The 55,896-nt window shown below is 60.6% G+C and carries 53 protein-coding genes and 1 pseudogene (3 of these 54 cut by a window edge); 23 read left to right on the top strand and 31 right to left on the bottom strand.

Annotation, left to right across the window (positions count from 1 at the left end; all coding sequences use genetic code 11):
• The 6 genes and pseudogenes from AC3WOG_RS25935 to AC3WOG_RS25910 form a co-directional block, all read right to left on the bottom strand.
• A protein-coding gene (locus AC3WOG_RS25935; protein WP_492580735.1) for an acyl-CoA synthetase crosses the window boundary here: on the bottom strand, positions 1-1,602 show its 5' portion. 39 nt of this gene lie to the left of the window's left edge; only the first 1,602 of its 1,641 coding nucleotides appear in the window; its start codon is at positions 1,600-1,602; the stop codon falls past the left edge of the window.
• Between the two features lie 31 nt (positions 1,603-1,633).
• Positions 1,634-2,539, bottom strand: a complete 906-nt coding sequence (locus AC3WOG_RS25930) for an SDR family oxidoreductase (protein ID WP_492580734.1) — start codon at positions 2,537-2,539, stop codon at positions 1,634-1,636.
• Between the two features lie 161 nt (positions 2,540-2,700).
• Positions 2,701-2,876 (bottom strand): annotated as a pseudogene (locus tag AC3WOG_RS25925) (ABC transporter substrate-binding protein); the annotation flags it as partial.
• Positions 2,851-5,097: a xanthine dehydrogenase family protein molybdopterin-binding subunit gene (locus tag AC3WOG_RS25920; RefSeq protein WP_492580733.1), complete on the bottom strand. Its 2,247-nt coding sequence runs from the start codon at positions 5,095-5,097 to the stop codon at positions 2,851-2,853. The gene AC3WOG_RS25920 and the pseudogene AC3WOG_RS25925, both read right to left, overlap by 26 nt.
• 10 nt (positions 5,098-5,107) lie before the next feature.
• Positions 5,108-5,581, bottom strand: coding sequence for a (2Fe-2S)-binding protein (locus AC3WOG_RS25915; RefSeq protein WP_492580732.1), 474 nt, complete (start codon positions 5,579-5,581; stop codon positions 5,108-5,110).
• A 57-nt stretch (positions 5,582-5,638) separates the two neighbouring features.
• Entirely contained in the window at positions 5,639-6,478 is an 840-nt protein-coding gene (locus AC3WOG_RS25910) for an SDR family oxidoreductase (RefSeq protein ID WP_492580731.1), read from the bottom strand.
• Between the two features lie 105 nt (positions 6,479-6,583).
• Between AC3WOG_RS25910 and AC3WOG_RS25905 the strand changes: the two genes are divergently transcribed.
• Together AC3WOG_RS25905 and AC3WOG_RS25900 are read left to right on the top strand one after the other, a co-directional pair.
• Positions 6,584-7,525 (top strand): LysR family transcriptional regulator, encoded by a 942-nt coding sequence (locus AC3WOG_RS25905; RefSeq protein WP_492580730.1) that lies wholly within the window; start codon positions 6,584-6,586, stop codon positions 7,523-7,525.
• 236 nt (positions 7,526-7,761) lie between these two features.
• Positions 7,762-9,177: an IS1182 family transposase gene (locus AC3WOG_RS25900; protein ID WP_492576091.1), complete on the top strand. Its 1,416-nt coding sequence runs from the start codon at positions 7,762-7,764 to the stop codon at positions 9,175-9,177.
• Between the two features lie 259 nt (positions 9,178-9,436).
• Here AC3WOG_RS25900 and AC3WOG_RS25895 read toward each other — a convergent pair whose 3' ends face one another.
• The 9 genes from AC3WOG_RS25895 to AC3WOG_RS25855 are packed head-to-tail and all read right to left on the bottom strand — an operon-like array spanning position 9,437 to position 17,739.
• Positions 9,437-9,790 carry a RidA family protein gene (locus AC3WOG_RS25895; RefSeq protein ID WP_492580729.1) on the bottom strand — a complete coding sequence of 118 codons (354 nt, stop codon included), beginning with the start codon at positions 9,788-9,790 and terminating at the stop codon, positions 9,437-9,439.
• Entirely contained in the window at positions 9,768-10,985 is a 1,218-nt protein-coding gene (locus tag AC3WOG_RS25890) for an NAD(P)/FAD-dependent oxidoreductase (protein WP_492580728.1), read from the bottom strand. Before AC3WOG_RS25890 ends, AC3WOG_RS25895 begins: the two co-directional genes overlap by 23 nt.
• Positions 10,982-12,430, bottom strand: coding sequence for an FAD/NAD(P)-dependent oxidoreductase (locus tag AC3WOG_RS25885; protein ID WP_492580727.1), 1,449 nt, complete (start codon positions 12,428-12,430; stop codon positions 10,982-10,984). Before AC3WOG_RS25885 ends, AC3WOG_RS25890 begins: the two co-directional genes overlap by 4 nt.
• The gene (locus AC3WOG_RS25880) at positions 12,420-12,779 is read right to left on the bottom strand and encodes a (2Fe-2S)-binding protein (RefSeq protein WP_492580726.1); all 360 of its coding nucleotides are present in this window, start codon (positions 12,777-12,779) and stop codon (positions 12,420-12,422) included. The genes AC3WOG_RS25885 and AC3WOG_RS25880 overlap by 11 nt, the downstream gene beginning before the upstream one ends.
• Complete coding sequence (locus AC3WOG_RS25875; protein WP_492582451.1) at positions 12,769-13,896, bottom strand: NAD(P)/FAD-dependent oxidoreductase; 1,128 nt, start codon at positions 13,894-13,896, stop codon at positions 12,769-12,771. The genes AC3WOG_RS25880 and AC3WOG_RS25875 overlap by 11 nt, the downstream gene beginning before the upstream one ends.
• 8 nt (positions 13,897-13,904) lie before the next feature.
• Complete coding sequence (locus AC3WOG_RS25870; protein WP_492580725.1) at positions 13,905-14,699, bottom strand: ABC transporter permease; 795 nt, start codon at positions 14,697-14,699, stop codon at positions 13,905-13,907.
• Between the two features lie 4 nt (positions 14,700-14,703).
• Positions 14,704-15,624 carry an ABC transporter permease gene (locus AC3WOG_RS25865; protein WP_492580724.1) on the bottom strand — a complete coding sequence of 307 codons (921 nt, stop codon included), beginning with the start codon at positions 15,622-15,624 and terminating at the stop codon, positions 14,704-14,706.
• Positions 15,617-16,687, bottom strand: coding sequence for an ABC transporter ATP-binding protein (locus AC3WOG_RS25860; RefSeq protein WP_492580723.1), 1,071 nt, complete (start codon positions 16,685-16,687; stop codon positions 15,617-15,619). Before AC3WOG_RS25860 ends, AC3WOG_RS25865 begins: the two co-directional genes overlap by 8 nt.
• A gap of 11 nt (positions 16,688-16,698) precedes the next feature.
• Positions 16,699-17,739, bottom strand: a complete 1,041-nt coding sequence (locus AC3WOG_RS25855; RefSeq protein WP_492580722.1) for an ABC transporter substrate-binding protein — start codon at positions 17,737-17,739, stop codon at positions 16,699-16,701.
• A 194-nt stretch (positions 17,740-17,933) separates the two neighbouring features.
• Here AC3WOG_RS25855 and AC3WOG_RS25850 point away from each other — a divergent pair, with 194 nt between their 5' ends.
• The gene (locus tag AC3WOG_RS25850) at positions 17,934-18,839 is read left to right on the top strand and encodes a LysR substrate-binding domain-containing protein (RefSeq protein ID WP_492580721.1); all 906 of its coding nucleotides are present in this window, start codon (positions 17,934-17,936) and stop codon (positions 18,837-18,839) included.
• Here the strand turns inward: AC3WOG_RS25850 and AC3WOG_RS25845 are convergent.
• Together AC3WOG_RS25845 and AC3WOG_RS25840 are read right to left on the bottom strand one after the other, a co-directional pair.
• Positions 18,836-18,991 (bottom strand): HoxN/HupN/NixA family nickel/cobalt transporter, encoded by a 156-nt coding sequence (locus AC3WOG_RS25845; protein ID WP_492580720.1) that lies wholly within the window; start codon positions 18,989-18,991, stop codon positions 18,836-18,838. The genes AC3WOG_RS25850 and AC3WOG_RS25845 overlap by 4 nt on opposite strands.
• Before the next feature lie 10 nt (positions 18,992-19,001).
• On the bottom strand, positions 19,002-20,462 hold the full coding sequence (locus tag AC3WOG_RS25840; protein ID WP_492580719.1) for a trypsin-like peptidase domain-containing protein: 1,461 nt from the start codon (positions 20,460-20,462) through the stop codon (positions 19,002-19,004).
• A 255-nt stretch (positions 20,463-20,717) separates the two neighbouring features.
• Here AC3WOG_RS25840 and AC3WOG_RS25835 point away from each other — a divergent pair, with 255 nt between their 5' ends.
• Together AC3WOG_RS25835 and AC3WOG_RS25830 are read left to right on the top strand one after the other, a co-directional pair.
• Positions 20,718-21,593, top strand: coding sequence for a hypothetical protein (locus tag AC3WOG_RS25835; protein ID WP_492580718.1), 876 nt, complete (start codon positions 20,718-20,720; stop codon positions 21,591-21,593).
• 195 nt (positions 21,594-21,788) lie between these two features.
• A complete protein-coding gene (locus AC3WOG_RS25830) occupies positions 21,789-23,750 on the top strand; it encodes an alpha-galactosidase (RefSeq protein ID WP_492580717.1) in 1,962 nt (653 codons plus the stop codon).
• Positions 23,751-23,805: 55 nt separating this feature from the next.
• Here the strand turns inward: AC3WOG_RS25830 and AC3WOG_RS25825 are convergent, their stop codons facing one another.
• The gene (locus AC3WOG_RS25825) at positions 23,806-25,554 is read right to left on the bottom strand and encodes a beta-galactosidase (RefSeq protein ID WP_492580716.1); all 1,749 of its coding nucleotides are present in this window, start codon (positions 25,552-25,554) and stop codon (positions 23,806-23,808) included.
• Between AC3WOG_RS25825 and AC3WOG_RS25820 the strand changes: the two genes are divergently transcribed.
• A complete protein-coding gene (locus AC3WOG_RS25820) occupies positions 25,549-25,761 on the top strand; it encodes a hypothetical protein (RefSeq protein ID WP_492580715.1) in 213 nt (70 codons plus the stop codon). The genes AC3WOG_RS25825 and AC3WOG_RS25820 overlap by 6 nt on opposite strands.
• 65 nt (positions 25,762-25,826) lie before the next feature.
• Here AC3WOG_RS25820 and AC3WOG_RS25815 read toward each other — a convergent pair whose 3' ends face one another.
• The 3 genes from AC3WOG_RS25815 to AC3WOG_RS25805 all read right to left on the bottom strand — a co-directional run bounded on the left by AC3WOG_RS25815 (position 25,827) and on the right by AC3WOG_RS25805 (position 28,985).
• Positions 25,827-26,468 carry a DsbA family oxidoreductase gene (locus tag AC3WOG_RS25815; RefSeq protein ID WP_492580714.1) on the bottom strand — a complete coding sequence of 214 codons (642 nt, stop codon included), beginning with the start codon at positions 26,466-26,468 and terminating at the stop codon, positions 25,827-25,829.
• 474 nt (positions 26,469-26,942) lie between these two features.
• Positions 26,943-28,088: a hypothetical protein gene (locus tag AC3WOG_RS25810; RefSeq protein WP_492580713.1), complete on the bottom strand. Its 1,146-nt coding sequence runs from the start codon at positions 28,086-28,088 to the stop codon at positions 26,943-26,945.
• Positions 28,089-28,301: 213 nt separating this feature from the next.
• Positions 28,302-28,985, bottom strand: a complete 684-nt coding sequence (locus AC3WOG_RS25805; protein WP_492580712.1) for a hypothetical protein — start codon at positions 28,983-28,985, stop codon at positions 28,302-28,304.
• Positions 28,986-30,102: 1,117 nt separating this feature from the next.
• Here AC3WOG_RS25805 and AC3WOG_RS25800 point away from each other — a divergent pair.
• The 4 genes from AC3WOG_RS25800 to AC3WOG_RS25785 all read left to right on the top strand — a co-directional run bounded on the left by AC3WOG_RS25800 (position 30,103) and on the right by AC3WOG_RS25785 (position 33,520).
• The gene (locus AC3WOG_RS25800; RefSeq protein ID WP_492580711.1) at positions 30,103-30,474 is read left to right on the top strand and encodes a YciI family protein; all 372 of its coding nucleotides are present in this window, start codon (positions 30,103-30,105) and stop codon (positions 30,472-30,474) included.
• Positions 30,471-31,739, top strand: coding sequence for an RNA polymerase sigma factor (locus AC3WOG_RS25795; RefSeq protein ID WP_492580710.1), 1,269 nt, complete (start codon positions 30,471-30,473; stop codon positions 31,737-31,739). Before AC3WOG_RS25800 ends, AC3WOG_RS25795 begins: the two co-directional genes overlap by 4 nt.
• A gap of 130 nt (positions 31,740-31,869) precedes the next feature.
• Positions 31,870-32,139, top strand: a complete 270-nt coding sequence (locus AC3WOG_RS25790; RefSeq protein ID WP_429258514.1) for a MoaD/ThiS family protein — start codon at positions 31,870-31,872, stop codon at positions 32,137-32,139.
• A 208-nt stretch (positions 32,140-32,347) separates the two neighbouring features.
• Positions 32,348-33,520 carry a WD40/YVTN/BNR-like repeat-containing protein gene (locus tag AC3WOG_RS25785; protein ID WP_492580709.1) on the top strand — a complete coding sequence of 391 codons (1,173 nt, stop codon included), beginning with the start codon at positions 32,348-32,350 and terminating at the stop codon, positions 33,518-33,520.
• Positions 33,521-34,189: 669 nt separating this feature from the next.
• Here AC3WOG_RS25785 and AC3WOG_RS25780 read toward each other — a convergent pair.
• On the bottom strand, positions 34,190-35,071 hold the full coding sequence (locus AC3WOG_RS25780) for a LysR family transcriptional regulator (protein ID WP_492580708.1): 882 nt from the start codon (positions 35,069-35,071) through the stop codon (positions 34,190-34,192).
• Positions 35,072-35,428: 357 nt separating this feature from the next.
• Here AC3WOG_RS25780 and AC3WOG_RS25775 point away from each other — a divergent pair, with 357 nt between their 5' ends.
• On the top strand, positions 35,429-36,202 hold the full coding sequence (locus AC3WOG_RS25775) for an SDR family oxidoreductase (protein ID WP_211606885.1): 774 nt from the start codon (positions 35,429-35,431) through the stop codon (positions 36,200-36,202).
• Positions 36,203-36,849: 647 nt separating this feature from the next.
• Here the strand turns inward: AC3WOG_RS25775 and AC3WOG_RS25770 are convergent.
• Both AC3WOG_RS25770 and AC3WOG_RS25765 read right to left on the bottom strand, forming a co-directional pair.
• Positions 36,850-37,401, bottom strand: coding sequence for a thioredoxin family protein (locus AC3WOG_RS25770; RefSeq protein ID WP_492580707.1), 552 nt, complete (start codon positions 37,399-37,401; stop codon positions 36,850-36,852).
• A 75-nt stretch (positions 37,402-37,476) separates the two neighbouring features.
• A complete protein-coding gene (locus AC3WOG_RS25765; RefSeq protein WP_492580706.1) occupies positions 37,477-40,230 on the bottom strand; it encodes an MGH1-like glycoside hydrolase domain-containing protein in 2,754 nt (917 codons plus the stop codon).
• Positions 40,231-40,414: 184 nt separating this feature from the next.
• Between AC3WOG_RS25765 and AC3WOG_RS25760 the strand changes: the two genes are divergently transcribed.
• Entirely contained in the window at positions 40,415-41,362 is a 948-nt protein-coding gene (locus AC3WOG_RS25760) for a pseudouridine-5'-phosphate glycosidase (protein ID WP_492580705.1), read from the top strand.
• Between the two features lie 716 nt (positions 41,363-42,078).
• Entirely contained in the window at positions 42,079-42,312 is a 234-nt protein-coding gene (locus tag AC3WOG_RS25755; RefSeq protein WP_492580704.1) for a hypothetical protein, read from the top strand.
• Between the two features lie 314 nt (positions 42,313-42,626).
• Here AC3WOG_RS25755 and AC3WOG_RS25750 read toward each other — a convergent pair whose 3' ends face one another.
• A complete protein-coding gene (locus AC3WOG_RS25750; RefSeq protein WP_492580703.1) occupies positions 42,627-42,899 on the bottom strand; it encodes a hypothetical protein in 273 nt (90 codons plus the stop codon).
• A gap of 437 nt (positions 42,900-43,336) precedes the next feature.
• On the opposite strand from AC3WOG_RS25750, the gene AC3WOG_RS25745 reads away from it, so the two are divergent.
• A complete protein-coding gene (locus AC3WOG_RS25745; RefSeq protein ID WP_492582450.1) occupies positions 43,337-43,756 on the top strand; it encodes a DUF1810 domain-containing protein in 420 nt (139 codons plus the stop codon).
• 71 nt (positions 43,757-43,827) lie between these two features.
• Here AC3WOG_RS25745 and AC3WOG_RS25740 read toward each other — a convergent pair whose 3' ends face one another.
• Complete coding sequence (locus tag AC3WOG_RS25740) at positions 43,828-44,871, bottom strand: Vgb family protein (protein ID WP_492580702.1); 1,044 nt, start codon at positions 44,869-44,871, stop codon at positions 43,828-43,830.
• Between the two features lie 431 nt (positions 44,872-45,302).
• Here AC3WOG_RS25740 and AC3WOG_RS25735 point away from each other — a divergent pair, with 431 nt between their 5' ends.
• The 3 genes from AC3WOG_RS25735 (at position 45,303) to AC3WOG_RS25725 (ending at position 47,720) form a co-directional block, all read left to right on the top strand.
• Positions 45,303-46,280, top strand: a complete 978-nt coding sequence (locus tag AC3WOG_RS25735) for a dienelactone hydrolase family protein (protein ID WP_492580701.1) — start codon at positions 45,303-45,305, stop codon at positions 46,278-46,280.
• Positions 46,281-46,584: 304 nt separating this feature from the next.
• Positions 46,585-47,016, top strand: coding sequence for a hypothetical protein (locus tag AC3WOG_RS25730; protein ID WP_492580700.1), 432 nt, complete (start codon positions 46,585-46,587; stop codon positions 47,014-47,016).
• 296 nt (positions 47,017-47,312) lie between these two features.
• Entirely contained in the window at positions 47,313-47,720 is a 408-nt protein-coding gene (locus AC3WOG_RS25725) for a hypothetical protein (RefSeq protein ID WP_492580699.1), read from the top strand.
• A 324-nt stretch (positions 47,721-48,044) separates the two neighbouring features.
• On the opposite strand, the gene AC3WOG_RS25720 is transcribed toward AC3WOG_RS25725, so the two are convergent.
• Positions 48,045-48,287 (bottom strand): DUF302 domain-containing protein, encoded by a 243-nt coding sequence (locus AC3WOG_RS25720; protein WP_492580698.1) that lies wholly within the window; start codon positions 48,285-48,287, stop codon positions 48,045-48,047.
• A 76-nt stretch (positions 48,288-48,363) separates the two neighbouring features.
• Here AC3WOG_RS25720 and AC3WOG_RS25715 point away from each other — a divergent pair, with 76 nt between their 5' ends.
• Positions 48,364-48,522 carry an LPXTG cell wall anchor domain-containing protein gene (locus AC3WOG_RS25715; protein ID WP_492580697.1) on the top strand — a complete coding sequence of 53 codons (159 nt, stop codon included), beginning with the start codon at positions 48,364-48,366 and terminating at the stop codon, positions 48,520-48,522.
• A 182-nt stretch (positions 48,523-48,704) separates the two neighbouring features.
• On the opposite strand, the gene AC3WOG_RS25710 is transcribed toward AC3WOG_RS25715, so the two are convergent.
• Positions 48,705-48,950: a hypothetical protein gene (locus tag AC3WOG_RS25710; RefSeq protein WP_492580696.1), complete on the bottom strand. Its 246-nt coding sequence runs from the start codon at positions 48,948-48,950 to the stop codon at positions 48,705-48,707.
• Between AC3WOG_RS25710 and AC3WOG_RS25705 the strand changes: the two genes are divergently transcribed.
• Together AC3WOG_RS25705 and AC3WOG_RS25700 are read left to right on the top strand one after the other, a co-directional pair.
• Positions 48,949-49,422, top strand: a complete 474-nt coding sequence (locus AC3WOG_RS25705) for a YbhB/YbcL family Raf kinase inhibitor-like protein (RefSeq protein WP_492580695.1) — start codon at positions 48,949-48,951, stop codon at positions 49,420-49,422. The two genes, AC3WOG_RS25710 and AC3WOG_RS25705, sit on opposite strands and share 2 nt — an antisense overlap.
• Before the next feature lie 183 nt (positions 49,423-49,605).
• On the top strand, positions 49,606-50,040 hold the full coding sequence (locus tag AC3WOG_RS25700) for a hypothetical protein (protein ID WP_492580694.1): 435 nt from the start codon (positions 49,606-49,608) through the stop codon (positions 50,038-50,040).
• 967 nt (positions 50,041-51,007) lie between these two features.
• Here the strand turns inward: AC3WOG_RS25700 and AC3WOG_RS25695 are convergent.
• Positions 51,008-52,633: a sensor domain-containing diguanylate cyclase gene (locus AC3WOG_RS25695; protein WP_492580693.1), complete on the bottom strand. Its 1,626-nt coding sequence runs from the start codon at positions 52,631-52,633 to the stop codon at positions 51,008-51,010.
• 479 nt (positions 52,634-53,112) lie between these two features.
• Between AC3WOG_RS25695 and AC3WOG_RS25690 the strand changes: the two genes are divergently transcribed.
• The gene (locus AC3WOG_RS25690; RefSeq protein ID WP_492580692.1) at positions 53,113-53,727 is read left to right on the top strand and encodes a dioxygenase family protein; all 615 of its coding nucleotides are present in this window, start codon (positions 53,113-53,115) and stop codon (positions 53,725-53,727) included.
• Between the two features lie 42 nt (positions 53,728-53,769).
• On the opposite strand, the gene AC3WOG_RS25685 is transcribed toward AC3WOG_RS25690, so the two are convergent.
• Complete coding sequence (locus tag AC3WOG_RS25685; protein ID WP_341315773.1) at positions 53,770-54,021, bottom strand: transcriptional regulator; 252 nt, start codon at positions 54,019-54,021, stop codon at positions 53,770-53,772.
• 169 nt (positions 54,022-54,190) lie between these two features.
• Here AC3WOG_RS25685 and hmpA point away from each other — a divergent pair, with 169 nt between their 5' ends.
• The gene (hmpA, locus tag AC3WOG_RS25680; protein WP_492580691.1) at positions 54,191-55,402 is read left to right on the top strand and encodes an NO-inducible flavohemoprotein; all 1,212 of its coding nucleotides are present in this window, start codon (positions 54,191-54,193) and stop codon (positions 55,400-55,402) included.
• 20 nt (positions 55,403-55,422) lie between these two features.
• Here hmpA and AC3WOG_RS25675 read toward each other — a convergent pair whose 3' ends face one another.
• A protein-coding gene (locus AC3WOG_RS25675; protein WP_492582562.1) for a hypothetical protein crosses the window boundary here: on the bottom strand, positions 55,423-55,896 show its 3' portion. It continues 21 nt past the right edge of the window; 474 of the gene's 495 nt are visible here — the last part of the coding sequence; its start codon lies off the right edge, out of view — the gene reads right to left on this strand; the stop codon is at positions 55,423-55,425.
• Positions 55,801-55,896: the 5' end (the start) of a class I SAM-dependent methyltransferase gene (locus AC3WOG_RS25670; RefSeq protein WP_492582449.1), read on the top strand. It continues 174 nt past the right edge of the window; the window shows 96 of its 270 coding nt (coding positions 1-96); the start codon lies at positions 55,801-55,803; its stop codon lies beyond the right edge, outside the window. The two genes, AC3WOG_RS25675 and AC3WOG_RS25670, sit on opposite strands and share 117 nt — an antisense overlap.

Here is a 55,896-nt window from a genome sequence, read left to right as displayed (position 1 = left end):
CTTCCGAATTACCTTACCGGTGGCGGTCATTGGCAAGGTTTCAACGAAGCGAATTTCGCGAGGATACTCGTGAGCAGCAAGCCGGGTTTTCACATGTTGCTGGATATCTCGCGCCAGATTTTCATCACCGACAAACCCTGGGTTGAGGACGATAAACGCCATCACGATCTCGGTGCGCGCACTATCGGGCGCCCCAATAACCGCAGCCATATAGACAGCAGGGTGGCGCAGTAAAGAGTCCTCAATTGCTCCGGGTCCGATGCGGTATCCTGCGCTCGTTATAACGTCGTCGTCGCGGCCGACGAAGCGAAAGAAACCATCCTGATCGCAGGTCGCCAGATCTCCCGTGACGAGATACCGGCCCCGATACTTCTCGCGGGTCGCTGCTTCATGTTGCCAGTAGCCCAGGAACATGACAGGGTCAGGGCTCTCGACGCCGATATTCCCGATCGTTCCGGGTGGCTGCTCCTGTCCCGCATCATCAACGATCTTAACGCGATGCCCCGGCACGCACCGACCGATTGCACCAATGTGTGGCTCGTAGAGGGCAGCGCAAGAGGAGAGAACGACGTTGCACTCGGTCTGACCGTAGAACTCGTTGATTGTCACACCCAGCGTGTTCCTACCCCACTCGATCAGCTCCTCGCCTAGAGTTTCACCACCACTTGCAACGGATTTAAGCGACAACGACCAGCGTTCCGGCCGCTCCACAGTACGCATCATCTTCAAAGCTGTCGGCGGAAGAAACGTATGCGATACACCGTGACGCTCCATCAGATCGAATGCCGCCTCCCCATCAAATTTCGCAAATCGCCTCGCGAGCACCGGGACGCCGTGATGCCACGCCGGGAGCAGGACATCAAAGAGACCCCCAATCCAGGCCCAATCAGCAGGGGTCCACATCAAGGTCGCGTCGGTCGGAAATCCTTGCTGTGAAAGCTCGACGCCCGGAAGATGTCCCAGCAGCACCCGATGCGCATGAAGCGCCCCTTTAGATTTTCCGGTAGTTCCAGACGTATAAATAATGACGGCGGGGTCATCGGCCGTCGTTTCGACGGGCGTGAAATCACCGGACGCAGCTTGCAACTCGCCCCAGAACGAATAAATCCCTGCTTGAGTTTCCGCCTCCCCACCGTCGACGTTATAAATGCTTTGCAGTTCTGGCAGCGACTGTCGGATGTCCCGTAATTTCTCGATGCCTGAAAGATCGGTAATTAGCGCGACGGTGCCGCTGTCGCCCAAGCGGTGCTCAATAGCATCGACGCCGAATAAGGCAAAGAGTGGAACCGCAATCATGCCCGCTTTGTACACAGCCAGATGCGCTATCGCCGTTTCAGCAGACTGAGGAAGGAAAATCGCGACCCTGTCACCACGGCGCGCACCATGACGCAGAAGCGAATTTGCAAAACGGTCCGACAGCGATTTCAGCTGATCGAACGAATACTTCGTCGCCTTCCCATCATGGTCCTCATAAATGAGGGCAACGCGCCCGCTACCGTCGGCCCACTTGTCGCAGGTGTCCACACCGATGTTGTAGTTTGCAGGGATATTCCAAGCAAAGTCCGCTGTAACACTCTCGTACGTCTGTCCTTCTAGCTTCATCTCCGCCCCCAACCATCAAAGTACCTCTGTGCTAGTCCTGGAGCCCTTTAGGCGGTTCGTAGCGAGGGAACCCGTTATATTCGGTGATTCGCTCAGCGTTGGCGAGCGGCCAGGAATGTCGGGCGTTGGGAACCCCGCCGTCCACGCGGATCACTGTACCGTTAATGAAGGCCGAGGCCTCCGAGAGTAGGAAAACAGCAGCGCTCGCAAGCTCAGATTCGGTACCAAAACGTTGAAGCGGCACTTTGTGCTTCAGTTGGCGAAGCAACGCCTGGTATTCCTCGTTATAGCTGTCCATGCCTGCGGAAGCGATCCACCCCGGCGCCACGGCGTTCACCCGAACGCCGGCATGCCCCCATTCACAGGCAGCCGTTTCGGTCAAGTTCCAGACACCTGCCCGCGCAGCTCCTGAATGTCCCATGCCGGGCATGCCCCCCCAAATATCCGCGAGCATATTCACGATCGCACCACCGTGACCCGCCATCCATTGGGTAAAGCACTCGCGCGACATGAGGAATGTCCCGTGCAAATTGTTACGCACTACAGCGTCCCAGCCATTCAGTGAGATTTTTTCCAGCTTTGCTGGGAATTGTCCACCGGCACAATTAAACAGGCCATCGATGTGACCGAAGTCCGCGAGAGCCGCCGCAACCGTCTGTTTCACGCTGGCTTCATCGCGAATATCGCAAGCATATAAGCCGATTCGGTCCGCACTTTCCGGATAGTCCACGTTAAGCTCGTCACGAACCGCAGTCAATTTGTCCGGATTCCGTCCGACCATGATCAGCGTCGCGCCCAGCGAGGTAAGCTCGTGCGCCGTGCAGCGACCAAGGCCACTTCCGGCACCGGTTACCATCACAACTTTTCCATCAAACAGGCCCGGTCGAAACACCGAACGGTAGCGGGCACTGACTGATTCATCTACGCGATCCTTCATATCGTCTCTCCGAATTGGCGATGCGGGCGCCCGGCCTTTGGTGCCGATTGTTCCGTAAAAAAGGAACTCCGTGAATCGGCTGCAGGTGCAATCATGTTGCCCGATCACAGTCCGAGCTTTGCTTGCAAATTACTACCTTTAAAGACCCAAAATACGAGAAATTAATTCCATAGTTTGCAGCGCGTCTCTGCCTTGGTGGTAAAGGCCTGCTCGCCAGGGATAGTGGCCCGGCAGGCGTTTTAACCCGCATCAGATACATATCGTGAATCATGCTTCCATCTGGGCGGATATCCGCCGCTGACTGTGTCGGGTCAGGCCAGGTTGAACGGCAACTGGCGCTGCGGCTTGCCGGTCAGCCGTGCGATGGCGTTGGCAAACGCCGGCGCCAGCGGTGGCAGGCCGGGCTCACCCATGCCGGTGGGTGCATCGGCGCTGGGCACGATGTGGACATCGAACTCCGGTATGTCGGTGATGCGGGCCACGGTGAAGTCGCCGAAGTTGCTCTGCTGCACTTCACCGTCCTTCAATGTGATGGCGGCGCCAGGCAGACACATCGACAGCCCCATGACCGCCGCGCCCTGCACTTGGGCCTCGACACTGCGCGGGTTCACGGCCAGGTTGCAATGCACCCCGCCGGTGACGCGATGCAGCACCGGATGCCCCTCTTGCACCGAGGCCTCCACCACATAGGCCACCACCGAGTCGAAGGACTCGTGCACGGCCACGCCCCAGGCGCGGCCGCGAGGCAACTGCTTCTTGCCATAGCCGCTCCTGTCCACCGCCAGTTGCAGCGCAGCGCGGTGGCGCGGATGCTTGTCGCCGAACAGGCGCATGCGGTATGCCACCGGGTCCTGCCTGGTGGCGCGCGCGATATCGTCGAGCAAGGTCTGCATCACGTAGGCGGTGTGGGTGGAACCCACGCTGCGCCACCACAGCACGGGCACGTTGGGCCTGGGATGGTGCACGGTCAAGCGCATCGGCAGCGGGTAGGGATCACGCATGCCCTCCGTCGCGGTGGCGTCGATACCGTTCTTCACCTGGAATTCCCCGAACACCGTGCCCGAGGTAATGGACTGCCCGACGATGACGTGGTCCCAGGCCAGCACGTTGCCGCGCTCGTCGAAACCGATGCGTGCGCGGTGCAGATGCATCGGGCGATAGTAGCCGCCCTTGATGTCGTCCTCGCGGCTCCAGAGCGTACGCACCGGCACGTTCAGGCCAGCGGCGCGAGCGGCCCTGGCGACTTCGCAGGCCTCGACCACGTAGTCGCTCGTGCCCACGAAACGCCGGCCAAAGCCGCCGCCCGCCATCTGCACGTGCATCTTCACCTGCTCGGGCTTGAGACCCAGCGCGCGCGAGGCCGCGACACCGTCCAGACCTGGACACTGGGTGCCGACCCACAGATCGGCGCGCCCGTCCGATAGCTGGACAGTGCAGTTCAGCGGCTCCATCGGCGCGTGGGCCAGGTAGGGGAACACGAACTCGGCTTTCAGCTCGTGCGGGGCAGTGGCCAGCGGTGCCATATCGGCGTCGAACTGGCGTGGGCCGGGGCGAGCGGCCAGCTCGCCGTACTGGGCCAGCAACTGTTCGCTGTTCACCTTCTCTACCGAGGCCGTGTCCCACTGAAGCTTCAGCGCATCGCGTCCCTGCTTCGCCGGCCAATAGCCGTCGGCCAACACGGCCATCCCTTCGCCACCGCGGTCCAGCGGAACGCGCAACACGGCCTTCACTCCCTTGATGGCGCGCGCGGCGCTGTCGTCCACCGTGGTCAGTCGCGCGCCGAACACGGGCGGATGCGCCACCACGGCGGTGAGCTGACCGGGCAGGTGTGTATCGATGCCGAAGTCCTGACGTCCACTGCTCTTGGCCCGCGCATCGAGGCGCGTGGTGGGGCGGCCGATGATGCGGAAGTCCTTGGGGTTCTTCAGCGTGACCTTCTCGGGCACGGGCAGGGCCATGGCGGCCTCGGCCAGTTCGCCGTAGCTCAGCTTCTGACCGCCGGGGCCCAGCACGGTCCCGGCCTGCGTGCGTAGCGTGGCCACGCCCACGTTCCAGCGCGCTGCCGCCGCGGACAGCAGCATCGCCCGGGCACGCGCGCCAAGCTCGCGGTACTGCGTGAAGCTGTTCTTGACCGAATGGGAACCGCCGGTGAGGTGAATGCCGAAGAGCGGATCAACGTAAGCAGCGTCGTTCGAGCCATGGTGGCTGCGCACCAGATTCCAGTCCGCATCGAGTTCCTCGGCCAGGATCATCGGCAACGCAGTCTGCACACCCTGGCCGAACTCCAGCCGGTTGACGGTCACCGTGACCTCGCCGTTCGGGGAGATCTGCACGAAGGCCGATGGCTGTTGCGTCGGCTTCAGGGCACTGGCCGCCTGGCCGGTGCCGTTGGTTTGTCCGATCGCCAGATAGGGAAAGACGCCAAGCGCCAGGCCGCCAACACCCGCCAGCTTCAGGAAGCTGCGGCGCGGCAGCGTGGCGGCTTCGTCGGCTTGGCCCCGGGTCAGCAGGCGCTGCAGGGCGCGCGGCATTTCGCTGTAGTCGAAATTGGGCAACATGGCGTTTCCTTCAAGCGAGAGCCCTGGCGGCGTCGGCCACCGCGGCGCGGATGCGGGCGTAGGTGCCACAGCGGCAAATGTTGCCGGCCATGGCCGAGTCGATCTCGGTGGCGCTGGGCTGCTTGCCACGAGGCAGCGACTTCAGAAACGCCGTGGCGTTCATGATCTGGCCGCTTTGGCAGTAGCCGCACTGCGCTACGTCATGATTGACCCACGCTGCATGCACCGCGGTGCCGACCTTGTCGCTGCCATCGGTTGCGGCTTCGATGGTGGTGATCTGCTTTCCCTCGGCCGCCGAGATCGGCGTGATGCAGGAGCGGATGGCCTCCCCGTCCAGGTGCACGGTGCAGGCGCCGCACAACGCCGCGCCGCAGCCGAACTTGGTGCCGGTCATGCCCAGCGTATCGCGCAGGGCCCAGAGGATGGGCGTGTCCGGGGCGGCGTCGACCGTGTACTGACGGCCGTTGACGTTGAGCATGCTCATGATGGGTCAGTCCTCCACAAATTGGGTGTTCCGGGGTGTAACCAACTCGTCTCGTGATCAGAAGCTGCCGTCTGTCGACTTCGAAAGATCCTCAAACGCGTGAACTGCCTTCAGTCGAGCCTCTACAGCCGGCCCGACCACCGCCAGTGCATCGCTTCCGGCCACGAACACGCGGGGCGGAGTGTCCATACCAGTGAGCTTTACCAGGACCTGGCCGAGCTTGTCGGGATCGCCCGGTTGCTTGCCCGCGTATGGAGACCACATCGCCTCGGCGCTGACCTCGGCCGCTGCGTAATCGGCGATGCGCCTGCTCGGCCACCTGGCGTTGGCTGCGTCCAGCAGGTCCGTGCGGAAGAATCCTGGCTCGACCACCGCGATTTTGATCCCGAACTTTCCAACCTCCTCGGCCACGGCAAGCGAAAGGCCCTCCACGGCGAACTTGCTCGCACTGTAGGCGCCGCAGTGCATCAAGCCGACAGCGCCTGCCACGGAGCTGATGTTGATGATGTTCCCGGAGCGCTGCTTGCGCATGACCGGCAGCGCTGCCCGCATCACGTTGCTCACGCCCCAGAAGTTGGTCGCGAACAGGCGTTGAATGTCCTGCGTTTCCAATTCCTCGAAATTGCCTAGCAGGCTGTAGCCGGCACTGTTCACGACCACGTCGATGCGACCGAACTTTTCCAGCGCCTGGTCGACAACGGTCGTTGCCTGCGCCTCATCGGAGACGTCCAGCTGGAGAACCTCGAGGTTCTCGCCGGCCACGTCGCGCAAGACATTTCGCACTTTCTCCAGGTTCCTGCCTGTGGCGACGACGCGATCACCGGCCTTCAACGCGGCCTTGGCCGTACCGGCGCCGATACCGCTGCCTGCACCCGTGATAAACCAGACCTTGCTCATGCTCGAACTCCTTCCGTTCCTTTTCAATGCCCTTCACTCTAGGCAGATCGATTAAGAAGAAAAACACCCTAGTACTGAATACCGTTTGAAGATATTCTTCAAGACATGAGACTCAACCAGCTCGATGGACTGCTCGCGTTCTGGAAGGTCGCAGAGCACCGTGGGTTCTCTGCGGCCGCGGCAGCGCTCGAGGTCTCGCCCTCGGCGCTCAGTCAGGCGATCCGCCACCTGGAGGCCCGGCTCGGAGCCAGGCTTCTGAACCGGAACACCCGCAGCGTCAGCCTCACTGAGGCGGGAGCGGCATATCTGTCCCGAATCGGGCCGGCACTGAGCGATGTGCTCGAAGCCGGAGAACAACTTCATGAACTTCAGGGCCGGCCATCAGGCGTTCTGCGCATCAACGCAGCGCGAATCTCGACCGCCATGGTCCTCCAGCCGCTGCTGGCCGGGTTCCTGAAGGCCTATCCGGACGTCCACGTGGAGCTGACGAACGACGAGGGCTACGTGGACATCGTCGAAAGAGGATTCGACGCCGGCGTTCGAATGGGAGAGAGTGTCCAGAAGGATATGATCGCTCTGCCACTCGGTGGCCCGGTCGCCGTATCCATCGTTGGATCGCCCGACTACTTCAAGCAGCATCCCGTTCCACGTCACCCGTCCGATCTGGTACACCACAACTGTGTGCGGTTCAGGTTCTCAGGCAGCGGGGCCATTCACAAATGGGAGCTCGAGGTGGACGGCCGTATCGTCGAGTACGAGATCAGCGGCAATCTCACGATCAGCGACTCGTTGTTCTCGGTTGAGGCTGCGCTGGATGGGATTGCACTGGCGTACACGTTCGAGCAGCTCGCGCTTCCTCACATCCGCGCCAGGAAGTTGAAACGCGTCTTGAGCAGCTTCTCACCGACTTTTCCCGGGTTCTACCTGTACTACCCGAGCAGGCGGCAGCAGCCTGCCAAGCTGAAGGCCCTGGTGAACTACGTACTGGCGCATTCCAGTCCCGAGACGATTGGAATGTCAGCGACCGTGCCCGCGACAGACGTGTAGTAGTACGTCCATTTTTTCGGTGACCGCAAGTCTGCGTCGGGCCGATAAGTTCCGGACGAAGGTTGGCATCGCGCGACCATTAGACGGTGGAAAAAACCGCCTACTGTACCGACGGCCATTCGAATCAGGATGCAAAATTCGAATGGCCGGTTTGCCCCAGATTGTGTTGAAAAAGTCGCCCGTGGTTCGGAATGTTCGGTATCCTGGAAGACATTGATCGACGGGAGTGATTCGTCATGATGGGTCAACTGGGCCGCGGACAGGACAAACTCTTCTACTCGTTTAACCTCGATAATCACGTCCCTCGCGAACACCTGTTGAGAGGCATCGATCACTTCCTTGATCTGCGCGATCTACGCCAGCATCTCGCGCCGTTCTACAGTCCGATGGGGCGGCCATCGATTGATCCGGAGCTCATGATCCGCATGTTGATCGTCGGCTACTGTTTCGGCATCCGGTCCGAGCGCAGGCTATGCGAAGAGGTACATCTGAACCTGGCGTATCGATGGTTCTGTCGCCTGGGCCTGGAGGACGCCGTACCCGAACACTCGACATTCTCCAAGAACCGCCACGGTCGCTTCCGCGATAGCGATGTACTACGCCATGTGTTCGAGTCGGTGCTGGGTCGGTGCATGTCCGAAGGGCTCGTAAAGGGTGAAGGATTCGCGATTGACGCAAGCATCATCAGAGCCGACGTGAGCTCTGCACGCGGTGTTCCGGGTTCCGGGCCCATCGACTGGGGTTGCGTCAAGGGACAAAGCCGTGCAGTGCGCGAGTATCTGGAAGCATTGGAAGAAGCGAATCCAGCGGGCACCGAAGCGGCGGAGATGGCAGAGACATTGCCCCCTCCAAAGAGGATATCTCTGACGGATCCCGCCGCGAGCTGGACAGCGGCCAAGGGTGGCTTGCCGTTCTTCGCCTACTCGACCAATTATCTGATTGACCTGCAGGCAGGGATCATCGTTGACGTCGAGGCGACGCCCGCGAACCGTTCGCACGAAGTGGAATCAACCAGGACGATGATTGACCGCGTTGAGCGGCGGCATGATCTCAAACCTCGACGTCTTGCAGGCGACACCGCGTATGGCTCGGCAGCGATGCTTGCCTGGATGATCGAAGAGAAGGAGATTGCACCACATGTTCCGGTCTGGGATAAAACGACGCGCAAGGACAATACATTGTCCAGCAGCGAGTTCCTATGGGATGAACTGGCCAATGAATATCGCTGTCCCACCGGGCACGCACTACGCAGTGATCGGCGCAAATTCACGAATCCGCGCTCGCGCGTCACGAAGGCTGACACGATCATCTATCGGGCAAGTCAGCTCGACTGCGAGAGCTGTTCGATGAAGGATCGCTGCTGTCCGAATACACCATTCCGCAAGATCGCCCGCAGCATCCATGAAGCTGCGCGTGACGAAACGAGGCGTATTGCGAAGACGCCTGAATACAAGCGATCTTGCCGTGAGCGAAAGAAGGTGGAAATGCTCTTTGCCCATCTCAAACGCATCCTGAAACTGGACCGTTTGCGACTGCGAGGTCCAAGCGGTGCTCATGATGAGTTCCTGATGGCAGCGACTGCGCAAAACCTGCGAAGAATGGCCAAGCGGTTCATGTCAGGAAGCAAGCAGATGAACCAGGCAGTTGCATGACGAGAAATGAGGATCGTTGCCTCGCCCAAGTTCACCGCTTCGCCGATCGTCACAACTCGATAACGTCGTGCCAACTCCAGCGCCCTGATCCAAAACAAGACTTTTTCAACACAATCCCCCAATCAATGGTCAATCGTTACACGAACGTGATCGGCCGCTTGTGGCCGGCGGCTGCCTAACGCCGAATACTGGCGAAGGCGTCAGAAAGCGAGCAACCGCTACCGCCAGCGCGCGCCCCATAGAACGCGCGGCTATCCGCTTACAGCGCGGCGGTCACTATCACTTCGACGCGAATCTCCGGCGAAGCCAACGCGGCTTCGCAAGTCGCACGCGCCGGCGTCGCATCGCGAGGCACCCAGGCTTCCCATGCGGCATTCATCGGACCGAAGTCGCGAGCCATATCGGCCACCCAGATCTGCACGGACAACAGTCGGGTTTTATCGGTGCCGGCCGTTTTCAGATGCCCGTCCAGTTTGCTCAGGATCTCTTCGGTTTGCGCCTTCGCGTCGCCGTCGCGCGAGGTCGCCGTCAGGCCGGCAACATACACGGTGCCGTTATGGATCACGAGGCGCGAGAGGCGCGGATTGGTTTCAAAACGTTGAATATCGCTCATTGCCTGTGTTTTTAAGGTGAGTGAAGAAAGTTGAAGGAACCTGGTGTGTTTCGATTTGGCTCCGCGCCGCTGCCGCGAAGCGTCCAATCCGGAATGCGTCGATGTCGTGCGTGCTGCGTCCATCGCACACCAGCTCGGCCACCACGCTGCCGACAATCGGTCCGAGTTCGAACCCATGCGCGGAGAAACCGAACGCGTGCACGAGACCGTCATGCGTGCCGCTGCGGGAAATCACCGGAATGCCATCGGGCATGAAACCTTCGATACCGGCCCATGCACGGTTGACCACGACATGCTGCAAGTGCGGGAACAGATCGGTGACCGTACGTGCGCTTTTGCCCAACTGCGGAAAATCGAGCACGCACTGCCTCGCTTTCATATCGGCGGTGCACTCGAGCGCGCCGCCGATCACGACGGTGCCATTGCTGAACTGTTTGAACGACAGCGGGCGTCCCGTTGCGCCGAGCACCGGTTTGACGAAAGGCGGCACGGCCTGCGTCACCATCAGCATCAACCCGCGCGGCTCGACCTGCACCGGCTCGTCCGCTTGCCGCGCGAATTCGCCGGCCCACGCGCCTGCTGCGTTGACGACGTGCGACGCGCGCCACCGTCCGCTCGCTGCTTCGATATCCCATTGCCCGTCGCGGCGCACGATGCCACGGACCGCGCACTGCTCATGAATCTCGACGCCCGCTTGCTGCGCCGCGAGCCGGAACGCCGTGACCGCGCGAAACGGCAACGCGTGGCCGTCGTGCTCGACCCATACGCCGCCCACGACGTGCCGTGCAAGATTCGGCACGAGGTCCCGAACGGTACTGGCATCGATCATGACTTCGTGCGTGAAGCCGAGCGTTTGCAGATGCGCGACGCGTGCACGGCACGCCGAAAGTTCCGCCTCGCTCTCGGCCACTTTCAACTGGCCGGACGGGACGAAACCGGCATCGTCGCCGACCAGTTCGGGTAACCCGAACCACAGGTCGCGCGACGCTAGCGAGAGCGCAATCTCCGCGTCGTGGCGTCCGAGCGTGCGCACGCCACCGGCATTGACACCCGAGGCATGGCGCCCGCACACGTCGCTTTCCAGCACGACCACGCTGGCGCCGCGCCGCGCCAGATGCAGCGCGCTCGACAAACCATGCAAGCCGCCGCCGATCACCACGACATCGGCACCTGCGGCTCCGATTGTGCTGTTCATCGTGCAGCCGTGTCGTGGGCTTCGGCGGACCTCTCGGCCGGCTGCGCCGCGCGCTGCAGCGCCGCTTCATGCGCGGCCGCGAGTTCGGCGAGCGTGACCGGCTTGATCGGCGGACGCACGCGGTAATAACCGACCTCGGCGGGCGACACGCCCCGCGCATCCGCGATCACCTCGGTAACGGTCAATCCGCAAAGACGGCCCTGACACGGACCCATGCCGCAGCGGCCGAACGACTTCGCCTGATTCGGGCCGAGACAGCCGAGCTTCACGAAGCCGCGCAACTGTCCTGCGGTCACCTCTTCGCAGCGGCAAACGGTGACCTCGTCCGCGGGGATACGACTGGCATCCTTCGGCCGATAGAGCGCATCGAGAAACGGGCGGATGTGCAGCGCCTCACGCAACGCCCGTGTGACGGGTGCGGCCAGCGAGTCACGCGTCGCGCGGTCGATGCGGCCGGTCCGATGCACGATCTCCAGTGCCGCGAGCCGGCCCTGTTCCGCGGCAGCCTGCGCCCCGCCAATGCCGCGACTGTCGCCCGCGACGTAGATGCCGGGCACATCGAGCTCGCCCCATGCGTCGGTAACGGGTACCCAGCACAGTTGCGCATCGTCCCACTTATGTTGCGCGCGCAACGACCAGCTGATCTGCGTATTCGGCACGACGCCCTGATGCAGCAGCACGACCTCGGCGGGAATGCGCTGCGCGTTGCCGTCGACGGTGAAGCGCACGGCGGCGAGCGCGTCCATGCCTTCGAGCGCGAGGTTCGTCGCGCCCTGATGAAACGGCACACCGGCGCGTTTCAACGCGCGCATCAGCTTCAACCCTTTCGCAAGCTGCCGCCAACCCTTCAGTGCGCCGCCCAGATGCGCGAGCGCACGGCGATAGTCGGCACTCGCGGTCGTGTCGACGATGGCGCGGATCGGCACACCCGCGCGCAGATACTGCCAGCCGAGCAGATACAGCAGCGGCCCGCAGCCCGCCAGCACGACCGGCTGCGACGGCACGACTTCGGCGCTCTTCAGCAGAATCTGCGCGGCGCCGGCCGTCAGCACGCCCGGCAGCGTCCAGCCCGGAATCGGAAACGGCCGCTCCATCGCGCCGCTGCACAGGATGATCGAGCCGGCTTGCAGCGATTTCACCACGCCGTCCTGCACGTAATCGACGCTGCGTTCCGCCGTCACCTGCCATACCGATGCGCCGCGTTCGTGTTTCGCACCGCTCGTGGCGAAGGCGCGTGCCAATTCACTGCCCGCGGCATAGTCCGGACCGAGAATGTTCAGACGCCGCGCATTGGCCTGCGTGATCGCGCGATAGATTTGCCCGCCGGGCGCGGCCTGCTCATCGAGCACGGTCACACTCAAACCGCGTTGCGCCGCGACGGTTGCGGCGGCCATGCCGGCCGGCCCCGCGCCGACGATCACCAGATCCACGTGATTAGCGTTCATCGCGCGTATCTCCTGCCAACATAATGAAGTCGTTCAATTCGCGCATGCCGAGTTGCGAGCGAACCGTCATGCCTTCGGCTACCGGCACAAGACAGCTCTGCCGGTTCGCCACGCCGTCGATTTCGACGAGACATTCGAAGCACACGCCCATCATGCAATACGGCGCGCGTGCCGCGCCGCTCACCGGCGTCGTGCGAAAACGTTCGACCCCGGCCGCGAGCAAGGCCGCGGCAACGCTCGCGCCCTGCGGTACACGTAGCGCCTTTCCGTCGAACGAGATGGTGACGGTGCCGGTTGTGCCGTCGTTGGTCTGGGCGGGCAGCACTTTGAAAAGACTGTCAGTGACCATGTATGAATACCTTGTCGGTTTGCAAGAAGCGCTCGCCGGAGAAATGTTCGATGCCGGCGGGCGCGAGGTCTTTCGCAATCCACGGCGCGACGCGCAATGCATGGGCGGCCGCGAGCGTGACGCCGCTATGGCAGGTCACGACGTACGCGCCCGGGCAAGTGGATGATTGTTGATAGATCGGAAAGCCATCGGGGCTCATTACGCGCAAGGCTCCCCATGCGCGCACCAGCTTCACTTCGCCCAGCGCGGGGAAACTGCGCACGCCGCGCCATGCAATGTGGCTCACGACATCGGCGGTCACACCGTCGTTGAAGCCGACGTCTTCCATCGAATCGCCGATCTGCACGGTACCCTCATCGGTCTGCCGCACATAGGTCGTGGGGAAATCGAGGAAATGCGCGACCCGCTCGGCGATCAGGACCTGCCCGCGGTTCGGCGCGACCGGCGCATGAATGCCGACCTGCTGCGCCAGCGCCCGATTGCCGAGTCCCGCGGCCAGCACCACACGTCCCGCATGAAAGCGCTGTCCACCTGCTTCGACGACAAAGCCGCCGCCATCGCGTTCGATACGCTGCGCCCGCACACCCGACGTCATCTTCACGCCTCGCGTGCCGCATGCGGTATGCAGCGCGCGCAGCAACTTGAGCGGATTCGCGTGACCATCCATCGGCGAATAGCTCGCGCCGATCACCTGCGGGCCGATGGCCGGCAAGCGGCGTTTCAATTCGGCGTAACCGATCATCTCGAACGGATAGTCGCCGTTCAGATCGTCGCGGATCGCTTGCAGACGCGCCGCGCGTTCCTGCCATTCCGTTTCGCTGAAGCAGAAATGGAAGCCGCCGGGTTGCTTTAGTTGCACGTCGATATCGGTTTCGTCGAGCAGGGATTCGCGCAGGATCGGCCAGCGCGTCGCCGAACCGCGCGTCCATGTCGCGTACGGCGACATGCCGTAGCCCTTGCCCTGCACCCACACGAGGCCGAAGTTGCCGCGTGAAGCACGGAAAGCGTCGTCGCCTTCGTCGAGTACGCCGACCTTCAGCCCTTCGCGGGCAAGTCCATAGGCGACGGCCGTACCGACCAGGCCGCCGCCGATCACCAGTACATCGGAAGAGTTCATCATCTGTTTCAGTTTTTGCCGATCAGCACGCGATCGAGGCCGACAATGCGGTCCATCACCACCATCAGGATCGCGGTGCCGACGATCAGCACGGTCGACACCGAGGCGACGAGCGGATCGATGGTTTGCGCGATCTGGTTGTACATCGCCACCGGCAGCGTCGTGGTGCCGGGCGTCGCGACGAACACGGTCATCGTCAATTCGTCGAAGCTCTGGATAAAGGCAAGCATCCAGCCGGCCGCGACGCCGGGGAGGATCATCGGCAGAATCACGCGGCGAAAGGTGGTGAAGCGTTTCGCGCCGAGCGAGAGTGCCGCGCGCTCCGCGTCACGATCGAGACCCGTGGCCGCGGCCAGCGTCAGGCGCAGCGCATACGGAAAGATCACCGTGACGTGCGTAAGCGTCAGCCAGAAGAACGAGCCGGACATGCCTGCCGTGGTGAAGAACCGCAGGAAGGCGACGCCGAGCACCACGTTCGGAATCATCAGCGGCGACAGGAAGAACGCCGACAGCGCCCCGCGCCCAGCGAAACGATACCGCGTCAATGCCAGCGCGCTCGGCACCGCGAACAGCACCGCCACGGTTGCCGAAGCGAGGCCGAGACGCAGCGACAGCCAGAATGCGTCGATGATGTCCGGCGCGTCGGCGATCGCGCGGAACCAGCGCAGCGACAGACCCGTGGTGGGCATCGAGATGTAGCCCTTGTCGGTGAACGACACGGCGATCACCACCAGCAGCGGCGCGACGATGAAGAGCACGAAGAGCGTGTGATAACACAGCGCGAGCCAGTTGTTTTTGCGCATGACATCAGCCCTCGAAAACCGCGCGGAAGCGCCGCTCGATCCAACGGTTGCAGCCGAGAATGATGACGATATTCGCAATCAGCAACAGCACCGCGATGGTCGCGCCGAGGGGCCAGTTCAGCGTGTTGAGGAATTCGTCGTAAGCCGCGGTGGCCGCGACTTTCAGACGGCGGCCGCCTAGCAGCGCGGGCGTAGCGAACGCGGACGCCGCCAGCGCGAACACGATGATCGAACCGGACAGCACGCCCGGCAGCAACTGCGGCAACACCACCCGGCGAAACACCGCGAACGGTTGCGCACCCAACGAACGCGCGGCGTTTTCGACTTGCAGATCGAGCTTTTGCAGCGTGGCCCACACGGCGATCACCATGAACGGCACCAGCACGTGTGTGAGGCCGATGATCACGCCGGTCATCGTGAACACCAGCTTGACCGGTTCGCCGGTGATGCCGAGCACCTGCAGCGCATCGTTAAGCAAGCCGTTATTGCCGAGCAGGATCGCCCAGCCGAGTGTGCGTACCACCACTGAAATCAGCAGCGGACCCAGGATCACAATCAGGAAGATCGAGCGCCATGGGCTTTTCATCCGCGCGAGGATGATGGTCTCCGGCACGCCGAGCACCACGCACAGCAGCGTCACCGCGAGCGCCATGCCGCCCGTGCGCAGAAAAATCTCGTGATAGTAGCCGTCGCTCAGCACTTCCACGTAGTTCGACAGCGTGAAGGTCGGCAACACGCCTTGGGTACCGTCGAATGCGTGGAAGGACAGCACGGCCGTCAACAGCAATGGCACGAGCAGCAGTCCGCAGAACAGCAACAACGCGGGACCGGCGAGCAGCCATGGCGCGGCGTTGGCCCGCCCGGCGGTCGACCGCGGCGCGGCCTGAACCGGCGCCGGGAGTGGGGAATGCGAGGAATCAGCCATGTGCGGTCTCCGCGAGGATACGCACGGCGTCGTCGGACCAGTGCACGCCCACCGTTTCGCCTTCGCGCGGCGGCGCAGTGCCGAGATTCGGCAGGCTCGCGCGCACCGTGCCGAGCGGCGTCTCGATCTGCAGCATCCAGTGGTTGCCGAGGAACAGACAGGTCGTCACGCGGCCTTGCAACGTCGCATCAGCAGCGGACGACTCGGTGAGCGCCACGCGTTCGGGCCGCACATAAAGCTGCACGCCGCCCTCGAAGCGGCGGCCGCCATGCGGCACCTTCATCACGCTCGCGCCGACCCGCACCACCGCGCAACGGTCGTTCATCTGCTCGACGGTACCGCGCAATGCATTCGTCTTGCCGAGAAAACCCGAAGCGAACACCGACTCCGGCTTCTCGTACGCATCGAACGGCGAGCCGGTCTGCACGATACGGCCACCGTGCATGACTGCGATGCGGTCGCTCATCGTCATCGCTTCGACCTGATCGTGCGTGACGAGGATCGTCGTAATGCCGAGCTTCCTCTGGATCGCGCGCAGTTCCACGTGCATGTCTTCGCGCAGCTTCGCGTCGAGGTTCGACATCGGTTCGTCGAGCAACAGCACTTGCGGCCGAATCGCCAGCGCGCGGGCAATCGCGACGCGCTGGCGCTGCCCGCCGGACAGCTCACGCGGATAGCGCTTGTCGAGGCCGGTGAGCCGCACCATCTCGAGCACTTCGGCAATGCGCGTGGCGCGTTCGCCGCGCGTCACGTTGCGCATGTCCAGACCGAAGCCGACGTTGTTGCCGACCGTCATGTGCGGAAACAGCGCGTAGCTCTGGAATACGATGCCCATGCCGCGCTTTTCCGGCCGCTCACGCGTGATATCGGCGCCGTTCAGCAGAATCCGGCCACGGGTAGGGTCGACGAAACCCGCGACCATCTGCAGCGTCGTGGTCTTGCCGCAACCCGACGGTCCGAGCAGCGAGACGAATTCACCGCGTTCGATCGACAGATTGATGCTGTCCACGGCGTTGAATTCGCCGTAGGCCTTGCCGAGGCCATCCAGAGTGAGGAAGCTCATGGTGTTGTGCCTTACCGTTCGACGGTGCGATTCCAGCGATTGGTCCAGTCGGAGCGCTTCTCGTTGACGAAGGTCCAGTCCGTCTTTACCAGCCGGCCGATCTGATCCGGCGTGTACGGCACGGTCGCGGCAACCTGCGGCGTGAGCCTGGTGTTCCTGTTGACCGGCCCCCAGCCCTGCCCTTCGGCAAGCCAGGCCTGAACTTGCGGCGACAACAGGAACTGAACGAATTGCTGCGAAAGCGCGGCGACGTCGCTATGTACGACCGGACACGCGGCGATGAACATCGCCGGGGAGCCTTCTTTCGGATAAACGAATTCGACCGGGAAGCCGGTTGCCTTGAGCGCCGCGACGCGGCCGCTGCCCCACACGGCCAGCGTGACGTCGCCGTTCTGGAACATCTCCGTCATCTTGCCCGGCGACGGTTCCCAAGCCAGTACGTTCGGGCCGACTTCCTTCGCCAGCGCCGTCATGCCCGGATCGATGTTGTGATCGCTGCCGCTGCGCAGCCGCGCATAGGTGAGCAGCGTTTGCAGACCGTAGGTGTTGTTGATCGGCGGAATCGCGATCTTCTGGCGCAGGCGTTTGTCGGTTAGCACTTCCCACGAATCCGGCTTCGGCAGGCCGGCCTTCCTGAAGGCCTCCGTGTTGTAGACGAGGCCGGTAGCGACCACGCCCACCGACGTCGCACTCGCGTTCATCTTGCCGATGTCGTAAAGGTCCTTGTAGACCGGCGCATCCTGCAGCTTGTCGCAGAAGCCGAATTGCGTGGCCTGATACATCGGGCCGTCGTCCAGCAGCACGACGTCGAGTTCTTCTTTAGACTTTTGCGCCTGCAGCTTCGCGAGCGTATCGGTCGAGTTGCCGGGCACGTAGACGATCTTGACGTCGTGAGTGGCTTCGAACGCCGGGATGATTTTTTTCTGAAACAGGTCCTGCGTGGAACCGCCGTATGAGCCGAGATACAGCGTCGGCGCGGCTAGCGCGGGCAACGCGCAACTGGCAGCGAGACCACCCACAGCACCCAGCAACCACCTCAAACGTGTAGCCATTCTATTTTCTCCTCACCAGCGCCCATAGCGCACGCAACTCAATCGGGGATACCACCAGGTTATCGCCCTGCCGTGTCACGAATACGCTACGCATCCGGCAGTGAAGCCAGCTTATTGAGAAAAAAAAGCAGCGTGAAATCGAATTTTTTCTGTGTCGTATAACATTCACTTATACATTTTCAGCGACCGCCCTCATGAAGATCCGTCAGTTGGAAGCGTTCAACGCTGTCATGGTGTGCCGCACCGTCACGCGGGCCGCGGAGATGCTGCACGTGTCTCAACCCGCGGTGACCCGGCTCATCGGCGATCTGGAGGAGAGCACCGGTTTTGCGCTATTCGACCGCACGCACGGGCGTTTGCAGCCGACGCCGGAGGCGTTTGCGCTGCATGAGGAGGTGCAGCGTTCGTTGGTCGGCGTGGAGCGGATCGAGCGCGCCGCGCTGGAGATTCGCGCGTCGCAGCGCGGCATGCTGCAAATCGCGAGTGCGCCCGCGTTGGCGCTATCGTTTCTGCCGCGCGCGATTGCTGAATTCAGCGCGTTGCATACGGGCGTGGAAATATCGCTCGCCTCGCATGCGTCGCGCACCGTGCTCGACATGGTGGTCGAACATCGCTGCGACGTCGGCTTCGTGATTCTCGCGTTGAGTACGCCGAGCGCGCACGGCGAACTATTAATGTCGACCCGCATGGTCTGCGCGCTGCCGGCAGCCCATCCGCTCGCCGCGAAAGTCACCCTGGTGCCTGAAGATTTGCGCAACGAGCCGTTCGTGTCGCACTGGCACGGTCTGCAATCGCGCTATGAGATCGATGCGCTGTTCGCCTCGCATGGTGTCGAGCGCAAGCTGATGGTGGAGACGCAGACGTCCGCGGGCATCTGTTCCTTTGTCGCAGCGGGGATGGGGATCGCGATTATCGATCCGGTCGCGGCGCTTGAGTATCGCGGCACGGATGTCGTGTTCCGGCGCTTCGAGCCGGTGATCGGTACGGACTTCTCCGTGCTGTTGCCGTCGCAACGGCCGCCTTCGTTGCTGGTGAAGAAGTTTGTGACACATGTACGCGCGTTTGCGCACGCCCAGTTGCCGAAGGATGCGATGCTCTAGTCAACCCCATCCCATATCGGCCCCCGCAGCTTCAACTGGTTTGCGAGCAAGCCAAGCGCCTCGATGCGGCCGATAAGCACCGCTACGATCACCGACACCAGCGTAATCGGCATGTTGTAGTAGCGTTTCCTCGCGACACCAATGCTGCCCACGCCGGGCCTCTCATCTAGGTTTGACCGAAACAAAGCTGCGTGCGTTGTTGCGCTGTATGAGCACCGCTATCTCCTTGCCTGCCTTTGCTTCCAGCGCTGCCACGTCCGCCTGCGTTTCGACCAGCGTGCCATTGAGCGAAAGGACGATATCGCCGGGCTGGATGCCAGCGCTTGCCGCCGGCCCCTCGACCCCGTCCACCATCAGACCTACGGCAAGGCCGCGGGCGCGCAGCTCGTCCTGACTCAGCGGATGCATGCTCAAGCCCAGGCGATCCGTTGCGCCACCTTCGCTTTGCCGAGCCGGGGGGCTTTCCGCGGACGCGCCGACCATGACCGTCGTCGTCATCAGTCTTCGATTGCGGATCAGCTTGAGTGTGGTTTTCGTCCCAGGCAGCAGATCAGTAGCAGCCCGGTCGAGTTCGGCCGAGCGATCAATCGTCTTGTCGCCGATCTGTATGATGACGTCACCTGGCTTGAGGCCGCTCGAGGCGGCCGGCGTGCCGGGCGCGACGGAATTGACCAGCGCACCTGCCGGTCGCGGCAGGCCAAAGGCCACCGCCAACCCCGGGCCGACGTCCTGTACCTCCACGCCAAGGCCGCCCGGAGATGTCGCGCGCAGGGCTAGCACCTGCGATCGCACCTTGGCCGTCAGGTTGATCGGGATGGCGAAGGTCAGGCTGGGGTACCTGTCTGAGTCCGCATAAATCTGCACGTCGATGCCGATCACCTCGCCTGCACGGTTGAACAGTGGGCCACCCGAATTGTCCGGATTGGCGGAGACATCGGTTTGAAAAAACGGAAAACTGCTTCCGTCCGGGAGCGCGCGAGAGGTGGCGCTGACAATGCCGGCGGTCACGGTATTCTCGAAGCTGTCGGGCGATCCGATCGTCAGAACCGATTCACCGACGCGTACCCGCGACGAGTCCCCAAGTTTGACGGTCGGAAGCTTCGTGGCATCGACCTGAATTACAGCGACGTCGCTCTGAGTGTCGACCGCCAGGACCTTCGCTTTGAATTCGCGTCGATCGGTCAGTCTGACCGTCACTTCGGCGGCTTGATCCACCACATGAGCGGTAGTCAGAATGAGGCCGTCGGGGCTGACAATGAAACCGGAGCCGGTACCCGTAATGGCGCGTGGCGAACTGTCTTGAGCTGCCTGCGATCGCGGCACCATGCGCTTGACGAACGCTAGAAGGGGATCGTCAGCATCGATTGCCGCGGGAACCGTCAGCGACGATTGCGGCTCCAGGGCAGTCGCGCTGATATTTACGACGGCGGGTCCGTATCGCTCTACGATGGTCGGAAAGTCGACCGGTGCTGAAGCGTTGGCCGATGAAACCCGCTTTTCCTTCGCGGACAGCGGAGCCGCGCCCGCGGCGTTCGCCGTCGGCTGCAGGCAAGGATAGCAAGAGATAAACACAGCTATCACGGCCGCGTGGAACAAGATGCGAGCAAGAGTCCGGTCAAACACAGTGCGCCTCCGTAGCGGGTGTTATGCCCGCGCCGGGTGCGTGAAACGCCGGTGCGAAAAAGCGTGACCCTCGCCTACTATGATTTATAGCGGAGCAACGGGAAAATTCCAGATAGCGCTATTCCTGGGGTACGGATACGGCAATGATCGACGAGGTATGCTGCACGGTAGATGCCGACAACCTGGGGCGGGAGCACGTCAATGGTCGCGCTTGCTAAAAGCATAGGCAACAACAGGCCACGCAGACTGAGACTGATGTTGGCCATCCTGGCCGTGTGCTGCCTGTGCCATGGCCTGCTCGCGTTGGGGGCGGACGATGCTTCGAGCTTACGCGACAAATACCAGAGCTTGACGCAACAGCTCAAACATAACCAGTTCCAGCGTCCGCTGTATCTTGAATCGGCAGAGTCACCGTCCGCGCTCAAGGGCGACATTTACGCCGTGGTGGACTACCCATTCGCTACAGTCAGCGGCGCGCTCGATGACCCCACGCACGGCCCTGCCAACTGGTGCGACGTGCTGATACTGCACCTTAATACCAAGTATTGCCATGCCTCGACCAGCAGCAACGGCGATATGGTGAGCGTGAATATAGGCAGAAAAGTCGAACAGAAACTCGCGGACACCTACCGCGTGCAATTCCATTACCGCGCAGCAGCCACGAGCCCGGAATACTTCCAGGTGGACCTCAACGCCGACAGCGGTCCGCTGAGCACAAAGGATTACCGTATCGTGCTCGAAGCGGTAGGCATAAGTGGCAACCGGACCTTTCTGCACCTGACCTACTCGTACAGCTACGGCATGGCGGGACGCATCGCCATGAAAACCTATCTGGCGACCATTGGCAGCGACAAGGTCGGTTTTACCACCGCCGGTGGTCCGTCCGCCGAACAGACTGAATACCTAGGCGGGGTTCGCGGCCTGGTGGAACGCAATACAATGCGCTACTACCTGGCGATAGACGCCTATCTTGGCGCGCTGTCCAGCACGCCTGACAAGCGTCTGGAGCAACGCCTTACTAACTGGTTCGATGCAACTGAACAGTATCCGCGTCAACTGCATGAGGTGAGTCGGCAGGAATATATCCAGATGAAATATAAGGAATACGAGCGCCAGCAGACGGAACAATAGGCAGGTGGCGCACCAGTGCCGGCACGGCACGCATCCGGCTTCCGTCAGTATGGTGATCAAATCGTAGATGCTCGAGCGCGGCTGGGTACTGCTTCGGGACATGCAGGCCTTGCACACTGTAAGAATTCATGCACTTGCTGAATCCGCCCGAAGTACTCTATGGATCATGCACCCGCCTCATCCAGGGCTTCGTCCATGCACGCCAAAGAAACTGCGTCCACGCATCCGGGCATGCCCGTGTTCCAGACGAACGGTGACCGGCATTGCTTCGGTAACGCGGCGATCGCCTTGAACTGGACCGTCAGGCACCAGCATCTGGCCGGTTTCGCCCTGACCGACCGCGTGCACGCGCGCACGCTGCCGGTCACTGCGCCATTTGCACTATCGCTGGCCGACGGTCGCACACTGGGCATTGCCGACCTGAAGCTGCTTGCGCCACTGCGCGAAGCAACGCTGAGCGCACATCCCAATGCGTCCCGACTGGCCGAACGGATTGCTGGCAGACGCGTGCACGCCATCCTCGGTGACGAACAGGGTCGCCTGCGGGTGGAGTGGAGCGTGGAGCAACGCGAAAGCTCGCAGTACTTGCGCTTACAGGTGGCGATTACCGCGATCAGCAAGGACGAGCACATTGCCACCGTTTCGCTGCTGGAGACGCAGGCGTCCGGTGCGCAAACCAGCGGCGAGTTCAAGGGCACACCTGTGGTCGAGGGCAATGTCTACCTCGGTTTCGAGCTTCCGTTGTCGGAAAGCCAGATACGCGGCGACACCGTCAGGTTCATCCTGCCGCGGGCCTTGCCGCTGGAACAGGGCAAGACCAGTGTCTTCTCGGCGGTGGCGGGTGTGGCTCGCGAGGGCCAGCTACGCCGCGATTTCGCGGCCTATCTCGAACGCGAGCGAGCCCATCCGTACCGCCCGTTCCTGCACTACAACTGCTGGTACGACATCGGTTACCTCACGCCGTACACGCAGCAGCAAGCGCTCGAACGCATCCACGACATCGGCCGCGAGTTGCACGACAAGCGTGGCGTACAACTCGATTCCTTCCTGTTCGACGACGGCTGGGACGACTACAGCGGCAGTTGGCATTTCGGCAAGGATTTTCCGCATGGATTCGTGCCGCTGCGCGACGCTGCCGCCCGGTACGGCGCGGCGCCCGGCGTGTGGCTGTCGCCGTGGGGCGGCTATGGCTCGACGCGGCAGGAACGCGTGACGCGGGGCCACGCCGCCGGATACGAGATCATCGATGGTTGCTTCGCGCTGTCCGGGCCGACATACTATCGACGCTTCCATGAGGCCGTGATGGAACTGCTCACGCAGCACGGCATCAATCAGTTCAAATTCGATGGCGCCGGCAATGTCGACAAGGTGGTCCCGGGCAGCCGCTTCAGCAGCGACTGGGACGCGGCGATCCAGCTGATCGAGGACATCCGCGAGGCCAGGCCCGATACCTTCATCAACCTCACCGTCGGCACGTATCCGTCGCCGTTCTGGCTGCGCTACGCCGACTCGATCTGGCGCGGCGGCAACGATGACGACCTGGCCGGCGTAGGCAGCAATCGCGAACGCTGGATGACCTATCGCGACGCACAGACCTACCGCAACGTCGTAGTCAGGAGTCCGCTGTTTCCGCTCAACTCGCTGATGCTCCACGGCATCATCTATGTGCAGTGCAACGATCGGTTGAACACCGCTCAAGGCCGGGAGTTCGCAAACGAAGTGCATTCGTACTTCGGCAGCGGCGCACAACTGCAGGAGCTGTACATCACGCCGTCGCTGCTGAGCGACGGCGACTGGGACGTTCTCGCCGAGTCTGCCAGGTGGGCCCGGGCGAACGCCGACGTGCTGCGCGACAGCCACTGGATTGGCGGTGCGCCGGACGGGCTCGAGGTGTACGGCTGGGCTGCATGGTCGCCGGTCAAGGCGATCATCACGCTGCGCAATCCCGACAGCCAGGCGAAGCGCTTCGTGCTCGATTTGCGGCGGCAATTGGAGTTGCCGGCCGGCGCGGCGGGACGATTCCAGACGCACAGCTTATGGCACGGCCATGTCTCGCATGTTCCATCGGTGCTGGACGCGGACCGGCCGCAGACCATCCAGCTCTCGCCTTTCGAGGTGCTCACTTTGGAGCTCGTGCCGGTTGGTGGCGAAGGGTAATCGAGGCAGCCGTGGATGTCCCGGCGCCGGTTTCCGTTGGCTTCCGGCGGTTTCTTTACGATAGCGTGCGCGCTAGTTCAACCGGTTTCGCTTCAAGCTGATGGAGATCGAAGATGACGATCTTGTTGTTACCCTGCCGCAGCCAGGGTGCTGGACAATACAGCCGCTTTTGCGGGCCGATATTCCAGTAGCGGCCGAGATTGTGCCCGTTGACCCAGACGACGCCTTTGGTCCAGCCACTCATGTCGATATAGGTATCACCGACTTCATCCAACGGCAAGGTGGCTTTGAAGAACAGTCCGGCCTTGAGTGGGTTCGCACAGACGGCGCGCAGGTTAGCGATAAACGCGGTATCCATCGGCAACAGGAAGACTTCCCAGCCGGTGAGCGTGTCGCTCGAACCTCCCGCAACCCGCAGCGTGACTGGTTCGAGAATGCCTTTGCGGTCGGTCATCGCGTGGCCGTAATTAACACGACCCATGCCCTCCACGAGAATCTCCAGTGATACGGCACCGTCCGGCGACGGGAACGGACATGCAAGCGGCGCGCGGTGCGTGACATTCAGCGGCCGCGCGCAGTGCTCTGGCATGAGCGCTCTCGACACGCCGCCTACATATTGCTCGCCGACGAAAACGGTCGCGTAATCGTGAACATCCTTGATATCCAGCACACCACCGCGATAGCTCTGCAGCTTCTTGCGATACAGCGCGAAACCGAATGCCTGCCCAACCATCTCGAACGGCTGGGGCTGGACGGTTTGTGCGGCCGGGAGCGCGGCAGGCAGGTTGTCCCAAATGGACGCGTAAAGATCCGGCATCAAGGCCTGGCGTCCTCCGCGCCTGATCGTCGGGACAGGTTTGGGTATATCGGGCAACGGCGTCGATAGATAGCGGGCGATGATGCGGCGGTACTTCATGTACTTCGACGTCGCCACGCCTTGCTCGCTGATGGGTGCTGCGTAGTCGTAGCTAGTAATGTCGGGTCGATATTCGCCTGAATCGGCATCCACGTTTGCGCCGGCATAAAAGCCGAAACTGGTGCCGCCGTGAACGACATAGAGGTTGAACGACAGCTTCAGTTGCATGAGCGCGTCCAACGTGCCGGAGATGTCGACGGCCGTGCCTTTGAGCGTCTCGTCGCCCCAATGGGTGAGCCACCCTGGATACACTTCGCCGGCCATCGCCGGAACGGCCGGAAATTCCCGCCGCACGGCCGCGATTTGCTCTGCATCGCCATTGCTCAATGCAATCGCGCCGCCGGTGACGTTGGTGCGATTCTGTTCAAGCTGCCTGATGCCGTCTTCGGTATAGAACGGCCCATGTATCCCTTCTTCAAGCCAGAGCTGCCGTATCTCTTCGAGGTAAGCTGGATTGCTGGCGTACGAGCCGAATTCGTTCTCGATCTGAATCATCAGGATCGGTCCACCGTTACTCACCAGCAGTGGTTCGACGCGCGGGCTCAGCGCCCTGATGTAGCGAGCTACCGCCGACATGTAGCGAGGATCGTTAGCGGAGTCGGTCCTGAGCTGGATGTCCGGATAACTCAACAGGTACGACGGAATGCCGCCCAGATCCCATTCGCCGCAGATATAGGGACCCGGCCGCAGCAACACCCACATCCCCTCCTGCTGGCACAGTCGAATGAATGCTTCGATGTTGCGGTTCCCTGTGTGGAAATCGAAAACGCCGGGACTCGTTTCGTGGTAATTCCACATGACGTAGAGGGCGATGCAGTTCATCCCCATCGCCTTGGCCATCAGGATGCGATGCTGCCAGTATTCGGCGGTGATGCGGGCGGGATGCATCTCCCCGCTGCGGATCTGGAAAAGCTCGCCGTCGAGCAGGAAGTTTTCGCCGTCCTGACTGAACGAAAAAGTATGTCCGCTGTTGACTGCTGGGGCTGGGATGTCGACTGCGGAAGTTCCGGTCAGGCTGCTGTTCGGCCGAAGCAGACAGTCATCGCCTGTGACCTTACGCTGTTGCGAACGGCTGCTATGGACAAGGTTGAATGACTTTTTTTTCGACCCATGCATGAAGCACCACCTTGCCGAGCCGCTGCGTAGGCGCGGCTGCCGCACTACGCTTCGGCCAGAATCTGCTGGATGACTTGCTCGAAGGTTTCCACGGGTTGTCCGCCGCTCACCAGATAGCGACCGTTAAAGATGATCGCCGGCACTGACTGGATACCCGCTGCCTGGTATTCCCGTTCTTCCGCACGAACCTCGTCGGCATAGTCGCCGCTGCGCAGTACCTCACGTGCTTCCACAGCGTCGAGCCCGACGGATTGGGCCGCGTCGACCAGAACTTCGTGATCGCTCGGGTCTTTACCCTCGGAATGATAAGCCCGCAGCAACGCCACCTTGAGTGGCAACTGCGTGCCTTTGATACCGGCCCAATGCATCAGGCGGTGCGCATCGAAGGTGTTATAGACACGCGTACGCGGGCCGAAGGCAAAACCGACGCTCGCCCCACGCTCCCGGATCATGGCTTGCGTTTCGGCGATCTGTGCCGGCGTGCGTCCGTATTTTTTGCCGAGATAGTCGACAATGGCCTCGCCGTCCGGCCCCATGTGCGGATTCAACTCGAAGGGATGTACGACTATTTGAGTGTCGACCGCTTCGCCCAGGCGCGATAGCGCAAGCTGCAGCGACGACAGGCCGATCGCACACCATGGACATGCGATATCGGATACGAAATCGATTGTTAGCTGTTGTGTCATTGCTTTCCTGACGGGAATAACCTGTGGCTTGGCCAGCCCGGTACGGCGCAAAGGCGGCCCGTTGGGTAGCCTAGCCTGAATTGCCAATTTTTGCAGGACGGCGTTCCGGACGTCATTCAAAGCTTCGCCTTTACGGTAAGAGCATCCCGATGTCGCCGGCTTGCGCCGGGACAGACATGGGCTTTGAGGTCCGGCTTAGGGCTCGGGAGCGGCCGGATCTCGGCCTTATGCGGACGGTCACAGTTCATCGCGGTACTGGCGCAACGAATGGCTGCATACGAGCGAAGCCTCGGACAGAAGTTGACCCACTTCTACCCTTGGATGCGTCTCCATCTGAACGGCAGCTTTCGAGGTCAAACGGTCATCCGTTAGCCTACGGCCGCCGACACGTTCTGGGCCGAAGCCACTGTTCGCTAAATCTCACGCAAGGCGGACCTGGATGTCCGCTGCCGAGAAGCTTGGAAGCTAAAATGCCTACATTAGGGAGGGGACCTTTCTCAGCCGGGTCTGAAACCAAGAATAGCTGTTAATAAACTCCTCCTTGTCAATTGATGGAACCGGCTTCGCATGCGCTTCATACCGCCGAGCAATATTTATTGTGTCCATATTCATTTCAAAACGATCCAGCTTTTTATCGAATGTCGGCCCAAAATCTTCCCAATTAAATTTAAAAATTGGTTTCAAATCCGATAAAAAAAGCTCATTTATTGCCTCCTGCGGACGACGACCAACAAAAAGTTGGCTTTGATCCGGGCCTCCCACTCGCGTCCGAAGGCCTTTCACAATTTGCTGAGAGATTTGTTTGTCGTCAAATCCAAACTTAAAACCCAGCACCATCAAAATGTACCTTCGCAGAGCGATTTCGACTTCTGTTCGTTTCTCAAACAGCTCGGATAAATCAAGGAGGTCCGGCTGTTCCGGAAGCATCTCAAGAGGGAGATCCCCTCGTTTGAATGGAGAAATAATTCCTTTATAGGATACGCCATATTCCATCAAGAAATTTCGCAAATCCCTGATGGCAAACGTACCGGTTATAGAGTGCACCAAGCCATAGCGAACAAACTGAACAGCCTTTTCGGGTGTATCTTTGAGGAATTCAAGGACGAATTCCGTATCGCCATTTGCGAGCAAAAGCAAAAGGTCGTACTCGTCGGGATACCACCAAACGAGCGACAGTAGGATATCTTTGATCGGCTGAGACAGGCGAGCGCGGACTGCGCTCATTTGCGACTCAAAATCCTCTCTCGTAATGCTCACCTTCCTTTCCACGGGAACACTTCCCTTGGAGCGGGCAACCTCGCTGCAGGTCAGTCTAATCAGGTACGGATGACCACCATAGGTGTCTTGTAGAAAGTCATAGCATTGCTCATCGAAATAAAACCCGGAGTACTTCCCAATAGACCTAACCATATCGCGAACATCGGAGCGATTCAGCGGCTCCAGGTAATACGGGACGGCAAGCTGGAAAATAGGATTTTGAATGCGCTCGAAATGGGATTGTTCGACACTAGAAGGATTAACACCGGCAACGACAAAAACTAGACTTCCGCCTAGCTCTTGCGAGATCGATCGAATGGTCTGCCAAAAGGGCACAAAGTCGTCGTCCCAGTGCAGTCCCAAATTGTTGCTAATCCCTGGTGTTATGAACTCTATCTCGTCCAGGAGCAAAACGACTTGGCCAAATTTTCCAACCTCGACAACCTGCTTGATGAAATGATTGAAACTATTGGCTGCGCTTGAGGCATCATAGACGCCAATATCCGGGACCTCTTTTGAAAACTTGTTTTTGACAGTCTGACTCAGCCGAGACGCTATTTCTTGCAGGAGCTGCCATCATCTAGCTCCGTAGATTCCGGGGCTTTGGCAGTCGATGTATTCCACCAACGCCCCTTTATCGAAAAGGCGTCGCTGAAGAGCAAACATAACGGACGTCTTTCCGGTCTTCCGTAGGCCGAAAATTCCGGAATTTTCTTTGCGAACGACAATCCGTTGAATTACCTCCTGAACTAGCGGATCCCTGCCGTAGAAATACTTGTCATGCTTAATAGGAGAAGACATGCCGAACAAGTCAAATGTTCCAATGCGCTCTGCAAGCCTTGAGCGCAGGAAAAAGGCGCCACGCTGCTTGTTACGAAGCTCATTGGCTTGAATTGGAACGATTATCCAGTCATTTGTCTGTTTTAGTAAATCGGCCGTTGACTCCAACTCCCCCTCGTGAATAATAATCGCCACAACCTTATCCACACGGTGTCTAAAATCAGGAGAGGCAGCTATGTTTTCTAGATTTGTAAGCGTTCGCGCATCCGTTTTTATATGCGGCGAATATAAGACGATTATTTCTTTTTGTAACCCGAAACGCTCGGCCACACCGTTCTTGGGGTCGCAAAGCCACATAAACTGGCCACCATGCTGATTTCCGAACGTAACGTCGAACGCTTCATCCAAAGCGTCTGCAAGACTCAATTGTTCCGAATGCGATGAAAAGAAACGATCCCGCGCCTCTTGTTTGATGGTCACGACTAAGCCCTTTTTTGGTCAATTTCTACGATTCGAGTAGATGCATTTCAGTTATTTTTTAATTGGCGGCAAGCTGCAAATAAGGAGTTGTTAGCTATCCATCCAAGGTTAACGAACAGGCCGCCCCGCGATGATCCACAAAAAATTTCCCAATGTACCAATCTGTTGCCCCCAATTTTGTATTCTTTGAGTCCACATCGCGACGATACGTTATATCGACGCTTGACGAAAAAACTTTAGGGTTTACACGACAAGAGTGGTCTTGGGGAAATGGCGAGTGTCTTCCGCGTTGCCCCGTGAACGATCGATTAGCGGTGGCAAAATCTATATCTGGGCCGGAGATGTACCCGTCTCGATCCGCGCACGAAGGCCCCTCGTTTGAGCAAAACGCGACATTCGAACGTCCGCGCGAGCAATATGACCGACGTCGTAGCTGGCCGGGTACGGTCCGACGCCCAACCCCGCCCGTCAACGGACATTCACCGACATCGACTTGCTGCCACGAACGACCGCTTCGGCCGATCAACCGTCTGTCACTTCGCGTCAGTAATCGGGAAGTCGTCGGCCTTTGCCGACACTCAGGCATCGTCGCCGGTGAGGCCACTACAGGTTCCTTTCCTGACGTTCGCACAAAGGCAGCGCGAATGTGAGCTCCCGCCGCAAGCGTATGCGAAGTTTCGCCCCCTGAACGGACCGCGGGCCGGGTGCCACCTAATCGACAGCTTCAAGGTGTAGTCATTTACTCTTTCGAGTCACTCGGCAGGTCATCGACAGAGCGATCGCTGGAGAAGTCGGGCGCTTCTTCTCGAACCTTTGTCGGTGTCAAGACTGGGACAGTTGAAAATCAGATATTCTCGCTGAGATTATTGCGATACCTGCGGGAACCGGGCTTTGATGCGGTCTGCAACGGTGCGGTGAAATTGATAGCCGCGCGGAGGGGATGGCGGGCTCGCCCGAAGTGACCGCGCGCAGGGTCCTCGACGGAGGCGAACGCTTAAGGCGAGCGCGCCGTTCGCGATTTTTTCGACGCCGCCTGTCCGTCAGCATGCGGCCCGAGCGTCATTGTAATGGCGGTCCAATGTAATTCACCCGCCTTAACCCCATGACGGAGGCTCATATGCAATACCTATTGATGATCTATTCGGAAGAAAACGGCTGGAGCCAGATGACCGACAGCGAGCGGCAGCAAGGGGTTGCCGCATATCAGGCGTACACCGAATCGTTGAAAAAAGCGGAGGCGCTGGTGGGCGCTAACCGGCTGCAGCACACGAGCACGGCCACCACGGTGCGGCTCGTCGACGGCAAGCCGCAGGTGCTTGACGGACCGTATTCCGATTCGAAGGAGCAGCTCGCCGGCTACTACCTGATCGACGTGCCCAACCTGGACGCGGCGATCGCGTGGGCGTCGCGTTGTCCCGGCGCGGCGCACGGCCTCATGGAAGTGCGCCCGGTCTGGACTGCCCCCTACGACGCGCCATCTGCTGCATGAGTCCATCCGGCGGCAGCCGTGACGCTGACGGCGCCGCGCATTCGATTGCCGAGGCGGTCGCTCGCCGCAGTTACGGCAAGCTCGTCGCGCTGCTGGCGATGCGCACGCGCGACGTCGCCGCGGCCGAGGACGCGCTGGCCGACGCGTTTGCGGCCGCGCTCGCGGACTGGCCGGAGCGCGGCTGCCCCGCGAATCCCGAAGCGTGGCTGATGACGGTTGCGCGCCGCCGGGCGGTCGATGGCGCGCGTCATCGCCGTGTCGGCGACGAAGTGGCGAACCAGCTCGCGATCCTCGCCGACGAGATCGACGAGCGTGAAGCAGGCATGTTGCCCGACCGGCGGCTTGCGCTGCTGTTCGCGTGCACGCACCCTGCGCTCGAGGCCGCGATTCGCACGCCGCTGATGCTGCAGGTGGTGCTGGGGCTCGAAGCAAAGACGATTGCGTCCGCGTTCCTGATGTCGCCCGCCGCGATGAGCAAGCGCCTCGTGCGGGCGAAGAACAAGATCCGCGAGGCGGGCATTCCGTTCAGCGTACCGGAGCGCGAGGAGTTGCCCGGCCGGCTCGCTGCGGTGCTGGAAGCGGTCTATGCGGCGTATGCGGAAGGGTGGACCGATCCGGTCGGCGGCGATACCGAGCGGCGCGATCTCGTCGGCGAGGCGCTGTTTCTTGCACAACTGCTCGTCGAACTGCTGCCCGAAGAGCCAGAGACGCTTGGTCTGCTCGCGTTGATGCTATATGCGCAGGCGCGGCGCGATGCGCGACGCGATGCAGCCGGCGACTACGTGCCGCTGTCGGCTCAGGATCCGGCGACATGGGACGCGCCGATGATCGCCGCAGCCAACGCATTGCTGCGGCGCGCAAGCGCATTCAACGCAATCGGACGCTTTCAGCTCGAGGCCGCGCTGCAGTCGGCGCACGTCCACCGCTGCCGGACGCATCGCCCGAACTGGGACGAGATCGTGCAGCTCTACGATGCGCTGCTCGCGATTGCAGCGTCGCCGGTGGTCGCGGTGAACCGCGCGCTCGCGCTGGCGGAACGGGACGGCCCGCAGGCGGCGCTCGACGCGCTCGAGCCGTATGCGGACGATCCGCGGCTGGCCGACTACCAGCCGTACTGGGCCGCGCGCGCCGATCTGCTCGCGCGTGCCGGCGCGACGGCCGAAGCGCTCGGCGCGTACGATCTCGCGATCGGACTCGAGCGCGATCCGGCCGTGCGCCGGTTCCTGCAGCGCAAGCGCATCGAGCTGTCATCGGCGAGAAGTTAGATGTCGATACGTGAAGGGCGGTGAGTCATGCCGCTTATCGTCTGGTGGATGGCGATGCCCCGAAACAACCGGCAAATCGCCTAAACTACAAAACCAACGGACACTGTCATCCCCGCGACGCTACTCCGCCATGGCGCATATCTTCTTCGCTGCTTCGATTCAGCGACATATCGCAACGCCCGAGCGCGAGATCGACGCGCGCACGCTGGGCGAAGCGCTCGAGGCCGTCTTCGCCGCGCAACCTCGACTACGCGGCTACATCCTTGACGATCAGGGCTCACTGCGGCGGCATCTCGCCGTGTTTGTCGACGGCCGGCGGGTGCGCGACCGACAACATCTGTCCGATGCGCTCGGCGAGCAAAGCCGGGTTTACGTCGTACAGGCGCTGTCGGGCGGGTAAGGGGGTTCCATCTGTACTCGAGCTTTGCATGGGACCGGAGTAACGCGCTAAAGCGCGAACTCTGGTCGACAGCTGAAGCGCTAACAGCTTTGCATGGGATCGGAGTAAGTGCTCTGCATGGGGCCGGAGTAAATGCTGAAGCATTAACTCCGGCCGACAGCTAAAGCGCCAACTCCGATCGACATCTGGTCGACAGGAGACACTCGACATGAGCGATCGCTTGCTTGTCGCGACCCGCAAGGGTCTGTTCGTTCTGAAAGCCAATGGCAAGGGCGGCTGGGAGTTCGGTGAGTTGCATTTCGCCGGCGAGCCGGTGAGCATGGTGCTGCCTGATTCGCGCGACGGATCGCTGTATGCCGCGCTCAATCTCGGCCACTTCGGCGTGAAGCTGCATCGCCGGCGCGCGGGCATGGCGGATTGGGAAGAGTGCGCGGTTCCCGTCTACCCGCCGCAGCCTGCCGATGAGACGCGTGCCGGTGACGGCGCAAACGCGAATGCAGACACCGGCGCTGACACGAGCGCCGACAATGCGAGCGCCGCCGTGCCCAGCCCGCCACCCCCTGCCTGGACGCTTCAACAAATCTGGTCGCTCGAAACCGGCGGCCCGGACGAGCCGGGCGTCTTGTGGGCCGGCACGATTCGCGGCGGGCTCTTCCGTTCCGGCGATGGCGGCGACACATGGGTGCTCAACCGTGCGCTGTGGGATCGCCCGGAGTGCCGCGAATGGTTCGGAGGCGGTTACGACGCGCCGGGCATCCATTCCGTGATGGTCGATCCGCGCGACAGCCAGCATGTAACAATCGGCGTATCGTGCGGCGGCGTCTGGCAAACCGCCGACGGCGGCGCGACCTGGCGCGTGACTGCCGAGGGCATGGAGGCCGACTACATGCCGCCGGAGCGGCGCGGCGATGCCAACGTGCAAGACCCGCACCGGGTCGTACAATGCGCGGCAAATCCAGATGCGCTGTGGACGCAGCATCACTGCGCAATCTTCCGTTCGACCGACGGCGCGGCACACTGGCAGCGGATCGAAGCGCAGCCATCGAGCTTCGGCTTCGCGGTTGCCGTGCATCCGTACGAGCCGGACACCGCGTGGTTCGTGCCCGCCGTGAAAGACCAGTGCCGGATCCCGGTGGACGGCCGGCTCGTCGTCACGCGCACACGCGACGGCGGCCGCACGTTCGAGCGTTTCTCGAATGGCTTGCCGCCAGCACCGGCGTATGACCTCGTGTATCGGCACGGGCTCGCTGTAGATGACTCCGGCACGCGCCTGGCGATGGGGTCGACCACCGGCTCGCTATGGACGTCCCACGACGGCGGCGAAAGCTGGCAATTGATTTCAGCGCATTTGCCGCCTGTTTATTGTGTTCGGTTCGGATGAGGGGCTTCGCCAATCGAACGGCGGCTTACAGTGAAGGGGGCCGACGAGCGGAATGAGTCCGGAATCGAGGGAAAAGGCGCTTAGACTTTGATAGCGGACGTTGTCGTCGCAAACACCCGAATGACAGCTGCGGGCCGGAAAGCTCGCATACATCGACGGCGAAAAACAGACGTTCGCAGTTTTCAATCAAGCAATGTCCGATTCGCGCAGCGAAGCGGTCATCTCAGTGGGGATTGGCGATCCGTCAGCTTCGGCCGACGACTTGCCGATCACTGACGCGAAGTGACAGACGGTTGATCGGCCATACCCGACACTCAGGTACCGGCATCGATGAGGCGGCTACTGGTCGCTTTCCCGACATTCGCGCCTCGGCAGCCGCGAACGTCAGCTATCACTTCAAGCGGATGCGTACTTGCGACCCTGAACCGCCCTTCGAACCGGGACCATCTCAACGCCCGCTTTCGGAGTACGACGGCCATTCTTAGATCAAACCGGATGACAGTTGAACGACGGAAACGGTCGTTCGCACTCGAGAGGCATATGTCCGCTTTGGGGTTGTTCAACGGCCAGTCGGATCGGTGCGAATGCGGGGGCCTACCCGTTCAGTCGCTAACTTGACCATCCCTTCGCATGAACGGAGATCGTCATGGGCTATTTGCCACATGGTGCTCAAACACGCTGAGAGAGCGTCGTCACGAAGAAATCAGTTACCAGCCGCACACGGGCTGGTACAAACCTACGCTTTGGCCAGATGAGGCTGACGTCTCTCGCTTCATTCATAAACTGATCGAGCACGGTAACGATGTCTGGATGCTGGAGTTCACCTACCAACGACGCCCGGGAAAACATGCCTATGCCTATACCAGCAAGCACCCCGGAAAGAATCGTCTCCATACTGTTCGAAGAAAGATTGCCGCTCACGGGCACGCTAAATTCTCCTTTTGGGCCGCCAAAAGCCCAATTCGTCATCTCGTTGTAGACAAGACAATTGTGATTGACAAGATCCTCCGGGACCGTGGGCGCCTCGTGTCGAGCAAAATAACGGCGAGACCCAACACATACCAATGAAGTGCCCGTCACCCGTTTCACCACCGCATCCGGATCGTGCACAGGACCGACTCTAATCGCTAAATCGATCCCGTCCGCAAGCAGATCTCGGACGCTGTCCGAAAGACCAAGATCCAACTTGATCTTCGGATGAAGTGCCAACAATTGTGGGATCAGCGGAAGGACATGAAGCCGGCCAAATGTAGAGGGTGCAGCGATCCTGACAAGACCGGAGACTTCCAGCGAGCTGCTGGTTAGCTCCCCGTCCGCTTCGTCCATTTCCTCGAGAAGCGGCTTGATACGGTCATAGTATTTTCGCCCTTGATCGGTCAGCGTCACACTGCGCGTGCTCCTGTTGAAAAGCAGCACACCGAGCCGCTTCTCCAATGCACTGATGGATTTGCTCATTCCAGATTGCGAATCATCAAGCCGGCGCGCGGCAGCGGAAAAACCACCCGCTTCTGCAACCGTGATGAAAGCGGTCAATTCATGAAATCGATCCATTCCATTTCCTTGGCGAGCTTGGCGGGGCTCGCATGAACCTTGCCAGGAATCGACTGCGGACCTCCCGGGGGGCAGACCGACCTATTCTTTCAAAGAATGATACCTATGAAATATTTGCCCATTATCAATCTTAACCGACCAAATTAGTATCGATGCGTGCCCGATCAATCGGTCGAACGACAGCAGAAGCTAGCGTGGCAACACGTTTTTAACCAAACAATGCGTCACAGCCGCCCAAGCCCATCGAGCACCTTGAAACCCCTGTTGGAAGGAACGCCGCTCATCGATTTTTTGGCCGATAAGTTGCGGCGCTTCCTGGATCAACAACGAAACTACTGATCAAATAGGACTAGAGCCATGAGCACCGCAATAAATCATCGAGAACATTCGTCACCGCCCTTACTGAGCCTCTCAGGAAAAAAAGTGGTGGTGGTTGGCGGGAAAACAGGAATTGGCCTTGGAATTGCGCACGCGGCGTATGCAGCGGGTGCGTCCGTGACGGTCGCAAGTCGGCGTATCACCTCGGCGGAGGAACGTCGGGATTTGGCTAATTTCGAACAAGTGACCTTGGATATCTGCGATGAGGCAGCGGTGAGAAAGGCCTTTGACAACATAGGACCATTCGACCATCTCGCCGTCACAGCAGGGCCCGATTTGGGGACCTGGGGGACTTTCATGGACGACGATATGCGCGGCGTCCGAAGCTATATAGAAAATAAGTTCCTGGGCAGTTGGGCCTGTGCGCGTTATGCCGCGCCCCACCTGAGAGCCGGCGGCTCGATTACCTTCCTTACCGGTGGCTTGGCAGCGCGACATAAGAGCGGCTTCAGCGCTGTCACCTCTGCGTTTGTCGCGGTGGAAGCCTTATCGGGCTCACTCGCACTCGAACTAGCCCCTACCCGAGTTAACACGATACGTCCCGGCTATGTCGACACAAACTTGTGGCGCGTCATGTCCGATAACGAGCGCGAGGCATTGAGAGCAAAAGTACGTGAGTCCTTTCCGGCGCGACACGCAGGCACAGCAGATGATATTGGACACGCTGCGCTGTTCCTGATGACCAACCCTTATGTAACCGGCACCGTCATCGAGGTATCCGGTGGTGAGAACCTGGTTCCCAGCGTTTTCTAACGAGAATCACGGCTTCTTTAGCTCCAGTCAAGGAATGTAGCGCAGCGACCGCGGCCGCCCGCATCGAGGCCATGAAATATTAGCTCTACGGCACTATCGATCGATAACGGACAGGGCCACTTTGCGGATAACAAGAGACATTCGCTCGGATAATTCGACCGATCGCTTGGATCGAAGAGACGACATCTTCGCTAACATTCGAAAGACCGCATTTGCGAGCGGAACGGTCGCTGGAATGTATGCGGCCCGTATCCAGCGAGTGACCGCTGTTGGCCGCTTGCTGCCTGATTCGGAACTGCTCAAAAGCGGACCCTCATCAGCAACACTGCACGGCTACGAATGTCGGCAAAGGCCGACGACTTGCCACCGGCACCAGCAAACCGGGTGGCCGTTCTACTTTGAAAGTCGCCGACGCTGAGTCTCCACTGGGTCGACGGGCTGGCGCTCAACGCGCACCGCTGTTGCCTATCGAGGAGATTTTCGCGTCGCCCTACCCCCGGGGAGCCATGCTGTCCGACTGGACGCGCGCAGGCGAAGCAGTCGCACGCGGCGACAGCGCCATCACAGTCGCCGACTGCTCGGAGATTGCCTCATCGGACGTTAGCGCACGAAGCCATGGAATACGCGACACCCCATGCGTCGCCGCCTCATGCACTCCGCCACTTAATCGAGCATCCGAGCGCCGGATACTGCATCTCCGGGCCGACGCCGGTTTGCGCGATCTGCTGCATCGCCTCGAACAGTTCCCGGCGCGCGTCGGGAACCGGATCCTTGCGTGAAGCATCCAGCCTGCCGCGGTATCGCAACAGCAAGTTGGCGTCGAAGCCGTAGAACTCCGGCGTGCACACCGCGCCGTACGCCCGCGCAACCTGCTGCGTCTCGTCATGCAGATACGGGAAAGGCAACTGCCGCTCGGCCACGAGCGTCACCATGCGTTTGAACGAATCCTCCGGATAGGCGGTGGCGTCGTTCGAGTTGATCGCCACGGTGCCGATACCCAGTGCCGCCAACTCGCGCGCTTCGCGCACGATCCGCGGTAATGCAGCCTGCACGTACGGACAATGGTTACACATGAAGATCACGACGAGCCCCTTCGTGCCGCGCGCGTCGTCAAGCGTATAGGTTCGCCCGTCAGTTGCGGGCAGCGAAAACGCGGGCGCGGCAAGGCCGAGTTCGCCTGCGGGAGATTCGGTAGCCATCGATTGCTCCTTGAATCACGGGGTCGAACAATTCATCGTGCATGGTACGTCAATAGCCTTCCAGCAGCCGACACGCTACCGGGCCATGGCCGGTGCTGTGTCTTCGGCCACTGGCGCGGCCACCGACGCAGCATCAGGCGCGACATGGGACAACTTCATCATGCGCGGCTGGAGCAGCAGCGCGACGAGCCCGCTCCAGCCGGTCTGATGCGAAGCGCCGACGCCGCGTCCATTGTCGCCGTGAAAGTACTCATGGAACAGGACGAGATCCTGCGAACGCGGGTCGGTTTGCAGCATCGGATAGGCCGCCATCACGGGCCGCACGCCTTGTGCATCTTTGAGAAAGAGCGTGGTGACGCGCCGTGCAAGGTCGTCGGCAATCTCGCTCAGCGAAAATCGCTTGCCCGATCCCGTCGGATATTCGACGCGAAACTCATCGCCGTAGTAGCGATAGAACTCATACAGCGATTCGATCAGCAGGTAGTTGACCGGTATCCAGACCGGCCCGCGCCAGTTCGAATTGCCGCCGAAAACACGCGAGTCGGATTCGGCTGGCTGGTATTCAATGCGCAAGCTCACGCCGTCATGGTCGAAGACGTACGGTGCATCGCGATGCACACGGGACAGCGCCCGCACGCCGTGCTCCGAGAGAAACTCGTTTTCATCGAGTGCGCGGCGCAACAGCGATTTCATCCGGTGTCCGCGCAACAGCGAGAGCAGCGTGGTCTTGCCCTTGCCGGGTTCGGTCCAGCGCGACACCAGCTTTGCCAGATTCGGCCGATGTTCGAGAAACCACACCAGCCGTTCGCGCAAGCCCGGCAGATGGCCGTACACCCGCTCCTCGAGCACGTGAACGGCGAACAGCGGAATCAACCCGACAATCGAACGAATGCACATGGGCACACGGGTTCCGTCCGGAAGATGCAGTACGTCGTAGAAGAATTCGTCGTGTTCGTCCCATAACCCTGTACTGCAGCCTTCGCTACAACTGACCGCTTCCGCGATATACAGAAAGTGCTCGAAGAACTTCACCGCGATTTCGACGTACGCGCTGTTCGTCATCGCCAGTTCGAGGCCGATCTGCATCAGGTCGAGCGCGTAGGAGGCCATCCATGCAGTGCCATCGGCCTGATCGATGCGGCCGCCGGTCGGCAGCGGCGAAGACCGGTCGAAGATGCCCACGTTGTCGAGCCCGAGAAAGCCGCCCTGAAAGATGTTGCGGTCATCGGCGTCCTTGCGGTTGACCCACCACGAGAAATTGAGCAGCAGCTTGTGGAACATGACTTCGAGAAACGCGTGATCGCCAACGCCCGTCACCTCGCGGTCGAGTTCATACACACGCCATGTTGCCCAGGCATGAACGGGCGGATTCGCATCGCCGAACGCCCACTCGTAGGCGGGCAATTGCCCGTTCGGATGCATGTAGCGCTCCTTCACGAGCAGCAGCAATTGCTTCTTCGCGAAGTCGGGATCGATCATGGCGAACGCGGCCGCATGAAACGCGAGGTCCCACGACGCGTACCATGGGTACTCCCACTTGTCGGGCATCGACACGATGTCGCCGTTGCACATGTGCCGCCAGTCCGCATTGCGGCCGTGCCTGCGTCCTTTCGGCGGTTTCGGTTGGCCGGGGTCGCCGTCGTGCCAGCGGGTCACGTCGAACTGGTAGTACTGCTTCGTCCACAGCATGCCGGCGAGCGCCTGACGCTGCACGAGCCGCGCATCGGCATCGGGGATGTCGTGCTGAAGCGCCGCATAGAATTCGTCGGCCTCCGCTTGCCGACGCGCGAAGAGCTCGTTCATGTCGAGCGGCACGGCATCCGGAGCCGGTTCGGGGCGCCAGCGCAGATACAGCACCGAGCGCTCATGAGGCGCGAACCGCAGGACCACATGCGCGGCGGCGCGGGTGCCCTTGTCGCGCCGGATTGCCTGCTCGTCGCCGTCGACGAGGTAGTCATTGAAGCCGTCCTTGAACGGCCCCGCTCCATCGATGCCGAAAATACGGCGCACATTCGTTTCGTTTTCGCAGAAGAGCCACTCGATCGGCTGTTGCGCCGACGCCGTCACGATCATCGTTCCGAGCGCGCGATTGTGCGCGGGATTGTGTGCCACCACGCACGCGCCCTCCTCTGGATTCGACTCCAGCGTGAGCGACGGCTTGCCGGGCTTGCCCGACCACGCCCATCTGTTGCGCGCCCAGAATTGCGGCAACAGATGAAGCGCCGCGCGCTGATCCGCGCGGTTTTCGACGGTCACGCGCATCACGATGTCGTCAGGTGTGTGCTTCGCATACTCGACGCAGACGTCGAAGTAGCGGTTATCGTCGAACACGCCCGTATCGAGGATTTCATATTCGGGCTGATCGGCGCCGCGCCGCAGATTTTCGTCGATCAGATCCTGGTACGGGTACGCATCGTGAGGATACTTGTACAGCATCTTCATGTACGAATGCGTCGGCGTGCCGTCGAGATAGAAGTAAAGCTCCTTCACGTCCTCGCCGTGATTGCCTTCTTCATTCGTCAACCCGAAGAGCCGTTCCTTGATGATCGGATCGTGCCCGTTCCAGAGCGCGAGCGATACGCACCAGTCGAGCGGGTCGTTGCCGAATCCGGCAATGCCGTCCTCACCCCAGCGGTACATGCGGCTGCGCGCATGATCGTGCGGAAAGTAGTCCCATGCGGTGCCGTATTCGCTGTAGTCTTCGCGAACAGTGCCCCATTGCCGCTCGCTCAGATAAGGTCCCCAGCGGCGCCATCGGTCGAGCTCCGGACCATGGAGCCGGGCACCTTCCTTCGACTGGAGCAGATTGATTGCGCGTAGCGGTGGCATGGAACCTCCCGACCCGACATCGACCATCCTACTCCGGGTCGACAGGAGCGAGCGTGCGCAGACCGAGTGGATCGCTTTTTTAGCAATGGGCATGGTGGTAAGCGGCGCCCCGCACTTGCACAGCGACCCGTGGACCCGCCTTGTGTTGCATACTTAAACGAATCACACCGCCGAAAACATCGACATGGTTGCGGACCTTGCACACTCGTGGTTGACCTGCAGCGCACCTGTGGCCGCGGCACAGGCCGCCGGCCGCCCGCTCGTGGCGCTGGAATCGACCATCATCGCTCACGGCATGCCCTATCCAGAGAACGTTCGCACTGCGCGCGAAGTGGAGGCCTCGATCCGTGACCTGGGAGCCGAGCCCGCGACTATCGCACTGATCGGCGGGCGAATCCGCATCGGCCTTTCGGACGACGAGCTGGAACTGCTCGGCCGCTCGGACCAGGTACACAAGGTCAGCCGCCGCGACTTGCCGGCAGTGCTGGCCGGCGGCGGGCTCGGCGCCACGACAGTGGCTGGCACGATGATATGTGCCGCCCTGGCCGGCATCGAGGTCTTCGTTACCGGCGGCATTGGCGGCGTGCACCGGGGCGCGCCGGAAACCTTCGACATTTCGGCCGACCTGCAGGAACTGGCGAAGACCTCGGTGGCGGTGGTCTGTGCCGGTGCGAAGTCCATCCTGGACATCGGGCTCACGTTGGAATACCTGGAAACGCACGGCGTGCCGGTGCTCAGTTGCGAGCAGGACAATTTCGCTGCGTTTTACACGCGCGACAGCGGCTTTCGCGCGGACTTCAGGCTGGACGACGCGGCGGAGCAGGCACGCTTCATCCGTACCAAGTGGGATCTGGGCCTCGTGGGCGGCGTGGTGTTGAGCACGCCGGTGCCGGAAGCGGCAGCGATGAGGTTCGAACAGATCGACGCGCTGACCCGGCAGGCGCTCGCCGAGGCCACGGCGCAAGGAATCACCGGTAAAGCCGTGACACCCTTCCTGCTGGCTCGCATCAAGGCACTGACGAGTGGACGCAGCCTGGCAACAAACATCGCGCTCGTGAAACACAATGCCGAGGTGGGGGCAAGGCTGGCGCTGGCGTTGGCACACGCAGGGCGCGGGGCGGACGCGGCGTAGACACGGGAACGTCCGCTCTCCACCCAACCTCGCGTCAGCTGCCAGAACGAAACGTACGAATGGTACGTGAAACAACAGCTAACGCATTCTGGCAAGTCGCCGGCCGGACTTTCGCGACCGAAGGTATTCGACGATGCCCTTCGTCGCCATGCTGTCAGGGAGATGTACACTTTACTGCAACGGGCATTCACAGTTTCAGAGCCGGTCGGTGCAGGCAGGCAAGGTCGTCAATGAAAAGAATCTACGGATACAAAGGCTTTGAGGTCACCGTGGAGCTTGAACCGGTGTGGGAGACCGCAGGGAGCGTTACGCTATTGCCCCCGCGGGGTTTCGTAGCTGTCGTACAAATCAGAACCGTGGGCGCCGTGGGCGCTACTCGCCCCGTGGTTGCGCCGCTACGCCTCGCGGCGCCCCCCCAGCAACCGTTCGCGACGCAGGCCGAGGCACTCATGGCGGGGTATAGCGCTGGGCAACGGGTCGTGGACGACTCGCTTGCGCGCTGAAAACAGTTCGTTACTGGATGCTTCTGATCAGAGGCTTCTTCTCTTGACCGGCCTACCTGTGACGGCGGCTTGGGGTGGCCTGATCACGGCCGCGTCAACCGACCCTTGTGGCCGATCGGCCCTGCACCTTTTGATCCCGACGCAAATGTTCTAGGATGGAAATCGCGAGGCGCCACAGTCGGCGCGCCGGGCGACCACAAGGAGCGACATGCCATGCACGCTGATTCCGTGGAATACAAGACGTCGACGATCATGCCTCTAGCCCCAATTTCGATGCCGGGCTACGCGGCAACAGCGATAGTCACGCACCGGAACGGCAAACGCGAAGCATTGGGCATTCTTGGTTACTTCGCATCAGAGAGCGCGGCATGCCTGTTTGCCGTTGAATACGCAAAAGCCCATATCGATGGTCGGCGACACCTGAGGCCGCCGTTTTCCCTTCGGTAAGTCCGCGCAGGCTGTTTGTGCCGTCGAAGTTAGCGACGCCGGATAGCTTGCGTAAGCGCTGAAGAGATTCCGCCTGTAAAAAAAGCCGCAGACATTGCTGCGGCCCGAAACACACACGTCGCGCAAGGGGCGCTGACGGTGGTTCCATCGTACACATCCGCGTTTCTGAAGCAATCAGGTATCTCGTCTGAATATATGCGGGAGGCCGCATTGCCGCATCTACCGTGGGGCGGGCCTATCTTAATCGCGGCCGCGGGCGTTGCCGAATGGCCACAGGGCCAGTCGTCTGACACCAGGGTGATGTATCCGGACTTTCACTTGACCAGGGTCTTGGTCTGTATAGATGAATCAGTGTCCGGGCTGGCGATGTTACCTTCGCGCGCGTCGATCCACTCAATTGCCCGTTGGCGCGCAACCTGGATCGCCTCGTCCTGATTTTCGAACCAGGCAAGATTGCGCTCGATGTGCATTTCAGTGTCCGCATCATCATCAGGTGACGCGCGGATCAGTCGCGCGTGCGCAAAGAACTGACCCAGCGAGAAATCCGGGGTTGCGTCAATGACCCAGCCGCGGTACTCGAACTCCATGATTACCTCCGATACTTGGCTAATCGAGATTCGAACCGACAAAGCATGGATTCATCAGGCTGTATTCGCTAAACCTCCAAGGTTGAATTGCCGACGTCGGGGCCGGCGAGCAGGCAGCACGTTGTCTTCGGGCCGCAATACTGTTATAGATCCGCGCCAGTGCTTCTGCACATCGACAATCAAAAGATGCCTTTCCAGCCAGACGGGGCCGAAGCGCCCATGTGGTCCACCTTGTGGGTCGAACTCAGCCGATCGCCCCGCGCTGCCGATGTTGCGGGAGCGCGAAGGCCGCCGATGCGCTATCGTTAAAAACGCAACGCTCGATGCCGCATCGGGCAGCAGGTAATGGCCGCGGCGGGCGGCGGACGAGGTGGGAAACAGGTGCGGGAATCGGGATCCAAGGGTGGATTTCCACGCCGGCATCAACGGAATACGAAATGGACGATCTATATGACCTTCAGCGCTTTGTCGACGCCCAGGACCCGGTGTACGCACAGGTATGCGATGAATTGACGGAGGGACGCAAGCGAAGCCACTGGATGTGGTTCGTGTTTCCGCAAATCCAGGGCCTTGGGGCAAGCGCCATGGCGCGGCGGTTCGCGATCTCGTCGTTGGCCGAGGCCGAAGCCTATCTGCGCCACCCGTTACTCGGCCCGCGGCTGCGCGAATCGACGCGACTGGTCAACCTCGTCAAAGAGCGTTCCATAGAGGAAATTTTCGGATATCCGGACTCCCTGAAGTTTCGATCGTCGATCAGCCTGTTCGCGCGCGCCACGAGCGACAACGACGTATTTGTGGAAGCGCTGCGCAAGTATTTCGGCGGTGAAGCCGATCCGCAAACTCTGCAGCTGCTCTAGGCCGTTTTTGCGCTGGACCTGCGCGCGTGGCGGAGCGGACTTCAGAATTTCAGTGCCGGCGCAGTGGGCCGTCAATTCCCGTTTGCATCGGCTGCGCGGGACCGGTAGAGCAGCAGATGATCGGTGCCGGATTCGGACAGCCAGACTTCGCCCGGGCGGCCCATCATCTCACGTACGTTCGCGTGCGGGCGTGGCAGCGAAAACACCTCGAACCGCTCGGCACGCGGGTCAAAGCGCACTAGCGCGTTGGCGCTCCATTCACTGAGCCAGACGATATCCTGGTCGTCTACAAATATTGCGTACGCGTGCGGATCGTCGCCGGGCAATCGCCATTCGCGCCATTGATGCGTCACGGGATCGAATACGCCGACTTTTCCTGCGTTCCACTCGCTGACCCAGACGCGCCCCTTCGAATCGGACCATACGCGGCGCGCGCCCTGCTTCGGCGTTGGCGGCTCGATGACCTGCGCCGCACCACTCCCGGGATCGATGCGACCGAGATAACTCCCCGCCAGTGACGCGAAGTACAGGCTACCGCCCGGGGTCACGCAGATGCCGTAGGGCCCGGGCCCGCGCGGCGCATCGAAGACTCGCATGCGGGCGCGCCGCGGATCCAGTTCGCCATAGATGCCGCTTTGTCCGGTAAACCACAGATGCCCTTGTTTGTCGAACACGGCGGTGTTCAGATTGGCGTCTGGCCGGTCCTTCGGCAGCGGAAAACGCGTGACGGCGAGCGTCTTCGGATCGATGCGCACAATCGCGTTCTGGCCGCCGTCCGTCACCCACGCCGCGCGATCGGGACCCACGATCACGCCGTGCGGCGCCGATCCGGCGCCGAGCGGAATCCTGTCGATCCTGCCGCTACGCGGGTCCAACCGTCCGACCGCGCCCTGCGCCTGCGCGGTGTACCACACGGCGCCGTCCGGCGCCGGTGCGACGTCATGCGGCGCACTGCCGGTCGGGACGGCGAAGGTCTCGAACGACGGCGGCTGCGCCTGCGCCGGGCCGATGGTGAGCGCAGCGCTCGCGAGAGCCGACGCAAACCACGGCGCCAGCCCTGCTTCGAGAACCTTGTTCACCGTTGCCACAACCCGTTTCCTCGCGATCGCCAACATGTTCGCCTCCGTGTCACAGGATGAGTTTCAAAGGGCGCTGACGGCTTTTTATTGTTGCACTTATCTGTAGCCGTCGGCGCGGCGACTCGTTCGCCACGCCGGTTGCGGCGGCAATGACTGTCAATCATGAGGCCGTGTTGAGCCGCTCGAAGCAGATTTGCGACCGTCCGCTTACTGGCTGGCATGCGACGGTTGCCGATCGAAGCGCGTGTATGAAGCGTTGCCCCTGGGCTCTGGCGCAACCGCGCTGCAGCTCCTCGGCGAGATCGAGACAGGGGAAGCCGCTAGACACAGTTCAGTCCGATGACCGGGCGCCATGGGGCGCTGCAGCAGGTCAGTCTCCCACCAGGGCGCAAGGCTGATTCCCCGAGGTTGGCCTATACTGCAGCAGGCAAATCTCCGCACGAACCAGCGCTGAAGAAGGGGGCGCCATGCAGGCAACCAAGAGGTACCTGTTCGTCCAGATTGCACTGCTCATCATGCTTGGCTGCCTGGCAAATGCCGGACACGCGCAGGTAGTGCGAATGGAGGTGATCCCGATTCCGTCCGTCACGCTGAGTGACCAGGAGTTTCTGGCCGGCCGCGAGGATGGCAAACCAGTCACGGTGGCCGGCGAACTCCGGCTTCCCCGGGGCGGGGCCGATCGGCTTCCGCTCGTCATCCTGCTTCACGGCTCCGGTGGGGTTAGCGGCTACGTCACGGACTGGGAACAGGATTTTCTTTCAATGGGCGTGGCTACTTTTGTCATCGACAGCTTCTCGGGTCGCGGCATCGTCAACACAAATAACGATCAATCTCAACTCGGTCGCCTGGCGCAAACCGAGGACGCTTACCGTGCGCTCGAGATTCTTTCAAAGCACCCCAGAATCGATCCGGCCAGGATAATGCTCATGGGATTTTCGCGCGGGGGACAGAGCGCGCTTTACGCGAGCCTGAAGCGGTTCCAGCGGATGCACGCTCCGTCGGGCGTCCAGTTCGCGGCCTACATCGCCTTCTATCCAGACTGTTCCAACACCTATCTCGAAGACGAAGACCTCGTTGCCAGGCCGGTGCGGATCTTTCACGGTGCCGCCGACAATTACACTTCCATCGCGCCATGCCGCGCATACGTAGAGCGGCTGAAAGCGAAGGGCAACGACGTTCAACTGACGGAGTATGCCGGCGCTTATCATGTCTTCGACTGGCGGGCGCTCAAGCAACCTCAGCAAATGCCGCAGGCGCAAACGACACGAAACTGCCGGACTATGGAGGTCGAGAACGGGCTGCTTATCAATGCCAGAACCAAGCAGCCGTTTACGTACACCGATTCATGTATCGAGCGCGGCACGACCCTGGCATACGATGAAAGTGCGGCGACAAAGGCCAGAAAGGCGGTGAGCGAGATTGTGGCAACCGTGTTGAAACCTTAGCGTCGTCGCTTCCTCGACCAATCCGCGACCATTTCGACCTTAGTCAATGGTCCTAAGCGTCCGCATAGGCTGATGAACGAAAGGTCGAAACGTCATTGACGATCGTCTCATACCGGTCCGGGAGCGGACGATCGTAGATCTTGACTGATTGGCTGCTTCGGGTCGGTCTATGCCGATCGCATCAAACTCCGTTCGGCCAGTTGCAGACCTTCGACGTCTCGACCAAAATCGCCGACAATGTTCCCAAGGAACGATTGCGAGTCGTGCTCCGTCGTCGGAGACGCCGCTGAACCTAAAAGGCAACATGAGACGACTATTCGCCGCTGCGCTTGCAGCCGCCTCTTTCGCGACTTGCGTTCATGCGCAAAGCAACGCGTCCGGCCCGCTCGGCACGCCCTCGGGCAAACTGCAATTCGTGCGCATCGACCACGATTTTGCGGCTATGCTCGACAAGGAAATTTTCGATCGATTTGGCGCGAGCACGCTCACGCATTTCGATGACATGGACAACGAAAATGACACTGTTGACCGCACGCTCGTGCAGACCGATTCCGGCCCGGTGCTGTACGACTTTCGCCACCGCCCTCCACTTGTGCAGCGCAGTGGCACGCGCATGACGGTCAAGCGCGTGTTCTGGCAAGGCGATGAGGTCGTGATGCAAGGCTCGCAAGGCTGGTTTCGATTCAAGCGCGGCGCGCTAACGAAGCTGCAGTCGTCTACGACGACGTACCACTGACTACGCGCACGCCCAACACACGCTCGACCGCGATGACATACAGCGCCTCGCCGCGCACGCCGTTGCCGGTCTCCAAGTCACCTCAGTCTGTTGTGGGTCGAGCTGAGCCCGTCGTCGTGGGACAGGGTTCGGCCAAGAGCCGTCAGTCGACGATAGCGTCCAAATCCTCGACAATCGACGTATCCATAATCCATTACAGAAGAACGGGAAGGAGACGAGTCTCGTTCAATGATTCAACTGGAGGAGCGGCATGCCTGAAAGCGCTCAATACACTTGTTATTGTCTGCGGGGAACCAATGACAGCGACCGACACTATCGCACTCATCGTAGATCCAGATTTCGGCTTTCGTATTCGGGATGTGGCAGCAACAGTGCAACACACATGGATCGTGGATACACCTGCGAATGTTGCTATCGTTGAACAGATCTGGAAGGCGTCGCCCACGCCGCTCCGGCACTTGGCAAAAAATGGGATCACGACGTTCCGTCAATTCGGACAGGATCGGGAAAGTTGGTGCGACGCAATCCTGGATTCCGTCGATGATCATCACAACAGTTACCGGGGCAGTCCGGGTTACGCCCTCCTCGATGTGTACGGAACATCACTCACCGAGCGGTTGCGGTCTGCTTGTGTCGAACTTGGGTTTTCGATTTTTACGCCAACAGCCTTCGGGTTCCGTGCTTGTAAAGTCCAGCCAACTTAGCGCGTGAAGATTTTGAAGGGCCGCTTTGGGAGGGTCGAATTGGCCGCTTGGGTCGCGAATGTCCGGAAAGGCTGCCGAGCGGAAGTCAGCTGACCGACGAAGCAACATCCATTAGCCGGCGGGCCATCCACCGCGCGGGCGCAGGAAGTTCTTCCCTAGCCTCTGGGATATGTTCATGGAACCATCCGCGCACGGCAAGGCACACGGGATACCTTGGAACGAGGACAAGCTGATTGGACGGAAGGCGCCCTTGAAGCTGAAGGAAATCTGGGCGATTCGTATTCGTGCTGCACGGTCGCCGACACGCGCTTGACTTCGATCGGCTCAGTCGGCCGCAGTTGCCTGAACGAGCGCACCGATGCCGTCAATGGCTTTCATCAACTCTACAAGCGCGCCATGCCGCGCTTGTAGATAGCTTGTCGCGTTATGCGAGAGCCAGACGCGGCCGTCGCCGTCCTGCCACACCAGCACCTTAAGAGGCAGATCGAGCGCCACCGTCGGCACGGCTTGCATCAGCGGCGTCCCGGCCCGCGGATTACCGAACACGAGTAGCTGCGACGGCTGCATCGCAAGCCCCGCGCGCCACTTCGGTAACCGCTGACCTACAATATAACCATGGTCGCGACCTGGTAAGGAGGCTGCCATGACCCAGTCTATGATCTACTTCGTTGTTGGCTTGGCGGTCTTGTTGGTTGCCGGGTTGATGGTGGCACGACGTTACAGGCGCGATCACCCCGCCGAGGGGATGGCCCAGTGGCTTGATTCGCACCATATGGGTTGGCTGCACCGGCACAAACATTGATGCGGCATCGCAAAATGAAATGCCCCGCAATCCAGCGGGGCTTCGCGCGATATATCGCAACTCACAATCAGTGGCGGTAGTTTTCACAGCGGTGATAGCCTTCCTCCTTGTCGCACTTCCCGCGGCCCCGTGCGCGACAGTCATCATCGTTCACAGCCATCTTTGCTGGGGTGGCACTTATGTCACGATATGAGCCGCACTTCGATTTCGGTCGCGACTCGAGCAGGGCGCGCACCAATCACCGGCCCCGTCACGAACAGAGTACGGAGCGTGACGATGAGAGACTTCAAAGTGCCCGACACCCGCCTCAAACGCTTTGAAAGAGCGGCCTGGGCGCGGACCTCGCGTTGCTTGTCGACGCTATCGCTCGTCGTGTTGATCTTCACACCGGGGCTGTCATCCACCGTTGCCGCCGAGGAGCGCATCATGACCCTAACCCTAACGTCGCAAGCCTTCCGACAGAACGGCGAGATTCCCGCACAGCATACCTGCCAGGGCGCCGACGTATCGCCGCCGCTTGCGTGGTCCGGCGTGCCCGCGAACACAAAGAGCCTGGCGCTGATAGTCGACGACCCTGACGCGCCGAACCCAGCCGCGCCAGAAATGACCTGGGTACATTGGGTGCTCTATAACATCCCGCCGGCGGCAACCAGCCTGCCCGATGGCGCTGCTGCGCAGGCTTTGCCGCGCGGTACACTCGAAGGCACCAATGATTTCAGGCGTGCCGCTTACAGCGGCCCGTGTCCGCCCGTCGGACGCCACCGCTATTTTCACAAGCTATATGCGCTCGACACCGTACTGCCTGATCTGAAGGGCCCCAGTAAGGCAGCGCTTGAAAAGGCCATGCAGGGGCACGTGCTAACGCACGCGGAACTGATCGGCACCTATCAGAAGCGATGAGCGACGCGTCGTTGTATGGATTGGGATTGAAGACAAATAAATCCAGTGGTGCCGATTTTATACACGCGCGTCAGGCAGAGGTCGGCCATGAGCGGCCAGTCGACGGCTAGGCTCAAATCGTCAACACCCATTAGCGGGCCCGGTGTCAAGAACGGAGAGTCGGCAGCATCTGGATCGAGAAAAATGCAAAACGATTTGCACCGTGCCGAGTATTGGATTGCCTTCATCCTTAACCGGTGCCAATTTCCCAATCCCGTGACGCTCGCAGCGCAGTTTGCGAACGCCGAAATCGGTGAACTCTGCGAATGTGGATGCAATAGCTTCGCATTGTCGATGAATGCACCCGAAACGGTTCCCAGACTATCGTCCGAGGGACGCGGGTACGGATTAGTGTTTGAAGCGGACTTCCGCGACCGAAGTAAGTTGGGCGAATCAAGGTCGCTGGAAATTATTCTGTTTGCTGATGATTCGGGGAATTTGAGCTACGTGGAAGTCGACTATTGCGCAAACGGATTACCTGTCCCCGATCACATGGATCTCGAAGAGTCGCCGTATCACGTCTTTCAAGGCGACTCGCTGATCCGCCCGAACGGAACGGCAGTCGCAGAAGATCAATAGCCCTGTTTCGGCCATGAACGGCCGGTCGACACCCTCACGTACATCGTCGACAGGCAGCACACTACAGGAGCCTGGATTCTCGCTGGATCTGTCTAGACGCAAACATGCGAAATGACCCAAAGCTCGTCACTGAAAGGGGTGTTTGGATCTATCGATAACAATGCCAATTATGAAACCAATGCCGGCAATCCAAAGCAACCCATTCAGAGAGAGGTATTCATTTTTGTTAAGGTAGGCAATCTGGCCATGGACGTCATGCATATAGACTCTGCCTTGGGAAGGATCGGACACCTTCGAACGCGAATTGACAAAGTAATACGATAAGTAAATTGCCGAACAAAATGATATTACCGAAATTGCAATAACAATTGCCTCGCACAGTCTCCAGAATTTCATAAAATCACCCTTTCGTCTCGATTGCCGCATTGGCTGCTCTCCATTATTGGTTATCCAAAGAAGCCATCGACATCGTCTCGACGACCGACCCACGGGAGCAGCGCGTGTGGCACCCTGCGAATTATGTGCGAGACGATCGACAAGTTCTATGATGACACTGGCCGCTACCTCAATAGTTTTCCGAGCCCGAATTGCAGGTGAAGCCGGATCGCCGCCGTCTATGTCCGCTATAGATTGCCATGACAGTCAGCTGTGGGTCGGCTACAGTCCCCTGCGCGACGCGCGGGTCGGGGTTCAGGCACGCGGCGGCGTCGGGCAGAGGTCGGCCAGGAAGAGACGTTCGGTCGAGCCATCCAGTTGCAAGTGCACTGCGCTTGCGTTGTGATTTGCTGGAAAAGGCTTTGCAAAATGGGGTTCCCTTGACCGCCGAGACCCGCACTGGCGGTCAACGCGCTAGTGAAACGGGCAGTTCAGACGCCGGAACGCGGCCGGGACGCCTCTGTAACAATAGGCCCCATGTTCAACGGTGCGCCGCGCTCGGGGTGCACTGCGCCAACGTACTGTTGTAGCCCTACCTCAACGGCGAGCCCGCCGGTAACTCGGACATCGTAGCTGTCCGATTCCTGCCGGTTCTTTTCGCGTGATAGAGGGCTTGATCCGCGGCCCGCAGCAAGGATTCGGCATCCCTGCCGTCGTCGGGAAAGACTGATACCCCAAGCGATAGGGTGATGGACCCGACATGCTTGCCGTTGCGCTCGATGTCAGACTGCGCGACGGCCTCGCGAATCTGCTCGGCCCGAGCGTGTGCGGCCTGCAACGAGGCACCCGGCATGACAATGGTGAACTCTTCACCACCCAACCGACATGCAACATCGGAGCCGCGAATATTTTGCATGAGGGTACTAGCGATGGCGACCAGCACCGCGTCTCCGACCGAGTGGCCGAATGTATCGTTGACGCGCTTGAAGTGGTCGATGTCAGCGCAGATCACGCCCAAAGTCCCCCCCCTTCTCCGCGCCATCATTAACTCCCGGTTTAGCAACTCCGCCAGGTAGCGGCGGTTATATAGAGACGTCAGGGGATCGCGAATGGAATCTTCGCGCAACCGGTTGAGCGTGTGCTCAATTTCCGCCGCCGCCTCTTCGATCGCGCGATCGCGACTGGTTTTGTCGTTCTCGTCCGACGTGGAAGCGGTTTGGGCGGGGGCTTCTCGGCTCCGTACGCTGTCCAGGGTATAGACAAGGATCTTTACCTTACTTAGTACGAGTGCGTCTATTGCGAACCACGCCACGCCCAATATGAGCAAAACGAGCGACAGCAATATCACGATGTTCTGGTAAAGGTTGCGCGTGATAGCGTCGTTGATCATCGCGACAGGGAAACCCACCACTACGTTCATCTGGCTCTCCTCGGCTTTGCCAACGCGGGCAAAGCCGTAGATGCGTTTAACGCCATCTGAGCCTTCGGTTTCAAGAATTCCTTTCTTGTGGGAATGCAGCGCGCGCAACAGAGGGCCGTCAGGCAGACGTTCGCCGACCCAGTTGCCCCCGACCGGCTTGCGCATGACAATTTTGTCGTTGCGGTCGGTCATGATCATCTCGCCGAGGTCCGGCAATTCGATGTGTGAAGAAGCCTGGTTGAATTGGTCGACCGAAACCTGAGCGGTGACGACGGCGAACACGTTGCGGTCGTGATCGACGATCGGTTCTCTCATCATAATGCTCATCAATCCGGTCGTGCGGCTGCGGTTAATGTCACCGGCAACGAATCGACGGGAAGACACGGCATCTTTGAAGTCTTTGCGATCGGCAATGCTCACCGCCGTATTTAGATCGTTCGAGCTGCAGACAATCTTGCCAGTGGTATCGGCCACATGGAATATCGAATAGGACGCTTTGAAGTACTCGAAGAAACCGGGCAGGATTCTATTGCACTGCGCCCAGTCTCGATGCTGAATGTCTTTGTCTGTTGCGAGCGCTTCAAGAAGCTGCGCCGTGCGCGTAATCACTGCGCTTTGGTTAGCCGCGGCCATCAGTGCCATTTGCAGGGCTTCTTTTTCCTCCTGCGATTCCAATAGCCGGTACCGGTCCATCGCGGCGTAAATCAGCAAGGCCGACAATGGCACACACACAAACAGCAGCAGTGCCAGGACCCTGGCCTGCGTGTTCAGGGAATCGACTAGAGAACGAAGACGCATAACGCTTTCCTCTCCAATGACATGAAGCCTACTCGGGGTGCCGTCAGAATTCGGAGATTTCCGTCCCAAAGGTCCGGATGCAGCGGTGGAGCGGCATTCCGCACATCAAGAATCTCAGTCAATCAATCGAGTTCCGACTATACCGCATTCGTCTGAGTTTATTGACAAACCAGTGATCGTCATGTGCCCGATCGGCCCTTGTCCAAATGCAGGGGCTTTCGAGGAACGAACGCCATCGAACGGCGTTGGTGCATGAAACTTCCGAATGGCCGATATTGGGAAAGTTGACTGTCTCTTGTGGGTCGGCGACGGAAGTTCGCGACCTCGCGGCCGGCTCACCCGACCTGAAGTTTCGGCTTACCATGGTTGGCACTGGCGCAGGCTCTGTTAACTTCGACGGGCCCCGCACGGACGCCCGTCGACTCCGCAGCACGGATCGCGCGGCGTGACGATCGAGCGCGAAACAAGGAGGGTGCACGATGCGCGCACGAAGTGTGAACCAGGGGCGGCGCGATTTTCTTCGCAGGTCGGGTGCGGTGCCGTCCACGTTGCTGCTGTTGGCGCTCGGAAGAACCGACGAAGGCCGGGCCGACGCAGTTTCACCGACGCCCGCCTGCGACGACGGTCACGGACCGACGCCGCGGCAGACGGCAGGCCCGTTCTTCCTGCCGCACTCGCCGCAACGCGCATCGTTGCTCGAACCGGGGATCAATGGATCGAAGATCGTCCTGACCGGGCAGGTGCTGTCGACACGATGCAGGGCGGTGTCCGGCGCTTTGCTCGATTTCTGGCACGCTAATGACGCCGGGGAATACGACGTCGAGGGGTTCCGGCTACGCGGTCACCAATTCGCCGACAGCGAGGGACGCTACCGCCTCGAGACCATTGTGCCGGGTCTGTATCCGGGACGCACACGACACTTCCATGTGACGGTGCAAGCGCCGAACGGGCCTACCCTCACGACCCAACTTTACTTTCCGGGCGAGCAGCGCAACGCTCGCGATTTCCTGTTTGATCGCCGGCTGCTGATGACGATCGACGACCACGGCGGGCGCAAGGCGGCCCGGTTCGATTTCGTGCTCGCGTTCGCGTAGCGCAAGTCACGGATTTCGATGGCGCCCAGGATCTCACTCCGGTCAACCGAAGACGCCCGCGTCGAGATCTCTCGTGAAATGCTGTAGCCAATCGCTTTCGTCGCATAACGGGTATTCCTTCGTAACCTGCGTCGATAGCCTGGTTATGCAGACATAGCCCTGTAGACCGCAGTTCTCGTCACTCTTGGGATCTGTCGTGTCGGCTTCCCGAAGATCGAAATCTCCTTCTGCCAAACCGTTGCGCTGCAAGGTCGCGAGAAAATCTTTGTGTTCATCTGCTTCGATCAGGCGCATGTTCGCCCCCCCGACGTGTTCAACGGAGATATCGTCAACCGATGCCAGTATGCTCTCGGCCGCCGCTTTCGGCTCGAGCCGGGCCGACTCGGTCTCATCAAACGCGCCATCGTTGTCTAGACTTGAGCTAGGCTGGGGTGCTCCCCAGCGTTGTGAAGGAGGCCAGGTCATGCTGACGCAGCGAACGAAGGACATCGTTAAGGCCACCGCGCCCGTTCTGGCCGAATATGGCTACCCCATCATCCAGCGCTTTTATCAGCGCCTGTTCGAGACCCATCCTGAACTGAAGAATGTGTTCAACATGGCACATCAGGAACAGGGGCAGCAACAGCAGGCGCTGGCGCGTGCCGTCTATGCGTACGCGGAAAATATCGAGGACCCCGCGAGCCTCACGGCAGTGCTGAAAAACATTGCCAACAAGCATGCGAGCCTCGGCGTGCTGCCGGAGCACTATCCGATCGTCGGCGAGCACCTGCTTGGCGCCATCAAGGACGTGCTCGGGACCGCGGCGACCGAGGATATTGTTTCCGCCTGGGCACAGGCCTACAGCAACCTGGCGGACATGCTGATGGGGATGGAAAGTGAGTTATACGAAGGCTCCGCGGAGAGACTGGGCGGCTGGACCGGCTGGCGCACCTTCGTCGTTCGCGAGAAGCGGCCGGAAAGCACCGTCATCACATCCTTCGTTTTTGAACCGGCCGATGGCGGACCCGTCGCCAACTTCGAACCCGGGCAATACACCAGTATCGCCGTGAACGTGCCGGCTCTGGGTTTGCAGCAGATTCGGCAGTACAGCCTCTCGGATATGCCAAACGGACGCAGCTACCGCATCTCGGTCAAGCGCGAGAGCGGCGGTTCGTACCCGCCAGGCTATGTCTCCTGCCTGTTGCACGATCACGTCAATGTCGGAGACGAGGTCAGGCTGGCCGCGCCATATGGCAGTTTCCATATCGATGTGAGCGCCAGGGCGCCTATCGTGCTGATCAGCGGAGGCGTGGGGCTGACGCCGATGATCAGCATGCTCAAGAAGGCCATACAGGATCCGCAGCGGCAGGTGGTATTTGTCCACGGTGCTCGCAACGGCGCGGTGCATGCCATGCGTGACCGGCTGCGTGAGACAGCCGCAGCGCATGCCAATTTTCATCTGGTGGTGTTTTATGACGAGCCGTTGCCCCAGGATACTCAGGGCCGTGACTACGATCACGCAGGCTTCGTCGACGTCAATCTGATCAAGAGTTCGATCCTGTTGCCGGACGCCGATTACTACATCTGCGGACCGATCCCCTTTATGCGCATGCAACATGACGCGCTAAAGGAGCTCAGCATCCATGACGCCCGCATTCACTACGAAGTGTTTGGTCCGGACCTGTTCGCCGAATAAGCACGGCTGGCGTAGACCGGTCAAAACTGTCGCCGTTGCGACAGTAAATGTGTCACCGGCGACGGCCGGTTCGTGGAGCGACTCGCGAGTTTCACCGCTGTCGGCTGGCAGTTGGAACACAAGCCGGTAGTCGTCCGGTGCCGCGCGCGATGGCGACGTCTCAATGCGGCCATAATCAGCCATTCGATATCGGCATTCAGATCGTTTTTAAACTGGTGCAACTCCTCCGACGAAACCAAAGCTAACCCATGGCCGACATGAATGGGTCGACGCAGTCGATCGGACGTGAAGCGTATGACGAGTTTGCCGAGCGCTACGCAGAAGCCGTTACGACAAAGCCACACAATGCGCTCTACGAATGCCTCGCGACAATCTCGCTTCTCGGCGATGTCAACGGTTTGCACGTTCTCGATGCGGGATGCGGGCCCGGTATATGCAGCGAGCATCTCGCGCGATGCGTTGCAACCGTCCACGCGTTCGATGTAACACCAAAA

Source organism: Paraburkholderia sp. FW306-02-B, from assembly GCF_058782725.1.
Note: the sequence above shows the minus strand (reverse complement) of the source record. Positions and strands in the feature narration are given on the sequence as shown.

What these genes read in the sequence shown, in the direction of transcription:
- AC3WOG_RS25930 (WP_492580734.1), bottom strand. Translation starts at nt 2,539, where the DNA reads ATGAAGGATCGCGTAGATGAATCAGTCAGTGCCCGCTACCGTTCGGTG.
- AC3WOG_RS25920 (WP_492580733.1), bottom strand. Translation starts at nt 5,097, where the DNA reads ATGTTGCCCAATTTCGACTACAGCGAAATGCCGCGCGCCCTGCAGCGC.
- AC3WOG_RS25915 (WP_492580732.1), bottom strand. Translation starts at nt 5,581, where the DNA reads ATGAGCATGCTCAACGTCAACGGCCGTCAGTACACGGTCGACGCCGCC.
- AC3WOG_RS25910 (WP_492580731.1), bottom strand. Translation starts at nt 6,478, where the DNA reads ATGAGCAAGGTCTGGTTTATCACGGGTGCAGGCAGCGGTATCGGCGCC.
- AC3WOG_RS25905 (WP_492580730.1), top strand. Translation starts at nt 6,584, where the DNA reads ATGAGACTCAACCAGCTCGATGGACTGCTCGCGTTCTGGAAGGTCGCA.
- AC3WOG_RS25900 (WP_492576091.1), top strand. Translation starts at nt 7,762, where the DNA reads ATGATGGGTCAACTGGGCCGCGGACAGGACAAACTCTTCTACTCGTTT.
- AC3WOG_RS25895 (WP_492580729.1), bottom strand. Translation starts at nt 9,790, where the DNA reads ATGAGCGATATTCAACGTTTTGAAACCAATCCGCGCCTCTCGCGCCTC.
- AC3WOG_RS25890 (WP_492580728.1), bottom strand. Translation starts at nt 10,985, where the DNA reads ATGAACAGCACAATCGGAGCCGCAGGTGCCGATGTCGTGGTGATCGGC.
- AC3WOG_RS25885 (WP_492580727.1), bottom strand. Translation starts at nt 12,430, where the DNA reads ATGAACGCTAATCACGTGGATCTGGTGATCGTCGGCGCGGGGCCGGCC.
- AC3WOG_RS25880 (WP_492580726.1), bottom strand. Translation starts at nt 12,779, where the DNA reads ATGGTCACTGACAGTCTTTTCAAAGTGCTGCCCGCCCAGACCAACGAC.
- AC3WOG_RS25875 (WP_492582451.1), bottom strand. Translation starts at nt 13,896, where the DNA reads ATGAACTCTTCCGATGTACTGGTGATCGGCGGCGGCCTGGTCGGTACG.
- AC3WOG_RS25870 (WP_492580725.1), bottom strand. Translation starts at nt 14,699, where the DNA reads ATGCGCAAAAACAACTGGCTCGCGCTGTGTTATCACACGCTCTTCGTG.
- AC3WOG_RS25865 (WP_492580724.1), bottom strand. Translation starts at nt 15,624, where the DNA reads ATGGCTGATTCCTCGCATTCCCCACTCCCGGCGCCGGTTCAGGCCGCG.
- AC3WOG_RS25860 (WP_492580723.1), bottom strand. Translation starts at nt 16,687, where the DNA reads ATGAGCTTCCTCACTCTGGATGGCCTCGGCAAGGCCTACGGCGAATTC.
- AC3WOG_RS25855 (WP_492580722.1), bottom strand. Translation starts at nt 17,739, where the DNA reads ATGGCTACACGTTTGAGGTGGTTGCTGGGTGCTGTGGGTGGTCTCGCT.
- AC3WOG_RS25850 (WP_492580721.1), top strand. Translation starts at nt 17,934, where the DNA reads ATGAAGATCCGTCAGTTGGAAGCGTTCAACGCTGTCATGGTGTGCCGC.
- AC3WOG_RS25835 (WP_492580718.1), top strand. Translation starts at nt 20,718, where the DNA reads ATGTTGGCCATCCTGGCCGTGTGCTGCCTGTGCCATGGCCTGCTCGCG.
- AC3WOG_RS25830 (WP_492580717.1), top strand. Translation starts at nt 21,789, where the DNA reads ATGCACGCCAAAGAAACTGCGTCCACGCATCCGGGCATGCCCGTGTTC.
- AC3WOG_RS25820 (WP_492580715.1), top strand. Translation starts at nt 25,549, where the DNA reads ATGCATCTCCCCGCTGCGGATCTGGAAAAGCTCGCCGTCGAGCAGGAA.
- AC3WOG_RS25825 (WP_492580716.1), bottom strand. Translation starts at nt 25,554, where the DNA reads ATGCATCCCGCCCGCATCACCGCCGAATACTGGCAGCATCGCATCCTG.
- AC3WOG_RS25815 (WP_492580714.1), bottom strand. Translation starts at nt 26,468, where the DNA reads ATGACACAACAGCTAACAATCGATTTCGTATCCGATATCGCATGTCCA.
- AC3WOG_RS25800 (WP_492580711.1), top strand. Translation starts at nt 30,103, where the DNA reads ATGCAATACCTATTGATGATCTATTCGGAAGAAAACGGCTGGAGCCAG.
- AC3WOG_RS25795 (WP_492580710.1), top strand. Translation starts at nt 30,471, where the DNA reads ATGAGTCCATCCGGCGGCAGCCGTGACGCTGACGGCGCCGCGCATTCG.
- AC3WOG_RS25790 (WP_429258514.1), top strand. Translation starts at nt 31,870, where the DNA reads ATGGCGCATATCTTCTTCGCTGCTTCGATTCAGCGACATATCGCAACG.
- AC3WOG_RS25785 (WP_492580709.1), top strand. Translation starts at nt 32,348, where the DNA reads ATGAGCGATCGCTTGCTTGTCGCGACCCGCAAGGGTCTGTTCGTTCTG.
- AC3WOG_RS25780 (WP_492580708.1), bottom strand. Translation starts at nt 35,071, where the DNA reads ATGGATCGATTTCATGAATTGACCGCTTTCATCACGGTTGCAGAAGCG.
- AC3WOG_RS25775 (WP_211606885.1), top strand. Translation starts at nt 35,429, where the DNA reads ATGAGCACCGCAATAAATCATCGAGAACATTCGTCACCGCCCTTACTG.
- AC3WOG_RS25770 (WP_492580707.1), bottom strand. Translation starts at nt 37,401, where the DNA reads ATGGCTACCGAATCTCCCGCAGGCGAACTCGGCCTTGCCGCGCCCGCG.
- AC3WOG_RS25765 (WP_492580706.1), bottom strand. Translation starts at nt 40,230, where the DNA reads ATGCCACCGCTACGCGCAATCAATCTGCTCCAGTCGAAGGAAGGTGCC.
- AC3WOG_RS25760 (WP_492580705.1), top strand. Translation starts at nt 40,415, where the DNA reads ATGGTTGCGGACCTTGCACACTCGTGGTTGACCTGCAGCGCACCTGTG.
- AC3WOG_RS25755 (WP_492580704.1), top strand. Translation starts at nt 42,079, where the DNA reads ATGCACGCTGATTCCGTGGAATACAAGACGTCGACGATCATGCCTCTA.
- AC3WOG_RS25750 (WP_492580703.1), bottom strand. Translation starts at nt 42,899, where the DNA reads ATGGAGTTCGAGTACCGCGGCTGGGTCATTGACGCAACCCCGGATTTC.
- AC3WOG_RS25745 (WP_492582450.1), top strand. Translation starts at nt 43,337, where the DNA reads ATGGACGATCTATATGACCTTCAGCGCTTTGTCGACGCCCAGGACCCG.
- AC3WOG_RS25740 (WP_492580702.1), bottom strand. Translation starts at nt 44,871, where the DNA reads ATGTTGGCGATCGCGAGGAAACGGGTTGTGGCAACGGTGAACAAGGTT.
- AC3WOG_RS25735 (WP_492580701.1), top strand. Translation starts at nt 45,303, where the DNA reads ATGCAGGCAACCAAGAGGTACCTGTTCGTCCAGATTGCACTGCTCATC.
- AC3WOG_RS25730 (WP_492580700.1), top strand. Translation starts at nt 46,585, where the DNA reads ATGAGACGACTATTCGCCGCTGCGCTTGCAGCCGCCTCTTTCGCGACT.
- AC3WOG_RS25725 (WP_492580699.1), top strand. Translation starts at nt 47,313, where the DNA reads ATGACAGCGACCGACACTATCGCACTCATCGTAGATCCAGATTTCGGC.
- AC3WOG_RS25720 (WP_492580698.1), bottom strand. Translation starts at nt 48,287, where the DNA reads ATGCAGCCGTCGCAGCTACTCGTGTTCGGTAATCCGCGGGCCGGGACG.
- AC3WOG_RS25715 (WP_492580697.1), top strand. Translation starts at nt 48,364, where the DNA reads ATGACCCAGTCTATGATCTACTTCGTTGTTGGCTTGGCGGTCTTGTTG.
- AC3WOG_RS25705 (WP_492580695.1), top strand. Translation starts at nt 48,949, where the DNA reads ATGACCCTAACCCTAACGTCGCAAGCCTTCCGACAGAACGGCGAGATT.
- AC3WOG_RS25710 (WP_492580696.1), bottom strand. Translation starts at nt 48,950, where the DNA reads ATGATGCGCTCCTCGGCGGCAACGGTGGATGACAGCCCCGGTGTGAAG.
- AC3WOG_RS25700 (WP_492580694.1), top strand. Translation starts at nt 49,606, where the DNA reads ATGCAAAACGATTTGCACCGTGCCGAGTATTGGATTGCCTTCATCCTT.
- AC3WOG_RS25695 (WP_492580693.1), bottom strand. Translation starts at nt 52,633, where the DNA reads ATGCGTCTTCGTTCTCTAGTCGATTCCCTGAACACGCAGGCCAGGGTC.
- AC3WOG_RS25690 (WP_492580692.1), top strand. Translation starts at nt 53,113, where the DNA reads ATGCGCGCACGAAGTGTGAACCAGGGGCGGCGCGATTTTCTTCGCAGG.
- AC3WOG_RS25685 (WP_341315773.1), bottom strand. Translation starts at nt 54,021, where the DNA reads ATGCGCCTGATCGAAGCAGATGAACACAAAGATTTTCTCGCGACCTTG.
- hmpA (WP_492580691.1), top strand. Translation starts at nt 54,191, where the DNA reads ATGCTGACGCAGCGAACGAAGGACATCGTTAAGGCCACCGCGCCCGTT.